The organism is Halobellus ruber (genome assembly GCF_014212355.1).
Lineage (GTDB): Archaea > Halobacteriota > Halobacteria > Halobacteriales > Haloferacaceae > Haloquadratum > Haloquadratum rubrum.
In genome coordinates this window covers 502,275-557,664 of record NZ_JACKXD010000001.1, presented here as the reverse complement: position 1 = coordinate 557,664, position 55,390 = coordinate 502,275, and the positions used below count along the sequence as shown (strand labels likewise).

Annotated in this window: 57 protein-coding genes, 2 tRNA genes and 3 pseudogenes (2 of these 62 only partly in view); 30 read left to right on the top strand and 32 right to left on the bottom strand. The window is 66.2% G+C overall.

The features are described from left to right. Positions 1–616 carry the 3' portion of an RAD55 family ATPase gene (locus H5V44_RS02895; protein WP_185191616.1) on the top strand. Its footprint begins 221 nt before the window's first position, so only the last 616 of its 837 coding nucleotides appear in the window; its start codon lies off the left edge, out of view; the stop codon is at positions 614–616. Positions 617–651: 35 nt separating this feature from the next. Here H5V44_RS02895 and H5V44_RS02890 read toward each other — a convergent pair whose 3' ends face one another. Then, positions 652–1,467, bottom strand: a complete 816-nt coding sequence (locus tag H5V44_RS02890) for an ATP-binding protein (RefSeq protein ID WP_185191615.1) — start codon at positions 1,465–1,467, stop codon at positions 652–654. Positions 1,468–1,661: 194 nt separating this feature from the next. Between H5V44_RS02890 and H5V44_RS02885 the strand changes: the two genes are divergently transcribed. Continuing rightward, positions 1,662–2,465 carry a VOC family protein gene (locus tag H5V44_RS02885; protein WP_185191614.1) on the top strand — a complete coding sequence of 268 codons (804 nt, stop codon included), beginning with the start codon at positions 1,662–1,664 and terminating at the stop codon, positions 2,463–2,465. Between the two features lie 15 nt (positions 2,466–2,480). Here the strand turns inward: H5V44_RS02885 and H5V44_RS02880 are convergent, their stop codons facing one another. Further along, positions 2,481–2,762, bottom strand: a complete 282-nt coding sequence (locus H5V44_RS02880) for a DUF5779 family protein (protein WP_185191613.1) — start codon at positions 2,760–2,762, stop codon at positions 2,481–2,483. Between the two features lie 227 nt (positions 2,763–2,989). Here H5V44_RS02880 and H5V44_RS02875 point away from each other — a divergent pair, with 227 nt between their 5' ends. From H5V44_RS02875 to ptsP, 9 genes are all read left to right on the top strand, one after another. Continuing rightward, a complete protein-coding gene (locus tag H5V44_RS02875) occupies positions 2,990–4,189 on the top strand; it encodes a LeuA family protein (protein WP_185192016.1) in 1,200 nt (399 codons plus the stop codon). 458 nt (positions 4,190–4,647) lie between these two features. Beyond that, positions 4,648–6,426 (top strand): biosynthetic-type acetolactate synthase large subunit, encoded by a 1,779-nt coding sequence (gene ilvB, locus H5V44_RS02870; protein ID WP_185191612.1) that lies wholly within the window; start codon positions 4,648–4,650, stop codon positions 6,424–6,426. Further along, the gene (gene ilvN / locus H5V44_RS02865; protein WP_185191611.1) at positions 6,423–7,115 is read left to right on the top strand and encodes an acetolactate synthase small subunit; all 693 of its coding nucleotides are present in this window, start codon (positions 6,423–6,425) and stop codon (positions 7,113–7,115) included. The genes ilvB and ilvN overlap by 4 nt, the downstream gene beginning before the upstream one ends. An 8-nt stretch (positions 7,116–7,123) precedes the next feature. Beyond that, positions 7,124–8,158 (top strand): ketol-acid reductoisomerase, encoded by a 1,035-nt coding sequence (ilvC, locus tag H5V44_RS02860; RefSeq protein WP_185191610.1) that lies wholly within the window; start codon positions 7,124–7,126, stop codon positions 8,156–8,158. Between the two features lie 49 nt (positions 8,159–8,207). Beyond that, the gene (leuC, locus tag H5V44_RS02855) at positions 8,208–9,629 is read left to right on the top strand and encodes a 3-isopropylmalate dehydratase large subunit (protein ID WP_185191609.1); all 1,422 of its coding nucleotides are present in this window, start codon (positions 8,208–8,210) and stop codon (positions 9,627–9,629) included. Between the two features lie 55 nt (positions 9,630–9,684). Next, positions 9,685–10,293, top strand: coding sequence for a 3-isopropylmalate dehydratase small subunit (gene leuD / locus H5V44_RS02850; protein WP_185191608.1), 609 nt, complete (start codon positions 9,685–9,687; stop codon positions 10,291–10,293). 57 nt (positions 10,294–10,350) lie between these two features. Beyond that, positions 10,351–11,349: a 3-isopropylmalate dehydrogenase gene (leuB, locus tag H5V44_RS02845; protein WP_185192015.1), complete on the top strand. Its 999-nt coding sequence runs from the start codon at positions 10,351–10,353 to the stop codon at positions 11,347–11,349. Positions 11,350–11,496: 147 nt separating this feature from the next. Next, complete coding sequence (locus tag H5V44_RS02840) at positions 11,497–11,766, top strand: HPr family phosphocarrier protein (RefSeq protein WP_185191607.1); 270 nt, start codon at positions 11,497–11,499, stop codon at positions 11,764–11,766. A 2-nt stretch (positions 11,767–11,768) separates the two neighbouring features. Next, a complete protein-coding gene (gene ptsP / locus H5V44_RS02835) occupies positions 11,769–13,466 on the top strand; it encodes a phosphoenolpyruvate--protein phosphotransferase (RefSeq protein ID WP_185191606.1) in 1,698 nt (565 codons plus the stop codon). Between the two features lie 8 nt (positions 13,467–13,474). Here ptsP and H5V44_RS02830 read toward each other — a convergent pair whose 3' ends face one another. From H5V44_RS02830 to H5V44_RS02800, 7 genes are all read right to left on the bottom strand, one after another. Then, positions 13,475–14,254 carry an ABC transporter permease gene (locus tag H5V44_RS02830; protein ID WP_185191605.1) on the bottom strand — a complete coding sequence of 260 codons (780 nt, stop codon included), beginning with the start codon at positions 14,252–14,254 and terminating at the stop codon, positions 13,475–13,477. After that, positions 14,220–15,593 (bottom strand): ABC transporter substrate-binding protein, encoded by a 1,374-nt coding sequence (locus H5V44_RS02825; protein ID WP_221625527.1) that lies wholly within the window; start codon positions 15,591–15,593, stop codon positions 14,220–14,222. The genes H5V44_RS02830 and H5V44_RS02825 overlap by 35 nt, the downstream gene beginning before the upstream one ends. After that, a complete protein-coding gene (locus H5V44_RS02820) occupies positions 15,590–16,441 on the bottom strand; it encodes an ABC transporter ATP-binding protein (RefSeq protein WP_185191604.1) in 852 nt (283 codons plus the stop codon). Before H5V44_RS02820 ends, H5V44_RS02825 begins: the two co-directional genes overlap by 4 nt. Positions 16,442–16,444: 3 nt before the next feature. After that, positions 16,445–17,398: an ABC transporter substrate-binding protein gene (locus H5V44_RS02815; RefSeq protein ID WP_185191603.1), complete on the bottom strand. Its 954-nt coding sequence runs from the start codon at positions 17,396–17,398 to the stop codon at positions 16,445–16,447. A 273-nt stretch (positions 17,399–17,671) separates the two neighbouring features. Then, complete coding sequence (locus H5V44_RS02810) at positions 17,672–18,496, bottom strand: class I fructose-bisphosphate aldolase (protein WP_185191602.1); 825 nt, start codon at positions 18,494–18,496, stop codon at positions 17,672–17,674. 110 nt (positions 18,497–18,606) lie between these two features. After that, entirely contained in the window at positions 18,607–19,089 is a 483-nt protein-coding gene (locus tag H5V44_RS02805; RefSeq protein WP_185191601.1) for a DUF7529 family protein, read from the bottom strand. Between the two features lie 197 nt (positions 19,090–19,286). Next, positions 19,287–20,588, bottom strand: a complete 1,302-nt coding sequence (locus tag H5V44_RS02800; RefSeq protein ID WP_343067672.1) for an L-lactate MFS transporter — start codon at positions 20,586–20,588, stop codon at positions 19,287–19,289. A gap of 306 nt (positions 20,589–20,894) precedes the next feature. Between H5V44_RS02800 and H5V44_RS02795 the strand changes: the two genes are divergently transcribed. From H5V44_RS02795 to H5V44_RS02770, 6 genes are all read left to right on the top strand, one after another. After that, positions 20,895–23,627 (top strand): dipeptide ABC transporter ATP-binding protein, encoded by a 2,733-nt coding sequence (locus tag H5V44_RS02795; RefSeq protein ID WP_185191600.1) that lies wholly within the window; start codon positions 20,895–20,897, stop codon positions 23,625–23,627. 52 nt (positions 23,628–23,679) lie between these two features. Further along, positions 23,680–25,386: an ABC transporter substrate-binding protein gene (locus H5V44_RS02790; protein ID WP_185191599.1), complete on the top strand. Its 1,707-nt coding sequence runs from the start codon at positions 23,680–23,682 to the stop codon at positions 25,384–25,386. Positions 25,387–25,432: 46 nt separating this feature from the next. After that, positions 25,433–26,446 (top strand): ABC transporter permease, encoded by a 1,014-nt coding sequence (locus H5V44_RS02785; protein WP_185191598.1) that lies wholly within the window; start codon positions 25,433–25,435, stop codon positions 26,444–26,446. After that, positions 26,443–27,360, top strand: coding sequence for an ABC transporter permease (locus H5V44_RS02780; RefSeq protein WP_185191597.1), 918 nt, complete (start codon positions 26,443–26,445; stop codon positions 27,358–27,360). The genes H5V44_RS02785 and H5V44_RS02780 overlap by 4 nt, the downstream gene beginning before the upstream one ends. After that, on the top strand, positions 27,353–27,703 hold the full coding sequence (locus H5V44_RS02775; protein WP_221625526.1) for a DUF7268 family protein: 351 nt from the start codon (positions 27,353–27,355) through the stop codon (positions 27,701–27,703). The genes H5V44_RS02780 and H5V44_RS02775 overlap by 8 nt, the downstream gene beginning before the upstream one ends. A gap of 499 nt (positions 27,704–28,202) precedes the next feature. Next, positions 28,203–28,352 carry a DUF7557 family protein gene (locus H5V44_RS02770; RefSeq protein ID WP_185191596.1) on the top strand — a complete coding sequence of 50 codons (150 nt, stop codon included), beginning with the start codon at positions 28,203–28,205 and terminating at the stop codon, positions 28,350–28,352. A gap of 74 nt (positions 28,353–28,426) precedes the next feature. Here H5V44_RS02770 and H5V44_RS02765 read toward each other — a convergent pair whose 3' ends face one another. The 14 genes and pseudogenes from H5V44_RS02765 to H5V44_RS02710 form a co-directional block, all read right to left on the bottom strand. Continuing rightward, positions 28,427–28,666: a helix-turn-helix domain-containing protein gene (locus H5V44_RS02765; protein ID WP_185191595.1), complete on the bottom strand. Its 240-nt coding sequence runs from the start codon at positions 28,664–28,666 to the stop codon at positions 28,427–28,429. Positions 28,667–28,922: 256 nt separating this feature from the next. Next, a tRNA-Pro gene (locus tag H5V44_RS02760) sits at positions 28,923–29,016 on the bottom strand. Positions 29,017–29,069: 53 nt separating this feature from the next. Beyond that, positions 29,070–30,905, bottom strand: coding sequence for an FAD-binding protein (locus H5V44_RS02755; RefSeq protein ID WP_185191594.1), 1,836 nt, complete (start codon positions 30,903–30,905; stop codon positions 29,070–29,072). 139 nt (positions 30,906–31,044) lie between these two features. Beyond that, a complete protein-coding gene (locus H5V44_RS02750; protein WP_185191593.1) occupies positions 31,045–31,317 on the bottom strand; it encodes a C2H2-type zinc finger protein in 273 nt (90 codons plus the stop codon). Beyond that, positions 31,314–31,490 carry a hypothetical protein gene (locus H5V44_RS17385; protein WP_246403643.1) on the bottom strand — a complete coding sequence of 59 codons (177 nt, stop codon included), beginning with the start codon at positions 31,488–31,490 and terminating at the stop codon, positions 31,314–31,316. Before H5V44_RS17385 ends, H5V44_RS02750 begins: the two co-directional genes overlap by 4 nt. A gap of 48 nt (positions 31,491–31,538) precedes the next feature. After that, positions 31,539–31,715 (bottom strand): annotated as a pseudogene (locus tag H5V44_RS18055) (HNH endonuclease); the annotation flags it as partial. A gap of 591 nt (positions 31,716–32,306) precedes the next feature. Then, complete coding sequence (locus tag H5V44_RS02740) at positions 32,307–32,951, bottom strand: hypothetical protein (protein ID WP_185191592.1); 645 nt, start codon at positions 32,949–32,951, stop codon at positions 32,307–32,309. Between the two features lie 135 nt (positions 32,952–33,086). Then, positions 33,087–33,611, bottom strand: coding sequence for a hypothetical protein (locus H5V44_RS17380; protein WP_246403775.1), 525 nt, complete (start codon positions 33,609–33,611; stop codon positions 33,087–33,089). Positions 33,612–33,749: 138 nt separating this feature from the next. Further along, positions 33,750–33,944: pseudogene (locus H5V44_RS17375) on the bottom strand (HNH endonuclease); the annotation flags it as partial. Continuing rightward, a complete protein-coding gene (locus H5V44_RS02730; RefSeq protein WP_185191590.1) occupies positions 33,937–34,386 on the bottom strand; it encodes a DUF5805 domain-containing protein in 450 nt (149 codons plus the stop codon). The gene H5V44_RS02730 and the pseudogene H5V44_RS17375, both read right to left, overlap by 8 nt. A 213-nt stretch (positions 34,387–34,599) precedes the next feature. Then, positions 34,600–35,490 (bottom strand): succinate dehydrogenase/fumarate reductase iron-sulfur subunit, encoded by an 891-nt coding sequence (locus H5V44_RS02725; protein WP_185191589.1) that lies wholly within the window; start codon positions 35,488–35,490, stop codon positions 34,600–34,602. Between the two features lie 16 nt (positions 35,491–35,506). Next, complete coding sequence (locus H5V44_RS02720) at positions 35,507–35,878, bottom strand: succinate dehydrogenase hydrophobic membrane anchor subunit (RefSeq protein WP_185191588.1); 372 nt, start codon at positions 35,876–35,878, stop codon at positions 35,507–35,509. After that, the gene (gene sdhC / locus H5V44_RS02715) at positions 35,878–36,273 is read right to left on the bottom strand and encodes a succinate dehydrogenase, cytochrome b556 subunit (protein WP_185191587.1); all 396 of its coding nucleotides are present in this window, start codon (positions 36,271–36,273) and stop codon (positions 35,878–35,880) included. Before sdhC ends, H5V44_RS02720 begins: the two co-directional genes overlap by 1 nt. 85 nt (positions 36,274–36,358) lie before the next feature. Continuing rightward, positions 36,359–37,378 carry a succinylglutamate desuccinylase/aspartoacylase family protein gene (locus H5V44_RS02710; protein ID WP_185191586.1) on the bottom strand — a complete coding sequence of 340 codons (1,020 nt, stop codon included), beginning with the start codon at positions 37,376–37,378 and terminating at the stop codon, positions 36,359–36,361. Between the two features lie 116 nt (positions 37,379–37,494). Between H5V44_RS02710 and H5V44_RS02705 the strand changes: the two genes are divergently transcribed. The 4 genes and pseudogenes from H5V44_RS02705 to H5V44_RS17370 all read left to right on the top strand — a co-directional run. Next, on the top strand, positions 37,495–38,847 hold the full coding sequence (locus H5V44_RS02705; RefSeq protein ID WP_185191585.1) for a putative ATP-dependent zinc protease: 1,353 nt from the start codon (positions 37,495–37,497) through the stop codon (positions 38,845–38,847). A gap of 68 nt (positions 38,848–38,915) precedes the next feature. After that, on the top strand, positions 38,916–40,022 hold the full coding sequence (locus H5V44_RS02700) for a hypothetical protein (RefSeq protein WP_185191584.1): 1,107 nt from the start codon (positions 38,916–38,918) through the stop codon (positions 40,020–40,022). After that, a complete protein-coding gene (locus H5V44_RS02695) occupies positions 40,019–40,567 on the top strand; it encodes a hypothetical protein (RefSeq protein ID WP_185191583.1) in 549 nt (182 codons plus the stop codon). The genes H5V44_RS02700 and H5V44_RS02695 overlap by 4 nt, the downstream gene beginning before the upstream one ends. Before the next feature lie 82 nt (positions 40,568–40,649). Beyond that, positions 40,650–40,893, top strand: a pseudogene (locus H5V44_RS17370) (transcription factor S); the annotation flags it as partial. Between the two features lie 36 nt (positions 40,894–40,929). Here the strand turns inward: H5V44_RS17370 and H5V44_RS02685 are convergent. After that, a complete protein-coding gene (locus H5V44_RS02685; protein WP_185192010.1) occupies positions 40,930–41,250 on the bottom strand; it encodes a transcription factor S in 321 nt (106 codons plus the stop codon). Between the two features lie 207 nt (positions 41,251–41,457). Between H5V44_RS02685 and H5V44_RS02680 the strand changes: the two genes are divergently transcribed. After that, the gene (locus H5V44_RS02680; protein WP_185191582.1) at positions 41,458–41,910 is read left to right on the top strand and encodes a TRAM domain-containing protein; all 453 of its coding nucleotides are present in this window, start codon (positions 41,458–41,460) and stop codon (positions 41,908–41,910) included. Positions 41,911–42,192: 282 nt separating this feature from the next. On the opposite strand, the gene H5V44_RS18255 is transcribed toward H5V44_RS02680, so the two are convergent. The 3 genes from H5V44_RS18255 to H5V44_RS17365 form a co-directional block, all read right to left on the bottom strand. Then, entirely contained in the window at positions 42,193–42,342 is a 150-nt protein-coding gene (locus H5V44_RS18255) for a DUF7837 family putative zinc-binding protein (protein ID WP_449271810.1), read from the bottom strand. A 238-nt stretch (positions 42,343–42,580) separates the two neighbouring features. Then, positions 42,581–43,759 carry a two-component system sensor histidine kinase NtrB gene (locus H5V44_RS02675; protein WP_246403641.1) on the bottom strand — a complete coding sequence of 393 codons (1,179 nt, stop codon included), beginning with the start codon at positions 43,757–43,759 and terminating at the stop codon, positions 42,581–42,583. Positions 43,760–43,763: 4 nt separating this feature from the next. Beyond that, complete coding sequence (locus H5V44_RS17365) at positions 43,764–44,420, bottom strand: response regulator (RefSeq protein WP_343067671.1); 657 nt, start codon at positions 44,418–44,420, stop codon at positions 43,764–43,766. A gap of 181 nt (positions 44,421–44,601) precedes the next feature. Here H5V44_RS17365 and H5V44_RS02670 point away from each other — a divergent pair, with 181 nt between their 5' ends. The 3 genes from H5V44_RS02670 to H5V44_RS02660 all read left to right on the top strand — a co-directional run bounded on the left by H5V44_RS02670 (position 44,602) and on the right by H5V44_RS02660 (position 46,737). Beyond that, a complete protein-coding gene (locus H5V44_RS02670) occupies positions 44,602–44,817 on the top strand; it encodes a hypothetical protein (RefSeq protein ID WP_185191581.1) in 216 nt (71 codons plus the stop codon). A gap of 222 nt (positions 44,818–45,039) precedes the next feature. Further along, positions 45,040–45,175, top strand: a tRNA-OTHER gene (locus H5V44_RS02665). Positions 45,176–46,302: 1,127 nt separating this feature from the next. Next, positions 46,303–46,737, top strand: coding sequence for a hypothetical protein (locus tag H5V44_RS02660; RefSeq protein WP_185191580.1), 435 nt, complete (start codon positions 46,303–46,305; stop codon positions 46,735–46,737). Here the strand turns inward: H5V44_RS02660 and H5V44_RS02655 are convergent. Beyond that, positions 46,716–47,399, bottom strand: coding sequence for an alpha/beta hydrolase (locus tag H5V44_RS02655; RefSeq protein WP_185191579.1), 684 nt, complete (start codon positions 47,397–47,399; stop codon positions 46,716–46,718). The genes H5V44_RS02660 and H5V44_RS02655 overlap by 22 nt on opposite strands. Before the next feature lie 59 nt (positions 47,400–47,458). On the opposite strand from H5V44_RS02655, the gene H5V44_RS02650 reads away from it, so the two are divergent. Continuing rightward, positions 47,459–48,298: a PspA/IM30 family protein gene (locus H5V44_RS02650; RefSeq protein WP_185191578.1), complete on the top strand. Its 840-nt coding sequence runs from the start codon at positions 47,459–47,461 to the stop codon at positions 48,296–48,298. Positions 48,299–48,357: 59 nt separating this feature from the next. Beyond that, positions 48,358–49,890 carry a hypothetical protein gene (locus H5V44_RS02645; RefSeq protein ID WP_185191577.1) on the top strand — a complete coding sequence of 511 codons (1,533 nt, stop codon included), beginning with the start codon at positions 48,358–48,360 and terminating at the stop codon, positions 49,888–49,890. A gap of 10 nt (positions 49,891–49,900) precedes the next feature. On the opposite strand, the gene H5V44_RS02640 is transcribed toward H5V44_RS02645, so the two are convergent. Together H5V44_RS02640 and mvk are read right to left on the bottom strand one after the other, a co-directional pair. Further along, positions 49,901–50,638: an isopentenyl phosphate kinase gene (locus H5V44_RS02640; protein ID WP_185191576.1), complete on the bottom strand. Its 738-nt coding sequence runs from the start codon at positions 50,636–50,638 to the stop codon at positions 49,901–49,903. Then, positions 50,635–51,657, bottom strand: coding sequence for a mevalonate kinase (gene mvk, locus H5V44_RS02635; protein ID WP_185191575.1), 1,023 nt, complete (start codon positions 51,655–51,657; stop codon positions 50,635–50,637). Before mvk ends, H5V44_RS02640 begins: the two co-directional genes overlap by 4 nt. A 155-nt stretch (positions 51,658–51,812) precedes the next feature. Here mvk and H5V44_RS02630 point away from each other — a divergent pair, with 155 nt between their 5' ends. Beyond that, entirely contained in the window at positions 51,813–52,871 is a 1,059-nt protein-coding gene (locus tag H5V44_RS02630; protein WP_185191574.1) for a M20/M25/M40 family metallo-hydrolase, read from the top strand. A gap of 304 nt (positions 52,872–53,175) precedes the next feature. Here H5V44_RS02630 and H5V44_RS02625 read toward each other — a convergent pair whose 3' ends face one another. Next, positions 53,176–53,643, bottom strand: a complete 468-nt coding sequence (locus H5V44_RS02625) for a hypothetical protein (RefSeq protein ID WP_246403634.1) — start codon at positions 53,641–53,643, stop codon at positions 53,176–53,178. Positions 53,644–53,863: 220 nt separating this feature from the next. On the opposite strand from H5V44_RS02625, the gene H5V44_RS02620 reads away from it, so the two are divergent. Next, on the top strand, positions 53,864–54,343 hold the full coding sequence (locus H5V44_RS02620; protein ID WP_185191573.1) for a 50S ribosomal protein L11: 480 nt from the start codon (positions 53,864–53,866) through the stop codon (positions 54,341–54,343). A 194-nt stretch (positions 54,344–54,537) separates the two neighbouring features. On the opposite strand, the gene H5V44_RS02615 is transcribed toward H5V44_RS02620, so the two are convergent. Then, complete coding sequence (locus tag H5V44_RS02615) at positions 54,538–54,756, bottom strand: TOBE domain-containing protein (RefSeq protein ID WP_185191572.1); 219 nt, start codon at positions 54,754–54,756, stop codon at positions 54,538–54,540. A gap of 241 nt (positions 54,757–54,997) precedes the next feature. On the opposite strand from H5V44_RS02615, the gene H5V44_RS02610 reads away from it, so the two are divergent. Next, positions 54,998–55,390, top strand: the 5' portion of a protein-coding gene (locus H5V44_RS02610; RefSeq protein ID WP_185191571.1) for a 50S ribosomal protein L1. 246 nt of this gene lie beyond the right edge of the window; only the first 393 of its 639 coding nucleotides appear in the window; the start codon lies at positions 54,998–55,000; its stop codon lies beyond the right edge, outside the window.

Sequence of the window (55,390 nt, the reverse complement as noted above, 5' to 3'; positions counted from 1 at the left end):
CTACCTCTCCTTTACCGACGACGAGGAGACGGTCCGTAACGAGATGGACTACGTCCTCGACGCGGAACTCGTCGACGCCGCCACCGACCGGATCGAGGTTCGGGACTTCTCGCCCGAGTACTTCCAGCTGAGCCCCGTTCCTCGGGAGTGGTATCTGGGCGAGACCACGACGCTCCGGGATCTGGGCGGCGGCAAGGGCCGGGCCGACGTGTTGACCGCGCTCGGGAACTACCTCAACGAACACGCCTTCGACAATCTGGTCGTCATCGACTCGATCACCGACCTCGTGGCGGCGGTCTCCGACGAGATGACCTGGAACGACATCGCGATGCTCGTCCGCGGGCTGGGGAAGGCCGCCCACCGGTGGAACGGGCTAGTTTTAGCGTACGTCAGCCGGGAGACGCTCGGCGCAAACCAGCTCGGGCACCTGATGGACGCCGCGGACGGGACCCTCCAGTTCGAGTGGGAGTCCGGCGGATCGAAGCGCGCCCGCACGATGGTCGTCCAGGAATTCAGCGGCGTGCTCTCGCAGATCGAACGCGAGAACATCGTGCGCTTCGAGACCGAGATCCACGACGGCGGGTTCGACATCAGCGACGTTCGGAAGATCCGGTAGCGGCGGGTCCGGCCGTCTGATCGCGTCGGTGCGGGCTACCCCTCGGTGATCTCGACCCCGGTGATCTCGAAGCGGGCGCCGCCGTCGGTGCCGTCGGTGACGCTGATCTCCCAGCCGTGGATCTCCGCACACTGTTGGGCGATCGCGAGCCCGAGTCCCGTCCCCGCCGAGGTGGTCGAATAGCCGTACTCGAAGATCGATTCCCGTTCCTCCGGGGGGATCCCCGGGGCGTCGTCCTCGACGTAGAACCCGTCGTCGAGCGCACCCGCCATAATCGCGACACGATCGCCATCCGAACCGTGCTCGACTGCGTCGTCGGACCCCGTCCGACTGCTCGTGGACCCGTGTTCTACGGCGTCCCCGCGACTGTCGGAACGGGGGCTCGTGGAGCCGTGCTCCACAGCGTTCCGCAGCAGGTTCTCCAACAGCCGCTTGAGCCGCCCCTCGTCCGCGCGGATCGTCCGCCCGGTGAGGATGTCGAGTCGTGCGGGATCGGTCTCGACGTTGGTCCAACAGTTCCGGACGAACGAGTCGAGTTCGACCGGAACCCGCTCGACTTGCGCGTCGTACGCCCGGGCGAGCGTGAGCAGTTCGTCGATCAGTTCGGACATCCGGTCGTGGGCACTCGACACCGCCGTCAGGTGCTCGCTGTCGCACTTCCGGGATGCGAGTTCGAGCCGCCCCTCCGCGACGTTGAGCGGGTTCCGGAGGTCGTGGCTGACCACGCTCGCGAACTCCTCGAGCCTGGCGTTCTGCCGGGTCGACCGTCGCTCGCGCTCCCGGAGCCGTTCGGTTCGGTCCACCTGGTCGAGTGCGGTCACGAGCGTCGTCGCGAGGATCTCGTCGAGCACCTCGTCGGACGACCTCGCCCTCTCGTGATCACGAAAGAAACTTCGGGTCTTTCGAGCGACAGCGAAGCCATTGAGTCGAGAGCGCGGGGACTTCCAATGTCTTCAATCCGCCATCCTCACCGATGTCACTCCTAAGTGGACAGTACCGTGGTGTCGGCGTCAGTGTATTTACCGAGGCGGTCCCACCGTGGGGTATGCTCACCGGCGTCCACCGGCTCGGATTGGAAGTCACGGATCTCGACGCGGCGCGGGCGTTCTACGAGGATCGGCTGGGGTTCGTCCCCGACGCGGAGCCGACCGGGGACTCGGGATCGCGCGTCGCCTACGGGATCGGTGCCCCGAACGACGGCACGTCGGCGGCCGACGACGCCGGGACGACCCGTCTCGTGCTCCGCCGGCCGACGGACGTTCCGCGGGGGGGCGTACACACCCACTACGCGTTCGCGACCACGCCGGAGGCCTACGAACGGTGGTGGGACCGGCTCGCGGACCTCGACCCCGTCGAGTTCTCGTTCGGCGCGACCGACTCGCTGTACGTCTTCGATCCCGCGGGCCACTGTGTCGAGATCGGCGGGTTCGACCGCGACGGGGACGGGGCAGGCGGTTCCGACGCAGCCGCCGGCGCGGCCGACGCCGACCCGACCGCCATCCCCCCGGTGTCGGACCTGTTCGAGGTCGTCCTGGAGGTCAGGGACCTGCCGGCCGCCGAGGATCGGTACCGCCGGCTCGGGTTCGAGGTGGTCGATCGGGGGGACAACCGGCGTCGCGTCCGGCTGTCCGGCCCCGTCGACCTCGAACTCTGGGAGCCGCAGCTCGGGATCGCCGACGCCCGCGGCGGCCTCCACGTCGACCTCGCGTTCACGACCGACGATCCGGAGGCGGCGGTCGAGGCCGGCGGGCCCTGGCCCGGGGGGATGGCGTCGGTTCCCGGGGGCTTGCGGGTCGTCGACGGTGACGGCCACGTGGTGACGTTTCTGCGGGAGGGTGACGCCGCCTGAGCGGCCGACCCGGGCTCAGAGACGACTCGTGTCGACCTCGACGTCCGGCGGGGTCACGACCAGGAACTGCCGGAAGTGGGTGAGGCCGCCGCCCAGATCCCTGACCGGCCGCGCAAAGCCCTTCGCGAGTTCGTTGAGGTCGCCCTCGACGGCGAGCACGAGCACGTTCCCCGAGCGGATGGCGTCGATCCACTCCTCGGCCGGCGTGGATCCGTCGAGCGTGCCGAGCACGACGTCGGTGTCCTCGTCGTCGAGGTGCTCCTCGGCCTCCGAGAGGTTCAGGTTGAAGTCGCTCATACCGGTTCGGAGGGAAAGCGGGACGAAAAGCGTTCGGTCGGTGTCTGACGCCGTCGGACCTGCCGGCGGCCCCCCCGCGACACCGGCGACGGAATCGTGGCGTATCGGCGGACGCCGTGCCGCGTGACGGCCCTCGGGCACCCGCAACACGAAAGCTTTTAATATCACTCCCCGGCTGTCTGTAGACACAATGTCTCACGACAAGGAGGCTCAGTCGGACACCCCGGCTGGTCGAGTTCTTCCAGGGCACGTTAGCCCACATCACTGAATCCGAGATCGACAACGTACGGATTTTCGACACCACGCTCCGCGACGGCGAACAGTCGCCACGTACTTCGTTCAGCTACGACGAGAAGCGTAGCATCGCGGCCACCTTAGACGAGATGGGGACCCACGTCATCGAGGCTGGGTTCCCCGTCAACTCCGAGGCCGAATTCGAGTCCGTGAGCGACATCGCTGCCGCCACCGACACCACCGTCTGCGGGCTGGCACGCGTCGTCGACAAGGACGTCGAGGCCGCTCTCGACTCCGGCGTCGAACTAGTCCACGTCTTCGTGTCCACGAGCGACGTCCAACTGGCGGACTCGATGCACGCCTCCAGACAGGAGGCCGTCGACCGCGCGGTCGAGAGCGTCGAGCGCGCGAAGGAGGCGGGCGTCGAGGTGATGTTCTCGCCCATGGACGCAACCCGGACCGACGTGGACTTCCTGGCGGAGATCCTGAGCGCCGTCGACGAGGCGGGCGTCGACTGGGTCAACATCCCCGATACCTGCGGCGTCGGGACGCCGACCCGGTTTGCCAACCTGGTCACGGAGATCCGCACGTTCACCGACGCCGCGATCGACGTCCACGCCCACGACGACTTCGGGCTCGCGGCCGCCAACGCGATGGCGGGCTTCGAGGCCGGCGCCTCGCAGGCGCAGGTGTCGGTCAACGGCATCGGCGAGCGCGCCGGCAACGCCGCCTTCGAGGAGGTCGTTATGGCGGCGGAGTCGCTGTACGGCGTCGACACCGGGATCGACACCACGCGGATCACCGAGGTCTCGCGGATCGTCGAGGAGGCCAGCGACATCCCGGTCCCCGGCAACAAGCCGGTGGTCGGCCGGAACGCCTTCTCACACGAGAGCGGGATCCACGCCGCGGGCGTCATCGAGAACTCCGACACGTTCGAGCCGGGCGTGATGACCCCCGATATGGTGGGCGCCCAGCGCGAGTTCGTGCTCGGCAAACACACCGGGACCCACTCCGTCCGCAAGCGGTTAGTCGAGTCCGGCTTCGCGCCAACCGACACGGAGGTGCGGGAGGTCACGCGCCGGGTGAAGGACTACGGCGCCGAGAAGGAGCGCGTCACCGTCGACGTGTTGACGAGCTTCGCCCGCGACGTCGGCGTCGACCGCGCCGACGACGACGGGGAGGTCCACGCCTGATAATGGGTACTCCCGTCTCTTACCGCCGAGTGGCGTCAACGAGGGTAGCACTCGGCGGTAGACAGTGAGAGTACCCAGTATGATGGCACGCGCTCCGGGAACTCGGTCCGCCGGGGCACGCCGCCGACCGATCCGCCCCGGCGACGGACCGCGAAACGTTAATTACGGCCGAGCGAGAGGAATCGGGTATGACGCGACGCAGGACGCCGACCGCGGCCGCCGCCCGTCGAGCGGGCCGAGCCGCGTCGCCGTCGCGGTCGCGGTGCGCGGACCCGATCCGCGCCGTAGTAGGGGCCCGTTAGCCCCCAATACATCCGTTTCTCGCCGCAGCGATCCGTCGACCGACGTCCGACCGAGCCCGACTTCACCACACAGTATGACCCACCACGCCAGATCCACACGACCGACACCGATGCACCGACCGCAGACCACACACCGGTATCCGGGGGCGAGCGACGATGAGTAAACAGGCACCGACACCGGACGAGGAACCAGCAGACGCCGACCCCGAAACCGGGGCCGACGCGGAACGGGCAGCCGACTTCAGGCCCGCGACCACCGGCGCGGAGTCGGTGGTTCACGCGCTGGAGAACGCCGGCGTCGAGGCCGCCTTCGGCGTCCAGGGCGGGGCGATCATGCCCGTCTACGACGCGCTGTATCACTCCGACATCCGCCACGTCACGATGGCCCACGAGCAGGGCGCGGCCCACGCCGCCGACGCCTTCGGCGTGGTCAACAACGAGCCGGGGATCTGCCTCGCGACCTCCGGCCCCGGCGCGACCAACCTGGTGACGGGCATCGCCGACGCGAACATGGACTCCGACGGGATGTTGGCGCTCACCGGCCAGGTGCCGGCGGATATGGTCGGCTCCGACGCGTTCCAGGAGACCGACACCATCGGCGTGACCGCGCCGCTCACGAAGCACAACTACTTCGCCGACAACCCCGACAGCGTGGGCGACACCGTCGGCGAGGCGCTGGCGCTGGCCGACGAGGGGCGGCCGGGGCCGACGCTCGTCGACCTCCCGAAGGACGTCACCCTCGGCGACACCGACACCGAGCCCGGCCCGGCGGAGCCCCCGGAGACGACCCGGCCGCAGTACGTCGCCGACGAGGAGAACGTCGCGGCCGCCGCCGACGCCATCGAGGCCGCCGAGCGGCCGCTGCTTTTGTTCGGCGGCGGCGTGATCAAGGCCGACGCCACCGAGGCGGCCCGGTCGTTCGCCCGCGAACACGAGATCCCGGTCGTCACCACGATGCCGGGGATCGGGTCGTTCCCCGAGGACGACGAGCTGTGTCTGTCGTGGGCGGGGATGCACGGCACCGGCTACGCGAACATGGCGATCACCCACACCGACCTGCTGATCGGGGTCGGCACGCGGTTCGACGACCGGCTGACCGGCGGCGTCGACACCTTCGCGCCGGAGGCGGAGGTCATCCACGTCGACATCGACCCCGCGGAGATCTCGAAGAACGTCCACGCGGACTACCCGCTGATCGGCGACGCGGGGACCGTCCTCGGCCAGCTGGACGACGCCGTCGACGCCGCGCCCGACGCCGACGAGTGGCGCCGGCAGTGCCAGGAGTGGAAACAGGAGTACCCGATGGACTACGCCACCCCCGACGACGAGCCGCTGAAACCGCAGTTCGTCGTGGAGGTGCTCGACGAGGCCACCGCCGACGACACCATCGTCACCACGGGCGTGGGCCAACACCAGATGTGGGCCTCGCAGTACTGGACGTTCACCGAGCCGCGCACGTGGGTGTCGAGCCACGGCCTCGGGACGATGGGCTACGGCCTCCCCGGCGCGATCGGCGCCCGGATCGCCGCCGACGACGACCGGGAGGTCGTCTGCATCGACGGCGACGGGTCGTTCCTGATGACCATCCAGTCGCTGTCGGTCGCGGTGCGCGAGGAACTCGACATCACCGTCGCGGTGCTCAACAACGAGTACATCGGGATGGTCCGGCAGTGGCAGGACGCCTTCTTCGAGGGCCGGCGGATGGCCGCCGAATACAACTGGTGTCCGGAGTTCGACAAGCTCGCGGAGGCGTTCGGCGCCCGCGGGTGGCGCGTCGACGACTACGACGAGGTCGCCGACACCGTCGAGGCAGCGCTGGCGTACGACGGCCCGTCGGTGATCGACTTCCACATCGATCCCGCGGAGAACGTCTACCCGATGGTTCCCTCGGGTGGCGCCAACGGCAAGTTCGCGCTGACGGAGGAGCAACTATGAGTTCGGGTGACGACGGGGCCGACCGCGGCGGACGCGAGACCCCACCGAAACACGGGCTGGCGGGGCCGGAACCCGACGAGCGGCCCCACCCGGAGGGGCGGCGGAACTCCCAGGGGATCCGGATCGATCCCGAAGTCGAGGCGACACACGAGCCGCGCCGGGCGGTGTTCTCCGCCCTAGTGGAGGACGAACCCGGCGTGCTCTCCCGGATCGCGGGGCTGATCTCCCGGCGGCAGTTCAACATCGAGAGCCTCACGGTCGGGCCGACCACCGTCGACGGCCACTCCCGGATCACGATGGTGGTCGAGGAGACCGAACCCGACATCGACCAGATCAGAAAGCAACTCGGAAAGCTCAAGCCCGTCATCACCGTGGGTGAACTCGACGAGGACGCGGTCCGGACCGAACTCGTCCTCCTGAAAGTCGAGGGCACCGAACCCGACAAGGTGCACGCGATCACCGAGATGTACGACGGCCAGACGCTCGACGCCGGTGCCGAGACGATCACGGTACAGCTCACCGGCGACGAACAGGAGATCGACGACGCGATCGACGCGTTCCGGCAGTTCGGCATCATCGAGATCGCGCGGACGGGCTACGCGGCGCTTGCGCGCGGCAACCAACCGACTGCCCCCGGCGAGAAGCCCGGCACCGCGGACGAGCCGACGCGACCGACCAACACACAGTGACGAACACAATGACAGATCTGAACACGACGGTATACTACGACGACGACGCGGACCGCTCGCACATCGACGACAAGACCGTAGCCGTGATCGGCTACGGCAGCCAGGGTCACGCCCACTCGCAGAACCTCTCGGACAGCGGGGTCGACGTGATCGTCGGCCTCCGGGAGGGATCCTCCTCCCGCGAGGCCGCGCGGGGCGACGGCCTCCGTGTCGAGACGCCCGCGGCGGCGGCCGCCGAGGCGGACATCGTCTCGATCCTGGTCCCGGACTCGGTCCAGCCCGGCGTCTTCGAGAACATCCGCGACGGGCTGGAACCCGGCGACACCCTCCAGTTCGCCCACGGGTTCAACATCCACTACAACCAGATCCGGCCGCCCGAGGACGTCGACGTGACGATGGTGGCGCCGAAGTCGCCCGGGCACCTCGTCCGGCGGAACTACGAGGCCAACCAGGGCACCCCCGGCCTCGTGGCGATCTACCAGAACGAGACGGGCGAGGCGTTCGACGAGGCGCTGGCGTACGCCCACGGGATCGGCTGCACCCGGGCGGGCGTCATCGAAACCACGTTCCGCGAGGAGACCGAGACCGACCTCTTCGGGGAGCAGGCGGTGCTGTGCGGCGGCGCGACCGCCTTGGTGAAGGCGGGCTACGAGACGCTGGTCGACGCCGGCTACTCCCCGGAGATGGCGTACTTCGAGTGTCTGAACGAGCTGAAGCTGATCGTGGATCTGATGTACGAGGGCGGGCTCTCGGAGATGTGGAACTCCGTCTCCGACACCGCCGAATACGGCGGGCTCTCCCGCGGGGACCGCCTCATCGACGATCACGTGCGCGCGGAGATGGAGGAACTGCTGGAGGAGGTTCAGGACGGCACGTTCGCCCGCGAGTGGATCGCCGAGAACCAGGCCGGCCGCCCCTCCTACACGCAGCTGAAACACGCCGAGGAGACCCACCACATCGAGGAGGTGGGCGAGCCCCTGCGCGACCTGTTCGCGTGGGGCGACGAGAGGGAGGAGGCCGCGGAGGCGGCGGCGGACGACTGACGGAGGCGATGAGAGTGACACACGGACCGACAACACGCGGTGATCGAAGATGAGCGAGGGAACGCTGTACGACAAGGTATGGGAGGAACACACGGTCTCGGAGCTCCCGACGGGACAGACGCAGCTGTTCGTCGGCCTGCATCTCATCCACGAGGTGACGAGCCCGCAGGCGTTCGGGATGCTACAGGAACGGGACCTGGAGGTCGCCTACCCCGAACTCACCCACGCGACGGTGGACCACATCGTGCCGACCGCCGACCAGTCGCGGCCCTACCGCGACGACGCCGCCGAGGAGATGATGGCGGAACTCGAGGAGAACGTCCGGGAGGCGGGCATCGAGTTTTCGGATCCCACGACCGGCGACCAGGGGATCGTCCACGTCATCGGCCCCGAGCAGGGGCTGACCCAGCCCGGGAAGACGATCGTCTGCGGCGACTCCCACACCTCGACGCACGGCGCCTTCGGCGCCTTGGCCTTCGGGATCGGGACGAGTCAGATCCGCGACGTGCTCGCGACGGGGACCGTCGCGATGGAGAAGAAGGCTGTTCGGAAGATCGAGGTCACGGGCGAACTCGGCCCCGGCGTCGAGGCCAAGGACGTCATCCTCGAAGTGATCCGCCGGCTGGGCACCGAGGGCGGCGTCGGCTACGTCTACGAGTACGCCGGCGAGGCCATCGAGAACCTCGATATGGAGGGGCGGATGAGCATCTGCAACATGTCCATCGAGGGCGGCGCCCGCGCGGGCTACGTCAACCCCGACGAGACCACCTACGAGTGGCTGGAGGAGACCGACTACTTCCGGGAGAACCCCGAGCGCTTCGCGGAGCTCAAGCCCTACTGGGAGTCGATCCGCTCGGACGAGGACGCCGAGTACGACGACGTCGTCACCATCGACGGTTCCGAACTGGAGCCCGTCGTCACGTGGGGCACCACCCCCGGCCAGGGCATCGGCATCACCGAGCCGATCCCCGAACCCGAATCCCTGCCGGCGGACAAACGGGACACCGCCCGACGCGCCCAGGAGCACATGCGCGTCACCCCCGGCGACACGATGGCGGGCTACGAGATCGACGTCGCGTTCCTGGGGTCGTGTACGAACGCCCGGCTCCCGGACCTCCGCCGGGCGGCCGCGGTCGTCGAGGGTCGGGAGGTCCACGACGACGTCCGCGCGATGGTCGTCCCCGGCAGCCAGCGCGTGAAGGCCGCCGCCGAGGCCGAGGGCCTCGACGGGATCTTCGAGACCGCCGGCTTCGAGTGGCGCAACGCGGGCTGTTCGATGTGTCTCGGGATGAACGAGGACCAACTGCGGGGCGACGAGGCGTGTGCCTCCTCCTCGAACCGCAACTTCATCGGGCGCCAGGGCTCGAAGGACGGCCGGACCGTCCTCATGAACCCCCGGATGGTCGCCGCCGCGGCGGTCGAAGGCGAAGTGACTGACGTCCGCGAACTGAAGGAGGTGAGTGTCGTATGAGCTGTCCCCGACAGCGAATGCGAGTACGCCGGAGCGTCGCTCCGGAGGTGGTGGCGTGACCGACGAGATCCCCGAGATCGACTCGGTAACCGGGACGGGCGTCCCGATCCGGGGCAACGACATCGACACCGACCAGATCATCCCCGCGCGGTTTATGAAGGTCGTCACCTTCGACGGCCTCGGGGAGTTCGCCTTCTTCGACCTCCGGTTCGACGACGAGGACGCCCGGAAGGACCACCCGTTCAACGAGCCGGCGTTCCAGGACGCCTCCGTGATGGCGGTCAACGCCAATTTCGGCTGCGGCTCCTCGCGGGAGCACGCCCCCCAGGCGCTGATGCGGTGGGGGATCGACGCCATCGTGGGCGAGTCCTTCGCGGAGATCTTCGCGGGCAACTGCCTCGCGCTGGGGATCCCGACGGTCACGGCCGACCACGAGGCGATCGTCGACCTCCAGACGTGGATCGACGACAACCCCGACGGGGAGATCCACGTCGACGTCGGAAACGAGACCGTCACCTACGGCGACACCACCATCGAGGCGACGGTCGACGACGCACAGCGACGGGCACTCACGGAAGGCGTCTGGGACACCACCGCGCTGATGAAGTCCAACGCCGACGCGGTCGCCGAGAAGGCCGCCGCCTTACCCTACACTGATGCGTGATACTGAGTACTCCCGTCTCTCACCGCCGAGCGCCGTCAACGGGGGTGGCACACGGTGGTGAAAACCGGGAGTAATAATCACGAGGAGATCGTCGTCATCGAGGGCGACGGCATCGGCAGGGAGGTCGTCCCCGCGGCGGTCGAGGTGCTCGACGCCGTCGGCGACTTCGAGTTCGTCGCGGCCGACGCCGGCGACGCGGTGAAGGCGGAGACGGGGGAGGCGCTGCCGCAGGCGACCTACGACGCCGTCGCCGACGCCGACGCGACGCTGTTCGGCGCCGCCGGCGAGACCGCCGCGGACGTGATCCTCCCGCTCCGGACCGCCGTCGGGTCGTTCGTCAACGTCCGCCCCGCGCGGGCCTACCCCGGCGTCGAGGCGGTTCAGCCGGAGACGGATCTGGTCTTCCTCCGGGAGAACACCGAGGGCGTGTACGCCGGCCACGAGGACCGCCTCTCCGAGGACCTCTCGACGCTCACCCGGGTTGTGACCACCTCCGCCGCCGAGCGGCTTGCGGCGTTCGCCTGCGAGTTCGTCGCCGACCGCGGGAGCGATGGGTTCCAGGTCGTCCACAAGGCGAACGTGATGCGGGAGACCGACGGCCGGTTCCGGGACGCCGTCGTCGACGTCGCCGACGCGAACGGCGTCGACACCGAGGAGGTGCTGATGGACGCCTTCGCAACCCGGGTCTGTCTGGATCCCACCCAGTTCGACGTGGTGGTCTGTCCCAACCTCGCGGGCGACGTGCTGTCGGATCTGGCTGCGGGGCTGGTCGGGGGCCTGGGACTGCTGCCCTCGGCGAACATCGGCCCGGACAACGCGCTGTTCGAGCCGGTCCACGGCACCGCCCCCGACATCGCCGGCGAGGGCGTCGCCAACCCGTCGGCGGCGATCCTCTCGGCGGCGATGCTGCTCGATCACCTCGGGTACGGGGCGGCGGCCGACGCCGTCCGCGACGCGGTCGAGTCGGTGCTTTCGTCGGGCCCCCGAACGCCCGATCTCGGCGGCGACGCCCGCACCGACGCCGTCACCGACGCGGTCATCGACCGGCTGGCGTGAGCGACCCCGTCGCCCGCGTCGGAGCCCCGAGGAACACTTAGGGGCCTTCGGGTCCCTCCTCCCGCTAGCGATGAATGGACACGTCGACGGGGTGGTCCGGTCGGCCGACGGGATCGATCCGACGGCTTCCCGGGAGGTGCCGCGCTGATGCCCGAACGAACCGCGACCGTCGTTCCCGAGGACGGGCTGCACGCCCGGCCGGGGGCGACGTTCGTCGAAACGGCCGCCGAGAGCGACGCGGACGTCCAGGTGGGTCACGTCGGCGGCGACCCGGTGAACGCGGCGAGTATGCTCGCGGTGACGGGGCTCGGCGTCGAGCGCGGCGACGAGGTCCGGGTCGTCGCGGAGGGCGAGGGCGCCGAGGCGACGCTCGATGAGTTGGAGCGGATCCTCACGACCCCGGAAGCCGACCTGTAGCGATGACGCGGCGGCTCTCCGGCGTCGGCGCCACCCGGACTGCGGGCGCCGGAACGGCGGTCTGGTACGCGTCGGCGCCGACGCTCGGCGACCCGCCGCCCGCCGACGCCGTCGACCCCGATGCCGAGATCGAGCGCTTCGAGACGGCCCGCGAGGCGGCTCGCGAGGCAGTCCGCGCCGAACGCGAGCGGGCCACCGAGCGGCTGGAAGACGCCGAAGCGGCCGTCTTCGACGCCCACGTCAGGTTTCTCGAAGATCCGCAACTGGCCGAGGGCGTCGAGGAGGAGGTAAGGGACGGACTCCCGGCCGAGCACGCGGTCGATCGGACCCTCGGGGCGTTCATCGACCGCTTCGAGGGGATGGACCGACGGACGGCCGAACGGGCCGACGACCTCCGCGACGTGCGCGATCGGCTGCTGCGGGAGCTGATCGGCGAGGATCGCGAGGGGCCGGCGGACCCCCCTGCGGGCGGCGTCCTGCTCGCCGAGCGGCTCACCCCGAGCGACACGGCCCGCCTGGACCCCGACCGCGTCGCCGGCTTCGCGACCGTCGCGGGCGGCCGGACCGCCCACGCCGCGATCTTCGCGCGGTCGCTCGGGCTGCCCGCGGTCGTCGGCGTGGGCGAGGAACTCCGCGACGTCGACGAGGGGGCCGATATCGTCGTCGACGGCCGCCGCGGCGAGGTCGTCGTCGATCCCGACGCGGCGACTCGCGAGGCCGCCGGGGGCGACGAGGCGGTCGAGATCCGGACCGAAAGCGTCACGACCGCCGACGGGACGCCCATCGAGGTGGCGGCGAACGTCGGCGCGGCAGCCGACCTCGACGCCGCGGTCGACGCCGGCGCCGACGGGATCGGGCTGTTCCGCACGGAGTTCCTGTTTCTCGACCGGGCCGAACCGCCAGACGAGGACACACAGTACGAGGCCTACCGCGAGGCGCTTGCGGCGTTCCCCGACGGCCGGGTGGTGGTGCGGACCCTCGACGTCGGCGGCGACAAGCCCGTCGACTACCTCCGTACGCCGGCGGAAGCGAACCCCTTCCTCGGCGAGCGCGGAATCCGGCGGTCGCTGGGGGTCGACGCCGACCACTTCGAGACGCAACTCCGTGCCCTTCTGCGCGCGGCCGCGGCCGATTCGGGCGGGCAGCTCTCGGTGATGCTGCCGCTTGTCGCGACCGTCGAGGAGGTGATCGAGGCCCGCGAGGCGATGGCGTCGGTTGCGGCGGATCTCGACGCCGCGGGCGAGGCGTACGCGATCCCGGCGTTCGGCGCGATGATCGAGACCCCGGCGGCGGCGTTGCTGGCCGAGGAACTCGTCGCCCACGTCGACTTCCTCAGCCTCGGCACCAACGACCTCGCGCAGTACGTGATGGCCGCCGAACGGGGGAACCACCGGGTCGCGGCGCTTGCCGACCCGCGTCAGCCCGCGGTGCTGCGGGCGATCCACGGGACCGTCGCGGCGGCCGAGGGGAGCGACGCGTGGGTCGGCGTCTGTGGTGAGATGGCGGGTGATCCCGGGTTGACGGCGTTGCTCGTCGGACTCGGGATCCGGGAACTGAGCGCGGCGCCGGCGGCGGTGCCGCGGGTGAAACGGGCCGTGACCGAGGTGCGGGACACGGAAGCCCGGGACCTCGCCGAGCGGGCGCTCTCGGCAGCGACGCGCGAAGACGTCGAGGAAGCGATCCGCGAAAGCAGGCCCTGATCCCCGAGTTACCCCCAGTTCCACCGGGCGTGAAGCCGGCGGACCGAGAGGTCGAGCCAGAAACCGATGAAGCCGATCACGAGCATAATCGCCGGGATCTCGGCGTAGGCGAACCGGTCGCGGGCGTCGAGGATCAGATAGCCCAGGCCGGTGTTCACCCCCAGCATCTCCGCGGGCACCAGGATGATCCAGAGGATCCCGATCGACAGCCGGATCCCCGTGAGCATATCCGGGATCACCGCGGGGACGACGACCCGGCGGAGCAGGGCGCGGGTGTCGCCGCCGAGCGACTCACCGACCGTGAGCCAGTCGTCGTCGATGGTCGCGATCCCGTGGGCGGTGTTCAGGACGATCGGCCAGATCCCGGCCATAAACATCACGAACACCGCGGATTGCGTCCCGACGCCGAAGACGATGATGGCGATCGGGAACCACGCAAGCGGCGAGATCATCCGCATGAACTGAAACAGGACCGTCGTCGCGCGGTCGGCCGCTCGGAAGTAGCCCACGAGGACGCCGATTGGGAGCCCGGCGGCCAGACACAGCCCGAGTGCGAGCCCGAACCGGTAGATGCTGACGAACACGTGGTCGTAGAACCCCGGCGAGACCAGCAGCTCCGCGAGGACGGCGAAGGCGTCCGCCGGCGCGAAGTTGGTGATGATGCCGCTGCCGAGCGCCGTCACTGCCCACCAGACGGCGAGGCCGCCGACGAGTCCGACTGCCGGCAGCAGGCGGCCGCGTTCCTCGATCAGCTCAGAACCGTATCGTCTCTTGTCTCTCGTAGCCATTGTCCTCCGAAACGTCGAACGCCGGCGGCCCGCCGGCGTCTTTTAGGGCTGTTCGAACGGGGTCGTACGCCACCAGGTCGTCGGCGACGGTCGAGGGATCGAGGTCCTCGAGGAAGGCGTCCTCGCCCTCGACACGCGTCTCCCGCATCCGGCGGACCAACTCCTCCGTGTACGACTGGTACGGGTACGGGTAGAAGCCGATCCGTTCGACGTCCCACTCCTCGTGTTGGATCGCACCCGACTCCAGGTACGGGTCGTGGTTGGCGTAGTGGGTGAGCGCGCGGTCGATCGGCTCCGGCCCCTGCGGCAACAACCCGCTCTCGGCGTCCGAGAGGAGCCGCGCCGCCTCAGAGCGGTTCTCGCGGATGTACTGTTGGGCGTCGACCAGGCCCCGCATCACGTCGGTCGTCCACTCCGGTTGTGACTCGACCAACTCCTCTTTCATCACGACGACACAGCAGGCGTGTCGCCGCCAGATGTCGCCGGTGAACCGGAGGATCTTCCCGCCGGCTTCGAGTTCGCCGATCGCGTTGAACGGCTCCGCAACGATGTAGCCCGTGATGGAGCCGTTCGCCAGTGCCGCGGGCATATCCGGCGGCGGCATCACGACGAGGTTGACCTCGTCGTCGGCGACCGCACCCGCCGAGGAGTCCGTCCGGGGGGTGAGCCCCTTCTCGCGGAGCCCCAGTTGGAGGATGACGTTGTGGATCGAATACCAGAACGGGACTGCAACGGTGGTGCCGCCGAGGTCCGCCCACTCGTCGATCTCCTGGCGGACCGTCAGCGCCGACCCGTCGGTGTGGTCCCAGGCGACGACGTTGACGTCGCCGCTCAGTTGGTCGCCGTAGCGCATCCACACCGTCATCGGCATCAGGAAGTGGGCGACGTTGACCTCGCCGGCGAGGAACGCCTCCGCGAGGTCCGCCCACCCGCGGAACAGCGTCGGCTCGGCGACGTCGACGTCGTGGTCGGCGAAGTGGTCGTTGGCGTAGCCCGCAAGCAGCGGCGACGCGTCAGTGATCGGGATGTAGCCGATCTCGGCGGTCGGCGGACCGCTCCCGCCGCCCCCGCCGAGACAGCCCGCCGTCGCGCCGATACCGGCCGCCGCCAGCGACGCCAGCCCGGACTCCTTCATGAACTCCCGTCGGGAGAGCCCGCGCGTGCGGGCGGCCTCGGAGGGATCCCGCCAGCCGGCGCCGCCGACAAGTTCGCGTGCCGTCTCGGCCACGTCGGGAGCGACGCTGTTGCCGCTCGCGCCGTGATCGTGCCCTCCCGACCGCCCGTCAGTGCCGTCAGCCGGGTCGCGGCCGGTGTCGTGTGCGTCGCGACCGGGCGTCATTGTAACCCCACCTGTTCGAGCCGCTCGAAGGTCGCCGCCCGGTCTTCGAGGAACGACTCGTCGTCCCGCGACCGGGTGTCGCTGTCGATCGACTCGACGTGTTCGATGCCGTCCGGGATCGTCCCCATGATCGCCACCCGGTCGCCGAGGTACACCGCCTCGTCGATGTCGTGGGTGACGAACACGGTGGTGACGCCGAGGTCGTCGACGATCCGGCGGAGTTCGTCCTGTAGCTCCATCTTCGTGAGTTGGTCGAGCGCCGAGAACGGCTCGTCGAGCAACAGCACCTCGGGGTCGTTCGCGAGCGTCCGCGCGAGCGACGCCCGCTGTGCCATCCCGCCGGAGAGGTCCGACGTGGCCGCGTCCTCGAAGCCGTCGAGCCCGACCAGATCGAGCAGGTCGTCGATCCGGTCGGGGTCGGGGTCCTCGCCGCGGAGCCGCGGGCCGACCGCGACGTTCTCACGGACCGAGAGCCACGGGTACAGGAGCGGGTCCTGGAAGACCACGCCCCACCGGTAGTCGGGACCGGTCACCGGCTGGCCGTCGATCTCGACGTCGCCGCCGGTGGGCTCCTCAAGTCCCGCAAGCAGGTGCAGAAGCGTCGTCTTGCCGCACCCCGAGGGGCCGAGCAGACAGAGGACCTCCCCCGGCTCGACGTGCAGGTCGAGCCCCTCGAAGACGAGCGTCTCGTCGTACCGCTTCGTGAGATCGCTGGCATCGATCGGCGCGGCGCCGGTCGCACGACGGCCGATCCCGTCACCGTCGGAGCGGGACCCGGAGGGAGTCGCCTCGTCGGTGTCGGCCCGGTCAGTTCCGTCGTCGGGCGCCGTTCGGGACTCGAGGGACATCGATCAGTCCGCCGTCGCCTCGGCTTCCTCGTCGTCGGCCTCGGACTCCTCCTCGGGGAGAACCTCGTCGTTGTCGAGTTCCTCAGCGGTCCCGATGTCGGCGTCGTCGGGGACGAACCCCTTCTCGCGCATCCAGTCGGTGGTCGCGTCGATCCGCTTCTCGTCGGGGGCGCGGACGGGCAGGAACTCCCGGAGCTCGAACTCCTCGCGGAGCCGCTCGAAGTTCACGTCGTCGAACGCGGGCTTGTCGGCCGCCTCCGCTTCGAGTAGCTCGACGTAGCGGTCGGTGTACCCCTCGAGGTCGTCGTTGATGTCGGCGACCGCGCGGTTCAGCGCCGCGAGGAACCCTTCGAGCTTCTCCGGCTCGGGCTGTTCGCGGGTCGTGATGGCCGCGCGGCACGGGCCGTCGAACACTTCCTTCAGCTCCTCGTCGTAGCGGCCCAGCGTGACGAACGGTTCGAGGACGGCGATGGAGTCGACCTCGCCGTTCTTGACCGCCTCGAAGCGCTCCTCGGCCTCGCCGACGTGTTCGAGGACGATATCGTCCGCCTCGAACCCCTCGTTCTCCAGCATCTCCCGCATCGAGTAGAAGGAGGTGGCGTACTTGTTGATCCCCATCGGCCGACCTCGCAGGTCGTCGATGGTGTCGGCGTCGTCGGCGGCGCGGACAAAGACCACGCGGTCCCACTCGCTGTAGGAACCGACGATGTCGCGGTCGGTCTCGGAGACCTCCTGGACCGCGTTCCACTCACAGACGCCGTGGGTGCCGCCGTCCTCGTCCATATCCTCCCACCAGTCGGCGTCGAAGGCGTTCTCGCCCTCGAAGTCCTGTGTGCCCGGTGCGAAATACGAGAGGTCGGCCTCGACGCCTTCCTCCTCGAAGTAGCCTTTCTCCTCGGCGACGTCCTGTACGAGCTTCCACGTGAAGTACTCGTGGGAAATGTCCAGATCTGACATCGGACAGTCGTACGGCCGATTCCCCAATATAGGCCCTGAACCCGACAAGCTTGATCGGTGAAACCCCCTTCGCGCAAGTATTGCGGGAGCCTCTCAGCGGCGCACGCCCGCGGTTGTGCGTACGGATGAAATTCCGGCGCACCAACCGTTCATCCGGGCGGTTCACGGATCCGGGTTCCGTCCCGAGCGGATTTCTCCCACAAAACTTGCACGTTTCTCCGTCGCCGGATCGGAGCGCGGGAGCGGGGGGAGACGCGCGGGCGCCGGCGGCGGTTAGCTTCGGATCTCCCGGGGCGTCCGACCCTCGAAGATCACGGTTTCGAGTTCGTTCAAGAGCGGCTCGGGGTCCTCGCGCTGGAAGATGTTCCGCCCGACCGCGAGCCCGTTGCCGCCGGCCGCGATCGTCGAGTGAACGTCCTCGAGGAAGGCCTCGTCGCTGCGCTTCGACCCGCCGCTCATCACCGTCTTCAGCCCGCCGACCGCGTCCTCGAGCTGCTGCCAACCCGCCCGGGAGCCGGGGTACTTGCATTTGACCACGTCGGCGCCGAGCTCGAGCCCCAGCCGACCGCCGTACGCGACGACCGCCGGGTCCGCCTGGCCGCTGTAGTCGTCGTTCTCCTCGATCCCCTTGCCGCGCGGGTAGCTCCACATCACCACGGGAACGTCGTAGCTCCGGGCCGCCTCCTGGACCTCGCGGAACTCCGTCCACATCCGGTCCTCGTGGAGGGAGCCCGCATACATCGTGTACCCGATCGCGTCGGCGTCGAGCTCCTCGACGGCGTACGCCACGGAACACTGTTTCGGCGAGTAGTAGTCGTCGCGCTTCGGGAGGTTGGAGTTGCCGTTCACCTTCACCAGAAGCGGCGCCCCGTCGTCGACGTCGTTGTCGGCCTCCCAGGTCCGGTAGTACTCGGCGTTGCCCTTCTGCAGCGCGATTGCCGTGACCGCGTCGTGGCGGCCGACCTCGAAGACGTGCGTCGGGTCGGCGCTCTTCGGCATCGGCTCGAAGTCGACGGGGCCGTGTTCCGTTCCGTGGTCGTACGCCAGGATGAGGGAGTTTCCGTTCCGGACGATGGGTGAGTCGTCGATGTCTCGCATAGTGCACGGTGCTCCCCGAGAGGGTATCAATTTTCCGTCCCTCAGGGGCCCGAGACCAAATATTGTTTGAAAATCGTGTTGTAATTATCTCGGTCCCGACCGTCGAGGGGTTACGGCGCTTCGGGGAGGAACGGCTCGGGGTCGTCGTGGACGAGTTCGACGGTGTCGTCGTTCAATCGACGGCAGAACAGCCGGAGTTCTTCGGCCTCGCGGACGGCTTCGATCGCATCGGTCGAGGACGCCCGGTGGTAGTAGGCGGGGACGAACGCGACCGCCTCGGCGTCGGTGTCCCGCTCGGCGGCCAGCAGGTAGACGACGCCGCCGCGCTCGGCGCGGAACACCTCCACGTCTCCGAACGTGTGGTCGGCGACGATCGATTCGAGTTCCGAAAACTCCGGGCCGGGGAGGAGCACGTCGATGCCCGTCCGCCGCTCGGAGTCGACGAACACCGAATCCCCCGGGTGGAGCTCCAGCGTCCGCCACCCACGCTCCCGGTACGTGGCTGCGGTCGACTCCATGTCCTCGATGACGTCGGTCCATCCCGCCTGCGCCCGGACGTTCGTCGGGGTCTCCGAAGGGGGGCGATCGTTCATACCCGTGTCGGGAGCGCGGCGATGGAAAAACGTTCCTCTCGACGGGTGGGACGCCCGGTCCGCGGCGTCGCTCGCTTAGTCCCGGACGAGGACCACGCGTTGGAAAACCGCTCTGGCGGCGTCATTGGCTATAACTACGTGAAGATGTTCCACACCCCGGGGTGTCGGAATCCGTCACGGGACGATAGCCGACAGTATCAGTCGGTCGTCGCGGCGCCGGCCTGGTCGGCGGTGCCGCCCTCCTGGAGGGTTCCCAACCGCCACCGGAGCGCCACGACCGTCGCGAGCCCAACGACGAGCGCCGCGTTCATTATGTACAGGGCGCTCGTGTACCCCCCGGTCGTTTCGAGGATGAACGAGGCGAGCTGTGGCCCCGCCACACCGGCGACGCCCCACGCGGTGAGGGCGTACCCGTGGATCGCGCTGACCTCCTTCGTGCCGAAGAGGTCGCTGAGGTACGCCGGCAGGCAGGCGAACCCACCGCCGTAGCAGGTGATCACGAGGAACATCGTGCCCGCGAGGACCCACACGCCGGCGAGTTGCGGCATCAGCAGAAACGCCACGATCTGGATGAGCATAAACGCCCCGTAGGTGGTTGTGCGGCCGACGTAGTCCGACAGCGACGACCAGAGGATCCGACCGCCGCCGTTGAAAATGCCGATGTACCCGGTGATGAACGCGGCCGTGGTGGCGGTCGCGCCGCCGATCTGCTGGAGCATCGGCGACGCGAACGCGAGCAGCATAATGCCCGCGGAGACGTTGATGAAGATGATCAGCCACACCATCCAGAACCGAAGCGACGTCCGGGCTTCCGCGGCGGTGAGGTCCTCGATGCCCGGTAACGCGCTCTTGGCCTTCTCGTGGGCGCCGTCCTCGTCGTCCATACCCTCCGGGAGCCAGCCGTCGGCCGGCTTTGTGAGGTAGCTCGCCCCCAGCGTCATCAGGACGAAGTAGAGCCCGCCGAGCCCGTAGAACGCGGTCGCGACGCCGAACTCCCGGATGAGGTAGCTCCCCAGCGGGCCGGTCAGCAACGCGCCGGCGCCGAATCCCATTACGGCCAACCCTGTGGCCATCCCGCGTCGGTCCGGGAACCACTCGAGAAGCGTTCCGATCGGCGAGATGTAGCCCAGCCCGATCCCCATCCCGCCGACGACGCCGAACGTCAGGACGAAAAGCGGGAGGCTTCCGAACTGGACGCTCAGGCCCGCGCCGAGCATCCCGGCACCGTAGAGGACGGCCGCTGCCAACCCTGCCAGCCGCGGCCCGTAGGACTCGACGTATCTGCCGAGGAACGCGGCGGTGATCCCGAGGACGAACACCGCAATCGAGAACGCGAGCGTGACCTGCGATGTCGCCCACCCCTGCGTCTCCCGGAGCGGGATCTGGTAGATGCTGTAGGCGTATATCGATCCGATCGAGAGGTGGATCGCCACCGCGGCGAGTGCGATCAACCTCCGATCCTTGTTCGCTTCGACGGTACTCGTTCCCGTGTGAGACACGACTATCCGTTGGATTACACGTAATTAACGGTGTCTCCGGGGGGCCGGAAAACGAGTGTACTTGAGAGACCATCCGGAATATTTTGGTGTTTTATTTTTCGTATCGCCGTGTCCAACCGGGACGTTCGAATAAATATAAAATATCTTATTTTTGAGGCGGCTACCGGTCCGTTCGTGTCGACGCAACCGACAGTGTCGGGGTTACGCGCCCGGCGGCGGGACGACCGGCTGCGCCGGCGTCCGAGGCCGGTGTCGTGGTCCAGTCATCCACAAGTTACTTTTGCCGGAAGACACCAGCGCTCAGTAGTGACCGACCTTCTCTCACTCTCGAACCTCCGGACGCAGTTCAGGACCGAGCGTGGGGCCGTCAAGGCCGTCGACGGGATTGATATCGACATCCGGGAGGGCGAGACAGTCGGCCTCGTCGGCGAGTCCGGCTCCGGCAAGAGCGTCACCGCCCTCTCCGCGATGGACCTGATCGACGATCCCGGCAAGATCGTCGACGGCCGCGTCACGTTTCGCGGCGCCGCCCTGGCCGGCCGGCTCCTCGGGGAGTTCGAAGACGCCCTGATCCGGTACCCCTTCGAGTTGATCGACGCGGTACACACCATCGCCGACGACCTCCGCGCCGGGGTGGGTGTCCGGGACGCCGCCCGCGACCTCCGCGGCATCGCGGACGACCTCGACGGCCGCGCGGATCCCGCGGGGCTGGCGGCGACGCTCAACGCCGCCGCCGACGACCTCGACGCCCGCACGGACCCCGAGTCGGTCGGCGCGTCGCTCGCGACGGCCGTCGACGACGCCACAGACGGGTTCGTCTACGTCGACGACGACGCCCGAGCCCGGCTCGCTGACGGTGGCGATCCCGAGTCGGTGACGATCGAGACGGGCGTGATCGACGTGACTGCCGCGCCGGAGGAGGCCGTCCGGCGGATCCGCGGCGGCGAGATGGGGATGATCTTCCAGGACCCGATGACCTCGCTGAACCCCGCGGTGACGATCGGCGAGCAGATCGCGGAGTCGCTACGGCTCCACCGCTACGGCGGACAAAAGACGGATTCGTGGCTCAACGGGATCCGCGAGATCCTCCCGAAGATCGGGGGGCGGAGCGGCGACGAGGAGGTGATGGCGGAAGTCGTCGAGATGCTCCGGGAGGTCGGCATCCCGGAGGCACAGGCCCGCCTGGACGACTACCCCCACGAGTTCTCCGGGGGGATGCGCCAGCGGGTGTTGATCGCGATCGCCCTTGCGTGTCAGCCCAGCCTGCTCATCGCCGACGAGCCCACCACCGCCCTCGACGTCACCATCCAGGCGCAGATCCTGGACCTGATCGACGACCTCCAGTCGGACCTGGGGATGTCGGTGCTGATGATCACCCACGACCTCGGCGTCGTCGCCGAGACCTGCGACCGGGTGGCGGTGATGTATGCCGGCGAGATCGTCGAGGAGGGGCCCGTCGAGGAGATCTTCCACAACCCCTCCCATCCGTACACGTACACCCTGCTGGAATCGATCCCAACCGAGGAAAAAGAACGGTTGACCCCGATCGAAGGCAACGTCCCCGACCTGATCGATATGCCCGAGGGGTGTCATTTCGCGCCACGGTGCCCGTGGGCCGAACCCGCCTGCCGGGAGGGAGAGATCCCCGACCTCCAGCACGGCCCCGAGGACGTCGACCACCGCTCGAAGTGCATCCACGAGTCGTTCGACAAGGCCGCCTACGGTACTGAGGGTGTCGCCGCTGCGACCGAGACTGCGGTCGGCGACCCGCTCGTCGAAGTCGAGGGGATGCGGAAGTACTACGAACAGGACGACGGCGTCTTAGACAGGGTGGTCGGCGGCGGAAAGCCGAGCGTGAGGGCGGTCGACGGGATCGACCTCGACGTCCACGAGGGCGAGACCCTCGGGCTGGTCGGCGAGTCCGGCTGTGGGAAGTCGACCGCGGGCCGGGCCATTCTCCATCTGGACCCGCCGACCGACGGTCGGGTCCTCTTTGCGGGCGAGGACCTCGGCGGTCTCTCGAAGTCGGATCTCAGAGAGCGCCGGAAGGATATGCAGATGGTGTTCCAGGACCCGATGTCGAGCCTCGATCCGCGGATGACCGCCGGCCAGACGATTATGGAGCCGCTGAAGATCCACGGTCTCGCCGAGGGTAACCGCCGGCAACGGGTGTTCGAGCTGATGGAGGCCGTCGGACTCGAACGCGCACAGTACGACCGCTACCCCCACGAACTCTCGGGTGGCCAGCGCCAGCGGGTCGGGATCGCCCGCGCGCTGGCGGTCGACCCCGACTTCATCGTCGCCGACGAACCGGTGTCGGCGCTCGACGTCTCGGTCCAGGCGCAGATCATCAACCTTCTGGAGGACCTCCAAGAGGAGTTCGGGCTGACGTACCTGTTCATCGCCCACGATCTGAGCGTGGTGCGGCACATCTCCGACCGGGTGGCGGTGATGTACTTAGGGGAGATCGCGGAGGTCGCCGAGACGGAGACGCTGTTCGATGACCCCAAACACCCCTACACGAAGGCGTTGCTCTCGGCGATCCCCGAACCCGATCCGCTCGCCGAGACCGGCGATCGGACGATCCTGGAGGGCGACGTGCCCTCGCCGATCAACCCCCCATCGGGGTGCCGGTTCCGAACCCGGTGTCCGTCGGTGATCCCGCCGGATGATCTCGACATCGACCAGGAGCGGTACCGCGAGGTGATGTTCTACCGGCAGCGCGTCGAGGCCGGCGACGTGGATCCGGCCGCCATCGAGGCGAAGGCCGACGCCACGGTCGACGCCGCGCCGAGCGCCGTCGCCGACGGCGGAGGCGAGCACGCCGCGCTGTTCGAGCATTTCTTCGACGGGCCGCTGACCGGGGAGGCACGGGACGCCGTCGCCCGTTCGTTCGATCGTATTAAACAGGATCGATGGGCGGACGCCCGCGAGGTGTTGCGCGAGACGTTCGAGAGCGTCTGCGAGCGCGAACATCCCTCACTACCCGACCACGACGACCACCCGGTGTCGTGTCACCTACACGCCCACGACTCCTAAATTTCGGGACTAATCCAACAATATTAAATGCATAGCTTTACATCCGCCGGATATGTCCAGCGATGCGGAACAAACCTCCAGGCGTAGCTTCCTCAAAACTGCCGGCGGCGCGACCGTTGCGACCGCATCGATAACCTCCCTCGCAGGCTGCGGTGGCGGCGGCGACACCGAAACCGAGACCGACGACGACGGCGGCGGCAGCGACACCGAAACCGAGACCGGCGGCGGCGGTGGCGACACTGCGAGCCTCCGGTACGGCCGCGGTGCCCACTCCAGCACCCTCGACCCCCAGAACACCACGAGCGGCGAGGTCGCGAAGGTCACAAACCAGGCCTACGAGGGGCTGATCGCGTTCGAACCCGGCGAAGCCGCGCTCACGGAATCGCTTGCGACCGATTGGTCGGTCGACGGTCAGTCCGTCTCCATCACGCTCCGGGAGGGCGTGACCTTCCACGACGGGACGGAGTTCACCGCCGAGGACTTCATCGCCACCTACCGCCGATTCGTCGACGACGACTACGAGTACCACTTCGAGGACTCCTCGGTGTACGGTCCGTTCACGCTGGGCAACTGGATCGACACCGTCGAGGCGGACGGCGACTACGGGCTGTCGATCACGCTGACCCAGCAGTACGCGCCGTTCCTCCGGAACCTCGCGATGTTCGCGGCGGTCGTCATCTCCCAGGACGCAATCGAGAGCGACACCGACCTCGACCAGGAGATGGTCGGGACCGGCCCCTTCCAGTTGGAGACGCTCGACGACGCGAACAACCGCATCCAACTCTCCGCCTTCGACGACTACTGGGGCGAGGGCGCAAACGTCGACGAGGTGCTGTTCCTCACCCGCGGGCAGAACTCCACTCGGGCGCAGGCGCTCGTCGAGGAGGAACTCGACATCATCGACGGACTCGACCCCGACAGTATGCAGATCATCGAGGGGTCCGACACGGCGGAGACCCGGACGGCCACTGGGATCAACATCGGGTATATGGCGTTCAACCTCTCGCGGGTCGAGGCGTTCCGGGACCGCCGCGTCCGGCGAGCGATCAGCCTCGCGGTCGACACCCAGACCATCGTCGAGAACATCTACTCGGGGATCGCCACCCAGGCCGACCAGCCCATCCCGCCGGCGCTGTTCGGGCACAACGAGGACATCAGCCCCTACGAGCACGACCCCGAGCAGGCACAGACGTTGCTTGAGGAGGCGGGCTACGGCGACGGGTTCTCCTTCACGCTGACGACGTTCCAGAACCCCCGGGGCTACAACCCCGCACCGCTGCCGACCGCCCAGACCATCCGTTCGAACCTCCGGGAGGTCGGGATCGAGGTCAGCATCGACGACCGGCAGTTCTCGGACTATCTCACCTACACCAGCCAGGGGAACCACGACGCGACGCTCGCGGGGTGGTACACAGACAACGCTGACCCCGACAACTTCTGTTACGTCCTGCTGCACCCGCAGGTCGACGCCCCCGAAGACCAAGACTGGGTCGACTGGGACACCGAGGGATTCAACACGTCCAACAACGCCGCGTGGGCCAACAGCGAGTATATGGAGATCGTCGAGGAGGCCCAGCGGACGAGCGAGCAGAGCGAGCGTGCCGACCTGTACAACCAGGCCTCCCGGATCGCACACGACGAGGCCCCGTGGGTGTTCATCGACTACGCCGACGAGGTCCGCGGTGTCAGAAACGCCGTGAGCAACTACGTAGTTGCCGCGATCGGCGGCCCGTACCTCGAACGGGTCGAACTCGAGTGAGGTCCGACGAGTAGCGTTTAATCACCCACGCATCCACACTCCCCTGATGGTCTCAAAGCAGTTCCTGCTCAAGCGCCTGCTGCTCCTGTTTCCCGTGCTGTTCGGGGTCGCAACGGTGGTGTTCGCGATCCTCCATCTCTCCCCGGGGGATCCGGCAGTCACCATCGCCGGCGAGCGGGCCAGCCAGGAGTTTATCAACGAAGTCAGAAGCGATCTCGGGCTCGACGACCCGCTGTGGCAGCAGTACGTCCGGTTCCTCGGCGACGTCGCTGCGTTCGACTTCGGGCAGTCCTACCAGATCCAGCGCGGGACGCCGGTGAGCCAGATCCTCGCGAACCGGCTGCCGATCACGATCGAGCTCGCGCTGTTGGGACAGGCCGCCGGGCTCCTGTTCGGGCTTCCGCTGGGGATCCTCAGCGCCGTCAAGCAGGACACCTGGACGGACCACCTCACTCGGGTCGGCGCGCTCAGCGGGATCAGCGTCCCGATCTACTGGAGCGGCCCGCTTTTGATCCTGCTTTTCGCGCAGTTCCTCGGACTCCTGCCTACGAGCGGCCGGATCGGGTCGGCGTACTTCGTCGAGTCGCGGACCGGGTTCATCCTGATCGACACGCTGCTTGCGGGCAACGTCGCGGCGTTCCGGTCGGCGGCCGTCCACCTGGCGCTGCCGGTGGTGGTACTGGGGATCTACCAGATGGCGCTGATCTCCCGGATGATGCGCTCCTCGATGGTCGAGGTGATCCGCCAGGACTATATGCGGACTGCGCGGGCGAAGGGCCAAGGCGCGAAGATCACGATCATGAAGCACGGCCTGCGGAACGCGTTCATCCCCGTTATCACCGTGGTCGGGATCCAGTTCGGCTCGCTGCTCGGCGGCGCGGTCCTCACCGAGACGGTCTTCGAGATCAACGGGATCGGCACCCTGCTCGTGGACGCGATCAGCCGGAGCGACTACCCGGTCGTCCAGGCGACGGTGCTGGTCTTTGCAGTGTTGTACACGCTCGTGAACCTCGGCGTCGACGTGACCTACTCCGTCCTCGATCCACGGATCGAACAATGAGTACCGAAACACAAACCCCGGCGGTCGACCGTAGCGTCGTCGAGCGGCTCCGAGCCAGCCCTTTTCTCTCGCAACTGCTCTCGAACCGGCTCGCGGTAACCGGACTCGGCATCATCGCGCTCGTGGTCGTCCTCGCGATCTACGCGCGGTTGACCTACGACCTCGAAACGCTGCTCGCGACGCGGTTCGGTGTCAACCCCGCGGAGGCGCCGCCGAGCGCACAGTATCCGTTCGGCACCGACGGCCAGGCGCGCGACATCCTCCCGCGGGTACTGTACGGCGCGTGGTACGCGATCCTCTACGGCACCGTGACGGTCGCAGCCTCGACCGCACTCGGCGTCGGACTCGGGATCGTCGCGGCCTACTACGGCGACCTCACGGACAACGTCATTATGCGGACGATGGACGTGCTGCTGTCGTTCCCGTCGCTCCTCCTGGCGCTGGCGCTCGTCACCATCTTCCCCGAGGAGTTCGGGTTGTGGCGGGCGGTCGGCGCGCTGACGCTGGTGTACACCCCGCGCTTCGCCCGCGTCGTCCGCGGGGCCGCGTTGAAAGTGCTCGAAGACGAGTACACCGACGCGACGCGGGCGCTCGGGGCGACCGACCCGCGGCTGTTGCTCCGGCACGTCCTACCGAACTGCCTCGCGCCGATCACCGTCCAGTCGACGCTGAACTACGGGCTCGCGATCATCGACATCGCGGCGCTGTCGTTCCTCGGGTTCGGAGCCAGCCCCGGGGAGCCGACGTGGGGGATGATGCTGTCGAACGGCGTCGAGTTCGGTCTGTTCTCGGGGGCGTGGTGGTGGTCCTTCTTCCCCGGCCTGGCGCTTGCGCTGACCGTTCTGGGGTTCAACCTGCTCGGCGACGGGATGCGCGACGCGCTCGACCCGCGGATGCGGGAGACCGTTGACTGACGACGTCGACTACCCGGCGATCGCGCGCAGCGCCGCCCGCTGGGTGGGGATCGGCACCGGCGTCGCCCTCGCGGCGTCGACCGGACTGCTCGCGGTCGGGTCGCCACGGGAGGCGACCGACACCGCATTCGCGCTCGGCGCCTTGGTGCTCGGGTTCGGCGTGACCGCGTGGTCGGGCGCGATCGGACTCGGGAACTCGATCGAGCGGTACCAGGCGTACCGCGACGGCGACTCGCAGTGGACGCAGGCCGGCGCGCGGCGGGCCTTTGCGGTTCTGACCTGGGTCGGGTTGGGGTGGGCGCTCGGCGCGGTCGCTGCATCGGTGGCTATCGTCGGCGTCTGACCGGCAGGGAGTACGCTGTGGGTTGGTATCGTCCGGTCAGGCGACGGGGTGGACCCGGGCGTACTCTACTGGGCAACCGAAGCTGGGACTACCTCGAAAGCCCAGGCTCCGGCGAGTCGCCCTTTCAGTCTCGCCCGACGGCGGCTGCGTCACCAGCCACCGCGGGTGGGACTGAAGCGGGCCGGCGTCTCGACGAACCCGGACGTTCACGCCGGCGAAACCGCCGTGAGCTCGGGAGAGGTTTGCTCTCCCGGCGGCGCAAGCACCGCAGCAGTGAGGAGCGTCCTTCGAGAGAGCGAAGCTCTCTCGTTGCCACGAAAGACGGCAAGCATCCTTCGAACGACAGCGAGTCCCGGGAAGCGAGGAACTGCAGGTCCCTCGAAAAGCCGGCGGTTCCCGCCGAGGGCTTTCGGGGTATCTTCGCTCGAATTGATGTTGTCTGAACAGCATCGTGAACCCGGACCGAATGTTTACACCCGACCGCGGCGTAGACCCGTATATGCCCCAGGTACACCTCGACGACGAGACACTCGAACGGCTGGACGCGCTCCGGCAGGACGACGAGGAGTACGACGAGATCGTGAACGAACTGATCAACATTTACGAGGCCGAGGAGCTGACGCTGTTCCGAACCGGCGACGACGTGTAGGATCGAGAGACCGCGTGTTTCGGCTGTAGGGCCGAACGCGTCGCTGTAGGCGGAAAGACAGCGCGGGTGGTGCCTCAGCAGAGCGAGTAGGATTCGGCGTCCTGGTCGATCAGGCCGCGTTCACACAACGTCGAAAGAATACTGTACAACGAGATTTTCTTCATATTGAGAGAGGATTGGAGTTCGGAGACGGTGGCTTCCCCGTGTGTCGAGAGGAACAGATAGACCAGTTTCGCCCGCGGGGATTCGAGTTCCGACGGGATCGACGACGCGTTTAGCGCGGATGTCGTTCGGGAGTGCATCGTACGCTGCATTGTTGTTGTTCACCCCGTCGGATTCGACGATAATAAAACCCTCCCACGACGATTGTCGAAATCGGCGGAAACGCCGAATCCGACGCACACGCCCGTTGACCCCCGTATTTCCGGGTGCGTGTCATCATCTACCGGGGTTTCGGCTCGGATTCCCGCCGCGTTTTCGACTCGTGACGTGATCCGCCGGCGGGCTTGGGCGTCAGAATCGCCGGACGGGATCGTGACGAGCGGGGAATCGAAGCCACACCGCGGGGAGTGGAAGGGGCGGGAATCGAACCACGCGAAGCCGTAGATCGGCCCAACCGTCCGACGGTTGCTGCCGAATCGCTCTACCACTGAGCCACCCTTCCGAGCGGGGGTAGACAGCGCGGGGGTATATGGGTGACGGCGGGAGAGAACCGAGTCAGTAGCTCCGGATTTTCGGCTCGTAACGCTTGTTTTCGCCTTCGAGCAACACCGGCCGGTACCAGATCTCGGGCTGGCCGCCGTTCCACGACAGCATCGTGTGCTTCAGCCAGTTCTCGTCGTCGCGCTCCTGGTAGCCCTGTCGCCAGTGGGCGCCGCGGAACTCCTCGCGGGCCAGCGCGCCGAGGGTGATCGCCTCCGCGAGGTCGATCACGTTTCGGGTCTCGATGGTGTGGATGAGATCGGTGTTGAACGTCCGGGACTGGTCGGCGACGCCGACGTCCTCGTAGGCCTCGCGCGCCTCGCGGATGTCCTCTAAGGCCTGCTTGAGGCGGCCTTCCTCCCGGAAGACGTTGACGTTGTCCGTCATCGTCCGCTGGATCGACGCCCGGATCTCCGAGTGGTTCCGGCCGTCGTCGTTGTGCAACAGCGACTCCACGCGGGCTCTGGCGCGTTCGGTCGTCCGGTCGACGACGGTTGCGGGGGCGACCTCCGCGGCCCCGCCGTCGGCGACCGCTTCCCCGCTCCCGACGCTCGGATCGCCCGGTTCGACCGGGGTGTCGACGTCGCCGGGTTCCCACTCGCCGGTCCGGCCGGTGGGGATCTCCGCCTCCGCAAGGTCGCCACCCGCAGCGTGGGAGCCCGCACGGGCGCCGAAAACGATGAGCTCCGGCAGGGCGTTGCCGCCGAGGCGGTTCGAGCCGTGGACCGACGCACACGCACACTCGCCGGCGGCGTAGAGCCCATCGATCGCGGTCTCGCCGTTCTCGTCGGTCTCGATCCCGCCCATCGCGTAGTGTTGGCCGGGCTTGACCGGCATCGGCTCCTCTAAGGGGTTGACGCCCTCGAAGTCCTCCGAGAGGTGGATGATGTTCTCGAGGCGGTCGACGATCCGCTCCTCGCCGAGGTGGCGCATATCCAGGTGGACGTACTCGTCCTCGATGCCGCGACCCTCGTTGACCTCGGTGAGTTCGGCGCGCGAGACCACGTCGCGGGAGGCGAGTTCGCCGTCGTTGTTGGCGTACCCGTGTTCGAACATGAACCGCTCGCCCTCCGAGTTGTAGAGGATTCCGCCCTCCCCGCGGACGCCCTCGGTGATCAGGACGCCCGTGGAGGGGAGCGTGGTGGGGTGGAACTGGATGAACTCCATATCCTCCATTGGGACCCCGGCGCGGTACGCCATCGCGACGCCGTCGCCGGTGTTCGCCACGGCGTTAGTGGTGTGGTCGTACACCTGCCCCGGGCCGCCGGTCGCAAGGACGACGCCGTCGCGGGCGCGGAACCCCTCGACGGTGCCCGACTGGATGTCGTAGGCGGCGACGCCGTGGCAGCGCCGGTCCTCGGGGGCGGGTTCGTCGCTCACCGCCAGATCGAGGACGTACCACTCGTCGTAGACCTCGATCCCGCGTTTGACCAGCTGCTCGTACATCGTATGGAGCAGTTGGTGGCCGGTCTCCGCGCCGGCGTAGGTCGTTCGCGGGAACGACAGCCCGCCGAACGGCCGCTGGCTGACCCGGCCGTCGTCGTCGCGGGAAAAAGCCATCCCCCAGTGTTCGAGTTGGATGACCTCCTCGGGGCTGTCCTGCGCCAGCGTCTCGATGGCGGGGGCGTCGCCGAGGTAGTCCGACCCCTTCATCGTGTCGTAGGCGTGATCCTCCCAGGAGTCGCCCTCGCGGAGCGCGGCGTTGATACCCCCCTCGGCGGCGCCGGTGTGGCTTCGGACCGGGTGGAGCTTCGAGACGATGGCCACGTCGGCGCCCTCTTCCTGTGCTGCGATGGCCGCACGGAGGCCCGCGCCCCCGGCGCCCACCACGATGACGTCGTGTTCGTGCATAATGTGTGTAGTTCGGTGTTTGCTGTGCGGTTCTCGCGTGCTGCGGTCTATCTACGAACGCGTTACGACCGTACCCAAATGTGTGTTCCGGTCGTTCACGCATACTCCGATAGATAGTGGCGGTCTGACCCGCTCGCTGCTACTCTCCGTTAGCTAACTCCAGCACGACTCCGTCGTCTTGGAGATCGTCCCAAGTGTCGGGATGGATCTTTGCGAGATGGTTCATAAGACCGCGCTCAGTGTTCACTTCACGGCCACACACGGAGCAGCGATAGCGATCGTCGCGCTGCGTGAGCGATTTACCGTGGACCTGCGCGTGGTGAACCCGCATCGCCTTCTTGGTCTCGAACTCGCGGCTGCAACTCGGGCAACCAATGGTCGAGTTGAATTCGCCGAGCGTCTGCTGTGTCATCGTTCACCTCCATCGGTGACGGCTGCTGACTCCGCGGGCTCGCTAATCTCGCGGACGACCCCCTCCTCGAAGTCGGCCTTCGGCACCTTCCAAACCTCCTCGTCGCTGTCGAAGCGGGCGGTGGGGAGCTCTTGGAAGAACTCAAGATAAGCATCGAAAGATGCGGTACTCATATTACCTGTGCTTCTGAAGTCGACTGTGGGAGCCGTCGCTTGCTCGTGTGCAGCATTGTGGCACCGGCGACAGAGGAGGATTAGGTTGGACATCCTATCGGATCCTCCTCGGCCGCGGGGCACGATGTGATGCACATCGAGCGTCACGTCGGAACCCGAGGCACGACAGTTGGCACACTGCCCTCGTTCCCGTTCGCGGACGGCCTCCCGTATTTCCTCATTCACTCTGATCACCTCTGGTCGAGAGCGAGAGGCGGGGCTACCGATATTGGTAGCTTTGGCCCCCTCAGCGGGCCAGAAACCTACTCACGCGCTCCGACCGCACTCAATTCCTGCGCGGGCACACGTAAAGCCGTTGTGTCTCGCCAGATGTTACATATTTCTTATATTCAAATACGTGACCCAGAGGGTTTCTATCGGTCGTATAAACTATACTCCGATACAAAAGTAAGAGAAATGGCTGTTACACGGGTGGTATCCTGTGTACTGTATGGATGAGTTTATCTCCCCTTCAGAGGCCCTCGTTACTTGTGTTAACTGCTGATATGCTCGAACAATTCTGTGTGGGTCTTGGCGCACCCATACACCGCTTGGCGGGCCGCTGCGTTCCAGGGCTACATCTCCGAGCGATACCTGCCCGCCGTGACACCCCGTGAAATGGCTAACTCTCGGCGGAGACGGTGATCCCCTCACCGTGGTCTCAAAAGTGCCCTTTTTGACTAATCGTGACCGCGGGGGCCTGCCGTGTTGGAGAGATGGGTTTCGCCTTCCGCCCGCCGAGGACGGCGAATAGTACCCTCCCCGCTTTCTTCAGACTTAGTCAGTGTAGAGGCCGAACGTCTGGAGACGGTGATATAGCTTCCTCGTGGATTCGGGACTGTTGTAGAATAGTCGCCGTAGGATGGAGTCGATGATTCCGCCCTCGCTGTCTGACTTGATAGCTTCGTATCCGTGGATGAATCGCTCCTCGCCGACAGCGTGTAGCGTATCCAAGTCAGCGACGGTCTCCTCCCCTCGATTCAGCACCCACGCGACGAAGGTTAACGTAGCTCCGAAGTACGCAGCCTCGGCCACAGCCGACGTTTGAGCACCGAGGGCAGCTCCAAGTCCTGCGTAGAACAGCGACACAGGACCAACTGCGAAACCTGAAGGCACAAGCCCCAACCACGGGCCACGGATGAGGGGGTCTCGTTGCTGGTGACTTCGTTCGTGTTCGATAACTACCTCTTTCGATTCAGGGGGAAGCCGTTCGAACATCTGACGATTCAGAATGATGGTGTCGGCGAACGGAACATTCTGACCAAGTTTCGCTGACTCATCAGAGAACCAGTATACCCCCATCTCCTCGCCGCTGGTAAGTTCGACTGATCCACGTTCTTCGATGGGCGTCCTGACCAACCAAGCGAACGCCCTTGTATAGCCGTTTTTCAAGCGTTCTATTGCTTCTCCTGACGAACGCATATAATCTTGCACGACGTGACAACTGATAAGATTTTCACCGTGAAATGGAGGCGCTGCGTCATCAAGATCAGTCAATAAATACTAACTATCACCCTCTCAGATTGACTAATTGTCTAGTCTAATGAGTCTGCATTCCTATTTGCTGCTGACCAAGTCGTATATACCCTCTCTGTAATCAGTCACCAAGACTGGCCACGGGTAGGGCAACTTCTCCTTCCTCCCAGTGAGATACTGCTTTGTCGCAGGCTGGCCGCCGAAGCGATATTTGAAGCACTGCATTAAACGTTCAGGCAATAGGTTCCTACCCACCTCTCTCCCCTCCTCGTGCAACCCAATCTTACGCGCGTTTCTCTCTACGATATGGTGAATCGAATCAGCGGTTATTCTCTGACCCCAGTAGCTTATCGACAGTAGCAATTGATCGTGGGGTGAGTCTGGCCTGATCGCTAAATATCGTTTTAGATCTGCCTCCACCTCACGGTCCATCGGGATCCTAGTATCACACAGCCTTTTCGAGTGTCCGCTCCCTGGGCCGCTCTCATTTTGTTCTACATACAGATACGGCTGAGATTTGGGTGGAATGGTAGATGTAGTGCCAGGGCTACTCGGCCCCAAGTAAACATCATTTATATTCAAGTTCACGACCTCCTGAACCCCCATACCTGTCTTCGATAGCAGGAGGATCGTTAATCTCTCAAGAGGGTTTTTTGTTTGTTTGAGCAGTAATCTTAGCGTATTGAGACTCGGAATCCAACTTCCCTCGGAAGGTGTTTTGTGTTCTGAAGTCAGATTGACACTATCGTGTGCATTAGCGTGGCATTCATAACAGAAAGTTCGCAAATTTGACAATTTATCTTCACCACCCTCCGATCTCGGTACAATGTGATGGACCTCCAATAGGCTATTAGAACCGCAGTTGATGCACTTATTATCATCTTTCTCTATGCGCTTACGACGCAGTACTCTCCAAGGGGTATCTGTACTGTCACTCATTTGCTTGGGGTATATCAGTAAACCCTCCCCTCTGTCCATCATATCTGATCTGGTTAGAATCTCGAAGGTCGTCTAATTCTTTGTCAATGTACCTCTCGATATCGTCAACCACGGTATCAACGATCTCGTTCCACGTCAGGTAGTCTCCCCTTGAAATGGCTTCCAGAATTTGGCTCTCCAAGCAAATATCCTCAGAGAATTTATTAGACGGGTGGTCGCTATCTGGTATCGGAGTCTCTGCCCCACCAATTGAAGTAAGTTTTTTTTGACCGTTATCAGGGTCGAAGTGCTTTCTCCCTGCCTGAATCATCATCTTGAGATATTCGCTACGACTCAGTCCCAGTTCTTCGGCTTCTTCATCCCATTTATCACGCTGGTATACAGGAGCGTAGACCGTTATTGTCGCACGCGACGTATCAAGACCTGACTCATCATCAGACATTACTCATCATATTGTTCTGACACGATTTAAATTCCCCACCGTGACGGTTAGCCCCATCAACTGCTCTACTTGTTAACCAACACACTGCCAGTCGAGGATGCGTCTGTTGGTTAACGACACCGTCGGTCCCGTCTTCTCGTGTGCCGATGGCACCGTGGGGACTCTAACAGACGAATTCCTATATAAAAGTACTCAGGTTATACCCAATTCTTCTTACCAGAACTTCAGGTTGTTCTTCACGGCCTCGCGTTTGATCTCCTGGATGTGCTCGGTCAGCGGGATGTCCTTCGGGCAGACCTCCGTACACGAGAACTGGGTCTGACACCGCCAGACGCCGTGTTCCTGTTCGAGGATCTTCAGTCGCTGTTGTTTCATCTCCTCGCCCTCGCGTTCGTCCATCGTAAAGCGGTAGGCCTTGTTGATCGCGGCAGGACCGAGGTACTCGTTGTCGCCGGCGGCGATGTTGCACGACGACATACACGCGCCACACCAGATGCACCGCGTCGACATCTTCACCTTCTCGCGGTTCTCCCGCGTCTGGCGCTGCTCTTCGAGTTCGCCGTCGGGGAGGTCGTCGGTCTGGAAGTACGGCTCGATCGCCTCCATCTGGTCGTAGAAGTGCTCCATATCCACCACGAGGTCCTTGACGACCTCGGCGTGGGGGAGCGGTTCGATCCGGACCGGTTCCTCGAGATCCGAGAGTTGGGTCTTACAGCAGAGCCGCTGTTGCCCGTTGACGAACATCGCGTCCGACCCACAGACCGCCTGCCGGCAGGAGTGCCGGAAGGTGAGACTGGAGTCGTAGGTGTCGCGGGCGAACATCAGGGCGTCGAGGACGGTCATCCCCTTCTCGAAGGGGACGTGGAAGTCGTCGAACCGGGGCTCCTTCTTGCCCTCGATCTCGGGGTCGTATCGGAACACCTTCAGGTGGTAGGTGTCGTCGGCGTCGAACGCCTTCTCGGCCTCCTCGGCCTGCCGTTGCCGGTCGGCCTCCGCGGCGCGGTCGCGTTTCTCCGCCAGCCGGCGCTCCTGGGGTGCGGCCGTCGCCCCCGCGTCGGTTTCGGTCGATTCCTCCTCGGTCTGCTCTGGGAGTTGGGTGCTCATAGTGGTTGGTGTCCGATCAGATCGGGACGCCCCCGGCCCACTTGAGCGCGGTTCGGACGCCCTGAACGATCAGGACGGCGCTGGCGACGCCGAGGACCGCCTTCACGGCGGTTTTCTGCGTGCCGGAGATGCCTTGGTTCACGAGGGCGTTGTAGACGCCGTTGACGCCGTGGAACGTCGCGGTCAGGAGGAAAAGGATCATGAGCGAAAAGTAGGTGAGCTCCTGCATCCGCCCCTGCGACATCGCGAACGTCACCTCGTCGGCGTGGTTCACGAAGTGCAGCAGGAAGAAGTGGAAGGCGAGCACGGCCACGAGGAACGCGGCGGTGATGCGCTGCCACAGCCACCGGCGGCCGCCGCGCTCGAAGGACGAGTAGCGTTCGGCCATCAGCCGAACACCCCCGCGAGGAACGTCGGCACGCTCGCGACGACGATCGCCCCGGTCAGGACGAGCGACGCGTAGAAGCTCTTGTCCTGCGACTCCAGCCCGAGGCCGAGGTCGACGAACAGGAGCCGGAGGCCGTTGAGGATGTGAAACACCGCCACGGCCAGCAGGCCGACTTCCAGCAGACGCACGACGAGGAGGCTCTCGAGCGACTGGATCGTCGTCGTGTAGGCCTCGGGGCTCTGCAGCGCCGTCGAGAGGACGGCGATGTGGGTGAACAGATACCCCACCAGCACCCAGCCGGTGAACTTGTGGAAGATCCAGGCCCACATTCCCGCCTTGAACTCCCGCCAGCGGCCGAAGTCCTCGACGAGGCCCCGGTCGTAAGACTGACTCATACTCCGATGATGGTCAGGACGCAACCAGTATAGACCTTACGTGTAGGAGTTGCGACCGGGGGCGTCGGCGTCGTGACCTCGCGACTCACGCCGCGGTGTCGGCGGCCTGTTCGCGCTCGACGACCCGCCGGACCTCGTCGTCGAGTTCGACGAGGTGACACAGCGGGTTCCCGGGGTAGACGACCGGGTTCTCGAGGACGCCGACGAGCAGGCCGGTGAACGGGGCCTCGACCGCGGCGCTGTCGCTTTTGAACGGGTCAGTGAGCGTACAGATCCGATCGCCGGCGTGGACGAGCGATCCCGACTCGTGGTGCATATCCACGATCCCGCCGACGTCCGCACGGATCCAGGTCCGCTCGTCGGTGTCCCGGATGACCGTCCGCCACCCCGGCCACCGGACCACGGGCGTCTCCCGGAGTCCGTACTCCGCGAAGACGCTCTCGACGCCCGCCAGGGCGTCATCGATGAGATCCCGCTGGAACCGGTGGGCCTCGCCCATCTCGACGGTCACGGTCGGGACGCCCGCGCGGGTCGCCTCGGTCCGGAGCAGGCCGTCCCCGCCCTCCCCGTCGATGATGACGTTTGAGCCGAACGCCTGGGCCAGCCGCGCGACCGCGTCGTCGGACATGTCCGCGCGGACGTGGAGCATATTCGTCCGCCCTCGGGTCGAGGTGTGGAAGTCGACGCCGAAGTCACAGGGCTGGATGAAGTTGTCGAAGATCCGGGCGGCCATCCGCTTTGCGCTGGTCGACCCCTCCCGACCGGGGAACGACCGGTTGAGGTCGCGGTCGTAGATCGGGAGGTACCGCTGTTGGGCCAGGAAGCCGGGAACGTTCAGTACCGGCAGACACACGAGCGTGCCCGCCAGATCCGAGAGGTCCCACTCGTGGGCCACCTCCCGGACCACCTCGATCCCGTTGAGCTCGTCGCCGTGGGACGCCGCCGAGAGGAACACCGTCGGCCCCTCGCGGTCGCCGTTGACGACCGTGACCGGAATCCGGATCGGGTCGCCGAGGTAGGTCTCGCTGATCGCATAGCGGAGGTTCCGACGGGTGCCGGGGTCGACCCGGCCGCCGTCGTACTCGAACGCCGCGTCGCTTTGCATACCCGCCACAAACTCCCCTGACGGGATAAACGGTGACGATCCGGAGTTGGTCGGCCGACAGCCGTCCTGGTGGCCGTATCGGCACCTCTTTGACGGCGCGGCGAGACCCGTCGGATATGTCTGCCGACGGCGATTCGGTCCGTGTGGGAGTTCTCTCGCTGCACAACAGTAAGGAGACCAAAGCCATCCTCAACGCGGTCGACGCCCTCGGTCACGAAGGGATCTGGCTGCGCCGGGAGAACACCGCCGTCTCGATCGAGGACGGCGACGTCACCATCGAGCCGGAGGTCGACGTGGTCGCGAACCGGCTGCTGCTGTCGAACTCCGAGGAGCCCGCGGAGCTGCTGGGACTGGCGGCGACGTTCGAGCGCATCCGGCCGATGCTGAACGAGCCCGGGGCGGTACTCGCCGCGACGCACAAGTTCGCGACGGCGGCGACGCTCGCGAACTGGAACATCGCGGTGCCGGACGCCCTGCTGGCGCTGTCCAACGACCGGCTGAACAGCGGCCGCGACCGGTTCGGCGAGGTCGGGGTGTACAAATCCGCGATCGGGACCCACGGCGGCGGGACCTGGAAGGTGGATCTCACCGAGCCGGTGAACCCGCAGGTCGGCAACCGGCAGGCGTTCCTCCAGTCGCTCGTCGAGCGCGACGACGAGAAACACCGCGACCTCCGCGTGTACGTCGTCGGCGGGGAAGTCGTCGGCGCGATGTACCGCTACGCCCCCGAAGGCGATTGGCGGACCAACGTCTCCCTTGGCGGGGAGGTCAGAGACGCCACCGACGGGATGCCGACGGCCGCCAAGGAAACCGCCCTCTACGCCGCCGACGTGGTCGGGTTGGACTACGTCGGCGTCGACCTGATCGAGGGAACCGACGGGTGGTTCGTCCTGGAGACGAACCCGACCGCGGGGTTCCGCGGCCTCCACCGCGCGACCGGCCGGAGCCCGGCGCCGTACATCGCAAAGCTCGCAGTCGAGAGAGCCGGCGGCGAGGTCGACGACGACCGCGTGGCCGAACTGTCCAGCACCCTCGACGACTCCCGGCCGGCTGGAATGCCCCGGATCGAGACGGGCACCACCGGCGAGCGGCCGACGATCGGCTACATCGAGGAGGTGGTCGTCTCGGGGACGAGCGGGTCGACGCAGGCCGCAGCCAAGTCCGACACCGGCGCGACGCGGACCAGTATCGACACGTCGCTCGCGGCCGAGGTCGGCGCGGGGCCGATCAAGAGTATGACCCGGGTGAAGTCCGGCTCCAGGAAGTCCGGGGACGCCCGCCCGGTGGTGGATCTGGTCATCGGGATCGGCGGGACCCAACACACCGTCACCGCGAGCGTCGGGGACCGATCGCACATGGACTATCCGCTGTTGCTCGGTCGCGACATCCTCAAACACTACCAGGTCGACGTGAACCGACGGGCCGACGAGGGAAGCGACGCCGGCGGGGACCCGGAGTACCTGGAGTAAGGTCCGGCTACGGGTCGGGCTCGGACTCCCGGCAATATTTTAACGCCCCGCCGACCTACATCCAACGAATGGGGACAGAACCGGTTGAGGGGCTACCGGAGGACCTGGAAGCCTGGGTGGCGGAGCGAGCGGCCGCAACCGACAGGTCCCGGGCCGAGGTCGTCCGGCGGCTGCTTGCGGCTCACCGGCTGCTCGACGAGAACGCCGAGGGGGTGGAGAACGCCGACCTTTCGGGCCTCGTCGACGGCCAACCGGCTGCGCCGCGCGCCGCAGACGGGATGGAGGACCTCGAAGCCCGCGTCGAGGAACTCGCCGGGCGGGTCGGGGAGTTGGAGGGCGACCTCGACGAAAAGATCACTGACGTGCGCGAGCGCGTGATCCAAGTGAAGCGGGAGGCCGACGCGAAGGCGCCCGCCGAGCACGACCACCCGGCGATCGACCGCCGGATCGACGAGGGGTTCGGGAACTACGAGGAGATCCTGGAGTACCTCACCGAACGGGCGGAGACGCTCGAAGCCGACGCGGCGGATCGGGACGAGAAACTCCGCAGGGTCGCAAACGCGGTCGTCGGTCTCAGGCGGCGGGTGGCGGCGCTCGAAGGCGTGATCGAGGAACGCGAGGGTGTCGCGGAGTTGCGGGAGGCGGCGAACCGACGCGGGATCGCGGAGGCGGCGTGTGAGTCCTGCGGGAACGGGGTCCGGATCGGCCTCCTCGGGGAGCCGGCGTGTCCGCACTGCGGGTCGCCGTTCGAGGACGTCGAGGCCGGCGGGTGGTTCAAATCGAACCTGCTGACGGTCGGGAACCGCCCCGCGCTGGAGTCGGGGCCGACGCCGTCCGACGGCAACTCGGAACGCACCGAACCGTCGGGGTCGCGGGCGAACGGCTCCGGACCGGAGCCGTCGACCGGACCCGTCGGCAGCGAGGCGGCGGCAACGGACACCGGCGAGCGGGACGCGGCGGGCGGACCGGCCGCCGGCGGTAACGACGAGCACCGCGATACTGCCGACGGGTCCGACGCGTGGCCGCGCGATAGCGACCCCGACGCCGGCGGGTCCGCGGGCGACCCCGCTGACGGTGACGGGCCCGGCGATTCCGAGTGGTCGGAGACCATGGAGGACCTGCTCGGGACCGACGAAACCGACGCCGGGACCGACGGGGGCGACGACGACCGATGAGCGACGACGGGTCGGCGACCGACGATCCCGCGCGCCCGACGGCGCACGACGACGAGACGCGGGACGACGACGCGCCGCTCTCGGAGCTTGCAGAGCGGATCAACCGCCAGCGCACGGATCGGTCCGACGACGCGGCGGAGCCGCCCGACTTCGACCCGGACCTGTCCGAGGAGCCGCCGGATCCCGACGACGACCCGTTCGACCGGATGTCGGTCGGGGAGATCGACGAGGAGACCCTGTGGTCGTCGCTCGGCTCCGAGGAGTCAGTGGGCGTCGGCGTCGACGTCGATGCCGACGCCGGAGGTGGCTCCCTCGGCGACGTCGGACCCGCCCCCGAGGTGGAGTCCGTCGGCGACGACGGGTCGGCGGCCCGGGAGCACGTCGTCCCCAAGGACAAGTACTGTCAATCGTGTCCGTATCTGGCGGCGCCGCCCGAACTGCGGTGTACCCACGAGGGGACCGAGATCGTAGAGGTCGTCGGCAGCGAACGGTTCCGGGTGCGGAACTGCCCGATGGTCGAGGGCGGCGTCGAACCGCAGGAGTAGCGGGTACGGCGACTGCGGACGCCGCCGACTGGGGGGTGACAGTCCCGAGAAACACTTGTATCTCCGACGGGGAGTTGGAAGTGTGCAGTTCTGCGACGATTGCGGGACGGTGATGGTCTCCCGCGAGGGAATGATGGGACGACTGCGGCGCGCGCGCCGAACTGGCCGCGGAGTTCGTCTCCACGGAGTCACAGACCGACGACGACGTGATCGAAACCGAGGAGGGCGCGAACTTCGAGGGCAAGCCCACCGCGACCGACGTGACCGGCGAGGAGTGCGGCAACGGCGAGGCGTGGTACACGGTCAAACGGACCGGCTCCGTCGACGCGGTTTTCCAAACGCGAGGACGGATAAACGATACTTTAATTGTAGTCTCGCCACCGATTCCCGCACTCGGTACATTTGAAAAACCGAGTAGGAGGTTCGTCAGCCGAGCCCGTCTGCTTGATCGTGTACCACGCTTCACCGTGCCCGCAATCATCACACGTCACGTCGTCCGCAGTCGGCTTCCCCTCGAAGTTCGCATCCTCAGAAGTTTCAATCAGCTCGTCACCAGCCTGTTCAGTCGTACTGACAAACTCCTCGGCGTCGCCCGCCTGTTCCGCCTCATAACCGCAACTCGAACACACCATCACACCGTCTTCCTTCTTCATCAGAGACCCGCACTCGTCACAGAATTGCATTGTAACCCCTATTTACTCACTTGTAGCACTTAATTCAGTTGTGTTCATACTGTCGGCTATGACTGCGTGACGGATTTCGGCACCCCGGGGTACCGAGAATCTTCACGTAGTTATACCCAACAGTATCACACAGCCCACCCCGTGTGGGCAACGCGAGGAGTATCCAGAACGCCTATGCATCGCTCGTTTCTCTATTGGATTAGGCAGATGAATATCTCTGATGACCTGCTGTGCCTGTACTCGGCTCGCGTGACTGAGCAGGGCGATACGTACACCGTCGAAGTTCCGAAGCAGGAAATCCAGCAAGGGAGCGTTCAAGCTGGAGAGACCTGCCGAGTCGCACTCATCTCGTCTACAGGTGATGAGTCCGCTTCGGAGAGTACTACCCGAAACGAGGAGCTAACAGAGGGCGACTCACGGTCTCGCGGTCGTGATGCTCAATCCGACCCGCCCGTGTCGGAGGGTGAGATGCGCGAGGTCAAAATCGAGAGTTTGGGCGACAAGGGCGACGGGATTACGAAAATCGACGGAGGCTACGTCGTGATTGTCCCCGATACTGAGGTTGGAGAGCGTGTCACTATTCGTCTTGACGACGTGCGGGAAAACGTCGGATTTGCCGAAGTGGTCAAACGCCAGCACGACCCGATTCAAGAACAGTAGCGACCGTAACTACTCCACGGAGAAACCTCGACGGATCGAACGGAGGGTGGGGAAAGCGGGACAGGTGGGGAGGTGGATAGTCCAGTTCGACTACCCACCATTACAGTACTGCCAACATATTGTAACGGTTCGGACCGCTCGAAGATGGATTCGAACGACTCTTGATTTACGTGAGAGAGCCCGTTCAAAACGCTCTTTGCCCCGATATACGCCTCTCCCTGTTGAGTGCGCACCGCTCGGGAACGCCGACGGTAGATGCCTGAACTGACTCAAAATCCACAGTTACTGTGGCTGAACGGGCTCGCCGCACTCGTAGCATTCAGCAAACATCCGCGTTTCGCCGTCGACCTCGTACTCCAGTAGCACAGCTTCTGTCGGAATAACCGCCTCACAGAACGGGCACGCGCCGAGTTCGGACGCCGTGTCTGACATAGGGGGGAGGAACTTGGAACGTGTGACAGGCTTCCAAGTTCCACCTAATGGTTAGCATTCTGCACTTATATCTCTCGGGAAAGCACGGTGAAAGTGATAGACCGGGTGAGGCCACTGATACGGATTATTGTAACGAATTACCGGTCATCGCCGGAGACGGTGTCGCGATGACCGGTAATTGACTACAATAATCCGTATGAGTCGGTAGAATCGCACATCTCACATCGCAGGAGAGACGCTACGACGTTTCAAAATCCACGTTGGTTATCCCGAAACGTGCCCCGCCTTCAGAACCTTCTGTGATGCTGACCTCCCACCCGTGGGCTTCGGCAACGTCCTTCACGATCGAGAGTCCGAATCCAGTACCCTCGTCGGTAGTCGTGTACCCTGCCTCAAACACGTCATCTCGGCTATCCTCAGGTATTCCAGAGCCGTCGTCTTCGACGTAGAATCCATCCTCAAGTTCACCAACTGTGACTGTAACATCCTGACTCGTATGCTCGACTGCATTCCGCATCAGGTTCTCGAAGAGTTGTACAAGCCGACTCGGGTCGGCTCGGACAGTGCGATCGGCTTTCGTCTGGAGCGTTGCGTCGCCGGTCTCAACACGTTGCCAGCAGCTCTTAGATTCCTCAGCGAGACTGACTGACTCCATACCATCGGTGTCGTTACCGACACGGGACAACTGGAGAAGGTCATCGATCAACTCAGACATCCGTACCAGTGACTGCTCGATACGGTCGATTCGGTCGCTATCACACTCCTCACGAAGGAGTTCCACGTTCCCTTCCGCAACGTTGAGTGGATTTCGGAGGTCGTGGCTAACAACGCTCGCAAACGCATCAAGCCGTCTATTTTGTCGCCTCAGTTCCCGTTCCCGCTCTTTTTGTCTGGAAACGTCCCGAAGTATTCCGACAGAACCGTCAAATGCGTCTCCTTCATACGGGAGTGCTGTCATATGGTCTTCACACGGGATTGACTCACCGCTCTGAGACTTGATTTCCGTCTCAAAATACGTACTATCGGGTCCGTCCGATGACAAAATCTGCCTGAGATTGTTCAGTCCCTGTTCCACCGCCTGCTCGTTTTTAATGGTGGACACGCTGTTTCCTAACAACTCCTCCCTCTGGAATCCGAACTTCTCAACAAATGCGTTATTAACGAAATCGAACTGACCCCCCTCGTCGAGGACGTATACGGGGTCTTTCAGCACCTCGATAAGTGCCTGATAACGGTTCAGTTGTTCGTCCTCCTCGGCCTCGGCAGAAACGTCTTGAACGGCACAGATCGTTGTCCTCTGTTCGGTTGCGGACACGACACAGTCCTGAACGAACGTCTCTCCACCAGCACGGAGACCAGTCGTCCGCCCACGCCAGTACCCGACCTCGTCAACAGTCGGCAGAACCTCGCTACGCATATACTCAGCCTCGTTCTCCGGGTATAATTCCGACCAGTTCCGAAGGGCGGCTGCCGTAGGCATCAGCGTATGCTCGGTTGACAGCCGTATGGTGGCCATCCGAGCCAATAATGCCGATTCCTTCACGGGCCGTTTCAATCGCTTCGGCTAGTTGCTGGCGTTGTCGCTCTGCACGTGTCCGTTCAACAGCCGTCTTGACACGCTTGGCAAGGACGCTAAAGTGGTCTGTGCCACTCTCCTTCTGAATATAATCAGTCGCACCAGCCGAAATAGCGTCGCTGGCGGCTTCCTCATACTGTCGGCTATAGTCGCGTGAAGGATTTCGGCACCCCGGGGTGCCGAAAATCTTCACGTAGTTATAGCCAACAGTATCAGACCCCTTGCCCGTATGTAAAATGAACGGAAGCTCAGGATACTCCTCTCGAACCGTTCGGAGGAACTCAAGCCCGTTTTGACGGGGCATATCGTAATCCGAGATGACGCAGTCGAGCGCTGAGTCAGCAAGGCGAGTCAGACCGTCGCTTGCACTGCTTGCGGTCTCGGTCTCAAATCGGTCGTCCTCACGTTCGATAAACGCTGTAGCCATCTCGGCAAAGTCAATATTATCGTCGACGTGGAGGATACGAATAGCGTCGCTCGTCTGCCTCTCTGTGAGGCTCACATCGTACTTGTATGGTTACCGCTGTGATGAAAATGTGGGTAACCAGTATCTCGTTACTACAAGGATGAGAGAAGTACTCTCACAACAGGCAGAAATCGCTCAGCTCAGAGAATACAGCAATTAGGTACGAATCGGCTCGATTAGGGGAAGTATCGATACTTTGAACCTCGTAACCCAGTATATGACACCAATCGTGGACAAACTGACCGAGTTTAGAGGAACACGCCTCGCACAGGGCATCTCCGCCACGATATTCCTCGGATTGGGGTTGTACAATTTATCCTTCGAGTCCGGGGACTTCGCATTCGTGATCGGCGTCCTCTTCTCCGTCTACGGATTGCTCGGAGTGTATAAGTTGCTCGTCGGAGAGAGCATCGCACAGTCCGTTTCGTCTTGAGTTCCTCCCTACTGGACTCGATTACGCGGAATCTGCGGGATCGTTTGACACGGTATATACACACGTCCGCTCTGACAGGCGATCCAAACTCGGCTCTATAAAAGGCTCCGAGGGTGGTTCTGCGATGCCTCTTCGGTCGCATATTCGCCGACCCACCACGTTCCCATAACACGAAGATGATACGGGGGAACTATACTATTAGTATCCATACTATCCCACTATGGGTACGTAGTTCAGTCTGGAAGAACAGCCAGCATCAACGGTGACGACGGTCGGGGAATCCTTCGGGATTCTTCTGTTGATTTGCGTCATCGCCGGAGACGCTGGAAAGCCCTTGGTTCGAGTCCAAGCGTGCCCATACTGCTTCCTTCCAGCAGAACTGTCTCAACCGGCATATCATTCACAAGTGTTGGTACTGTTGGTTAACAGCGTAGTTGATGACGGGAGTGGATTGTTCCTCGATGAGGTTCTCAACGAGGACGCCTCGGAACTACTGGAAGACGCCTCTCGACGTGCTGACGCCGGTGACCGCAGGACCGAGATGCCACGGTGAGGTTCAGCTACAGCGACTGTAGCTCTCAGTTCGGAGCTGACGACTGGCGGTACTCAGGTTTAATCTCAGCATACGTCACACTGGCTCTGCTTTCCGACACGTGCGACTGTTTCTATCGTGGTCACCGAACGACTCCACGTCTTGACCTCCTCCGTGTAAACGCGGAGGAATCCGACCATCGGATTCGGGCGGTCGTCGCCCTTCGGTTCCAACCCGCACTCGGAGGGAACCGGCGACACACCGGGGGAACTCTCGTTTGTCTCCCTCGTAGGGCTGTGGCCCGGCCGATGAGGCCCCGTCGGAATCCGTGTCATGGCCGTGCAAACCACCGCCGGTTCTCCACCCCTTGTGGTTCGGGGACGGCCTCCCACCGATTCCGTAGCATCCGTGAGAACCCGATCCACAGTCATAATAGTGCCGCTCGACCTCCGCCTGAAGACGGAGGTATGCGCTTGCATCTCTATCACCGCAGGAGGGGCATACCCCAGCTATCTTCTGCTGTAGCGTCGATAGTCCAGTCTCCAGTTCACGAGGCTCTGCTCCCATCACGTTGTCGTCCATATACACAGTCGTTCCTTCGTTATAGTAGCGTTTGCAAGTCTTCGCTCACTCGATCGCACGACGGCGTGTCGGATGTGTAACCAGTTGCAAACGCTACTATACTGTCGGCTATAACTACGTGAAGATCTTCCACACCCCCCGGGGTGTCGAAATCCGTCACGCGACTATAGCCGACAGTATATAACCGTGGCGAGTTCGAGGATTGAAAGCGTGATTTCGGGGACAGGAACGTGAACTTGGGCCGTATTGCTACGATTCGTTTAGGGTCGTAATATACGTCAACTGCACCGAGTGCGGCCGCCGCTGGCGCGGGGACAGTTGAGCCACGCCCAGGACACAAACCACTTGTCGCCGTCCGCCGAACCGCCGATGTGTCCCTCCCACAGCGCGCCCACCGCCGGTTCCGTCCGTGGTACCTGCTCGACGCCCTCGCGTTCCTGCTCGGCGCCGTCTCACACCCCACGGTCCGCCCCGGCGCGATCCTCGGGGACGGCCCCGGCTCGCCGGACCCGGTCGCGCTCGTTACCGCAGTAGCGGCCGGACTGTTGGGGGTTGTCGTGGTGCGGTTCACCCTCGGGAACGCGTGGGGCTACGCGGTCGAGTACGTCGACGCGGGCGGCTCGTGGACCGACGGCCCGCTGTGGGCGCCGGCAGCCGCGGGGACGGTGGCCGGGGTGGCGTCCTACGCGGCGACCACGAACCTCGGCGCGGCCGTCTGGACCGGGTTCTGGACCTTCGCGTTCGCCGCGGGCGCCGCCGCCGTCGCGGTCTCGTTCGCGGCCGGCTACCGCGACGCCGCCGAGTGAAGCACCGGCTGCAGAAACTCGCCCACCGCAGCCGCGGACTCGGCCTCGCGCCCGACGAAGAAGTGGTCGGTCGAGAACTCCCGGACGGTCGCGCCGCGCTCCCGGGCGCGGTCGGCGACGGGCCCGACCGTCGTCACGTCGTCGTGTGCGCCGTGGAAGATCCCGACCGGAAGCGACGCCGGGAGTGCCGAAAGATCGGCGACCGTGTCGATGCCGCCGCGGTCGTCGGGGCCGTCCTCCCGGGCTGCGCCGACGCGGGCGGGCGGCGAGAGCGCGGCGACGGCGACGACGTCCGCGCCGTTTGCGGCCGCCGAGATCGCGACCGCCCCGCCGAAGCTGTAGCCGAACAGGGCGACCCGCTCGTACCGCTCTCGGGCCCACTCGACCCCGTGCAGCGCGTCCCGCCGCTCGCTGCGGCCGCCGTCCCAGGGGCCGTAGTCGAACCGGAGGCAGTCGACGCCTCGCTCCCCGAGTTCGTCGCTCAGCGCGCCGAGTCGTCGGTCCCCGCGGCCGCCGCCGTGCTGTGGGTGCGGCGGACACGCGACGACGCAGGCGTCGGCTGCCCCGGAGTCGGGGGGCGCAGCCCCGTCCGCGTCGGCCGCGGCGACGTCCAACGTGCCCCGGGCGTCGCGGCCGCCGGGGAGGAAGATCGGCTCGTCCATCGGAGACGTTCGTGGTTCGGCACGCTGGGTTTTAATTCCGGCGCGCCCCAACCGGAGGTATGGGAATCCTCTCACGCGCCTCCTACGTCGTCCGGTCGAAGCTCAACTCCCTCCTCAACCGTGCGGAGGACCCGACGGAGTCGCTGGACTACTCCTACGAGCAGATGCGCGACGAGCTCCAGGACGTCAAACAGGGGATCGCGGACCTCACGACACAGAAGAAGCGCCTGGAGATCCAAAAGCGGCGGTTAGAGGAGAACGTCGAGAAGCACAACGAACAGGCCCGCGAGGCGGTGCGGCAGGACCGCGACGACCTCGCCAGGCAGGCGCTGGAGAAGAAACAGGCGAAGATGTCCCAGATCGAGGAGCTCGAAGGACAGATCGCCGACCTCCAGTCGACGCAGGACGACCTCGTCGGGAAGAAAAACGAGCTCCAGAGCCGGATCGAGGAGTTCCGGACCAAAAAAGAGACGATGAAGGCGCGGTACGAGGCCGCCGAAGCCTCGACGCGGGTCTCGGAGGCGGTGACCGGCGTCGGCGACGAGATGAGCGACGTCACCCGTTCGATCGAGCGCGCCGAGGAGCGGACCGACGAGATGGAGGCGCGCTCGGAGGCGATGGACGAACTCGTCGACACCGGCGCGTTCGACGACGCCATGTCGGACAAAGACAGCATCGACCGAGAGCTGGAGAGCGGCCGTAGCAGCAAGGAGGTCGACACCGAACTCGAGACGCTCAAATCCGAAATGGGCGGGTCCGGAAGCACGAGCGGCGGGACGGAGTCGGCGGCCAGCGAGGACACCGAGTCCGAGGCCGAGGAAGCCGAGGCACCCGATGTCGACGTCTCGGACGCCGAAGTGGAGGCGGAGTTAGAGGAGCTGAAGGACGACGAGAACTGAGCCCGGACGACCGCATCGCAGCCGACAGTATCACTACCCGTCGGCTGGAACGGTGGGCAATGAGTGATACGACCGACGCGGTCCGCGAGGCGCTCGACCCGGACCGCCGTGCGTCCTTCCAGCGCCGCGTCGAACGGGAGGCGACGGCGCTGCGCGAGGACATCGACGCCGGCGTCTTCGACGCGACCGACTTCGCGGTCGGGATCGAACTCGAGGGGTACGTCGTCGACGGCCAGGGGCGGCTTGCGTCCGCCCCCGATGACCTGTTCGGGATCGACGGGTGTAGCCGCGAACTCGGCGTCCACAACGCCGAACTCCACACCGACCCCGACGTCGTCTCCGACGCCGGCCTCCGGCGGCAACTCGACGGGCTTCGATCGACGTACCGGGCCGTCCGGAGCCGTCTCGCGGAGGACGACCGCCGGCTCGTGCTCGATGCGATCTGGACGGTGCCGCCCGCCGAGGGGACCCGGGCGTACATCGAGGCCCGAACCCGGACCGACGGGCTCGCGCGTCCGGCGAATATGCGCCCCGTCCCGCGGTACGTCGCCCTCGATGAGGAGATCAGGGCCCGGAACGGCGGGTCGCTCGATCTCGACGTCTACGGCTTCGAGACGGCCGAGTCGATGCTCGCCGAGTCGCTCGCGACGTCGATACAGCCACACCTCCAGGTGCCCGACCCGACCGACATCCCGACGTACCTGAACGTCGCCACGCGGACGATGGGGCCGATCCTGTCGCTGACCGCCAACTCGCCGTTCCTGCCGGCTGATCTCTACGATGACTCCGACCCCGACGCGGCTCTCGACCGGACGCCCCACGAACTCCGGATCCCGCTGTTCGAGCGGTCGGTCGACGAAGGCTCCCGCAAGTGTCGGGTGCCCGGGGACGTGCCGGATCTGCCTACCCTGATCGACCGGATCGTGACCGACCCGACGCTGGTCGCACCGCCCGACGTTGACGAGGGCGACGGTGACGGAGATCCGAGCGAGCGATACCCCGCGCTCGGGGCCAAGCGCGGCACCTACTGGCGGTGGGTCCGGCCGGTGTTCGGCGGCGACGTGCCCCGCGGCGCCGACGGCGGCCGGGTGGCAGACGACGGGGGGTCGGTCCGGATCGAGTACCGCCCGCTGCCGACCCAGCCCACGCTCAGGGACACCGTCGGCGTCCAGGCGCTGGTCACCGGGGCGTTACGCGGCGTCGTCGCGGCCGACCACCCGCTCGCGACGTTGCCGTGGGACGACGCCCGGGCGTCGTTCTACGCCGCGGTCGACGACGGCCCCGGCGCCGACCTCCGGTGGGTCGCGCGGTCGGGCGACCGGACGACCGCGACGGCCCGGATCTACGACGAACTGTTCGCCCTGGCCCGTCGTGGCCTCGACGAACTCGGGGTCGGCTCGGAGACGATCGAGTGGGCGCTGGCGCCGATCGAGGCCCGGCGGGAGGCCGACCACACCGCGCCGAGCGCGTGGAAACGGACGCAGGTGCGGGACGCGCTCGACGCGGGGGCGTCGCTCCGGGAGGCGATCGAGGGGATGCAGGCGGCGTACGTCGAGCGATCGGGGCACGGGACGCCGTTCGCGCAGTGGTAACTGCAACGGGCTACCCGTCGATCACGGTCCCCGCGGACTCCCCCGCCAGAAACGCCGACAGCGACGCGGGGCCGAAAACGTACGCTGTAGCATCGAGTGCCAGGAGCGCCCGCACCTTCGCCGCCATCCCGCCGGTGACGTCGGTCGCGTCGGCGTCCCCCAGCGCGTCTTCGACCGACGCGACGTCTGTGATCCGGTGGATCACTCCCCCGTCGGCGTCGTAGACGCCCGGAACAGTCGAACAGAGCCCGACGCGGTCGGCGTCGAGTCCGGCCGCGAGTCGGGTGACCAGTTCGTCGCCGCTGACGATGGTCGCCCCCGACCCCGCGTGGCCGACGACGTCGCCGTGGAGGACGGGAACGAACCCCTCGCCGAGCAGCCGCGCGGTCGAATCGAGCGGGAGCGAGAGTTCGTTCCCCTCGGTCCGCGCCGCGACCGACAGCGGGTGGACCGGGAGGGCGGGCACGCCGGCGTCGTGGAGGCGGTCGAGCACCGCGTCGTTCAGCCGGCGCATCGCGTCGTGGACCGCCCACACGTCCGCGGCGTCGCGGCTGCCCGTCGTGCGGCCCATCCCGCGCTCGGAGGCGGCGACGTGGCCGAAGCTCCCGCCGCCGTGGACCACGACGAGGCGGTCGGGGTCCGCATCGGCGATCGCGTCGACCGCGGCCGTCAGGGCGTCGTCGTCGACGGTCTCCGGCGTCTCCTTGTCGGTGATCACGCTGCCGCCGAGTTTGAGGACGACGGTCACCGGTGGCCGTCCTCCGTGCGGACGCCCTCGCGGTCGAGTTCGGCCCGGAACGCATCGCGGCACTCCGCGGTGTAGCGGAGCGCGGTCCTGGTCTCGGGCGTCCTGTCGAGGGCGACGATGCAGCCGCCGCCGCCGGCGCCGGTGAGCTTTGCGCCGTGGGCGCCCGCCTCGCGGGCGGCCCACACCATACTGTCGAGGGTCCGCGAGGAGACGCCGAGCGCCTCCAGCAGCCCGTGGTCGAAGTCCATCAGCCGGCCGAGTTCGGCCAGCAGGTCAGGGGTGGGCTCCGCCCCGGGGTCGGCGTCGGCGAGCAGCGACTCCCCGTGGCGGACGATGTCGCCGATGTTGCCGACGGTGTCGGCGGCGAAGCCGTACTCCTCGCGGAGGCTGCGGACGCCCGCGACGAGTTCCCCCGTGTCGCCGGCACTGCCGTCGAACCCGACCACGAACGGGAGGTTCGGGGTGGCGATCCGCCCGCAGTCGTCGCCCTCGACCCTGACTGCGCCGCCCATCGCCGAACAGAACGTATCCGCGCGGGACGCCTGCCCGTCCTGGACGGCGTACTCCGCGCGGTAGGCGCGGTCCGCCACCGCCTCGGGAGCCAGGGCCGCGCCGAGTTCCCGGGTCGCGGCGTCGATCCCGGCGACGACCACCGCCGCCGACGATCCCAGCCCCGCGCCGAGCGGGATCTCGCTTTCCACCCGGATGTCGAAGCCGGCCGCCGGGGCGTCGGCGGCGTCGCGGGCCTGTTCGACCGCGGCGTCGACGTACCCCATCGCGGCGTCGACGAGTTCGGTCGGCGCGTCGACGTCGGGGCGGCCGTCGGTGTCGCCGGCGTACTCCACGGTGAACCCGTCGAGGCTCAGATCCCGGGCCTCGACCCGGATGTGGTCGTCGTCGCGCTCGTCGACGGCGACCGTGGCCCGGCGTTCGATCGCACACGGGATCGCGGGCTCGCCGTAGACCACGGCGTGTTCCCCGAAGAGATACACCTTCCCGGGGGCGCTCGAGACGGTCATACGGGACGGATGTCGTGGGGGGCGCTTAAGCCATCCGACCGGACTACGGCGGCGCGGCCGCGGGGTGGAACCCGGCGAGCGCGACCGTGGGATGCAACCCGGCTGACGCGACTGCCGGTCGGAGGATTCACGTATCGGGCAGGCGACTCCGAGGTATGGACGACGATAGACGCGCGTTTCTCACGGATCTGCTGACCACGCCGAGCCCCTCGGGGTTCGAGGCCGTGGGACAGCGGGTGTGGCTCGACTACGTCCGGGAGTTCGCCGACGACGTTTGGACCGACGACTACGGCAACGCCGTTGCGGTCCACGAAGGCGACGCCGACGCGTCGATCGCGTTCGGCGGCCACGCCGACGAGATCGGCTACATCGTGCGCGACATCACCGACGACGGGTTCCTCAGGATCGGGTCGATCGGCGGCGCGGACCGCACCGTCTCGAAGGGCCAACACGTCACGGTCCACGCCGAGGCGCCAGTCGCGGGCGTGATCGGTCAGACCGCGATCCACCTCCGCGACCGGGAGGACGAGTCCCACCAGGACATCGCCGAGCAGTTCGTCGACATCGGCGCCGAAGACGGCGAGGCGGCAGGCGACTTGGTGGAGGTCGGCGATCCGGTAACGGTCGAGACCCGGGTGCGGCCGCTGCACGGCGACCGGATCGCCGCCCGCGCGATGGACAACCGCGTCGGGATCTGGTCGGCCGCCGAGGGGCTCCGCGCTGCGGTCGAAGCCGGCGTCGACGCCACGGTGTACGCCGTCAGCACCGTCCAGGAGGAGGTCGGGCTACAGGGCGCGAAGATGGTGGGGTTCGACCTCGACCCCGACGCGGCGGTCGCCGTCGACGTGACCCACGCCACCGACAACCCGGACATCCCGGGCAAGCGGGTCGGCCCGGTCGAACTCGGCGCCGGACCGGTGGTCTCCCGCGGAAGCGCGAACCATCCCTCGCTGGTCGAACTCGCCCGCGACGCGGCCGAGGAGTCCGGGACCGATGTCCAACTCCAGGCGACGGGCAGCCGCACCGGCACCGACGCCGACGGGTTCTACACCTCGCGCAGTGGGATCCCATCTTTGAACCTCGGGGTCCCGAACCGGTATATGCACACGCCCGTCGAGGTGATCGACACCGGTGACCTCGACGCTGTCGCGGAGTTGCTGGGAGCGATGGCGGTCGGAGCCGCCGACGCCGCCCCGTTCGGGTTGGATATTTGAGGTACCGGCGTCGCGGCTTCGCCCGGAGCCGCCGACGCCGCCCCGTTCGGGTTGGACATCTGAGCGGGATCGGCGTCGCGGCTCCGCGGCACCGCCGACGCCGCCCCGTTCGGAGTAGAGAGCTACTCAAACCCGACTGCGTCGCACGTCAGCGGCGGTACCGACTCGTCTCCGTTGACTCCCCCGCGTTGCTTGCAGGTGTCACAGGTCCGCGTCACGGTGTCGTCGGGTTCGACAAATCGCTTCGTACACCGGATACACCGTCGGATCCGCTCGTCTGTGGCGGGGTTCGTCGGCGGGCGGCTCAGTTCCCGTTATCAGGGGTCGGCGGCTCCGCGGTCGGTGGCTGCGACGCCCGCTCCCGTTCGGGGGGTGCCCGCCGGCCGGTCGGGCTCCCGTCGCCCCGGTACAATCGGAGGATCTCCTCCAGCAGGATCGCGTGGCGGTCGCTCGGCGTGTACTGGTGGTCGATGAAGTCCTCGGCGTCGCTGAAGTTGCCCCGAAGCGCGAGCTTCCGGACGAACGACACCGACTCGAAGAAGGGCGGGTGGTCGGCGTCGGTGCCGATCTCCCGGTCCGGCGCCGGCATCACCTCGTCGCGGATGTCCTCGTAGTCGATTGTCGTCGGCTCGTAGTCGTCGAGCATCTGGTTGAGAACGTAATCGGAGGAAAAGCGGTAGAACTCCGATTTGCTCTCGAACTGTTCGGCCTCGACGAGCGACTCGATTTCGTCGACGACGGACTCGGGAAACCGAACCGTGCTCTTCACCATACGCCCGTACGTTGGCCTGCAGTGTATTATATTTTTGTCAGACGTCCGGATTGTGTGTGCGGCCCGGTCGGGCGGCCGGGCGACGGCACGATGGATGACAGCCGCGGTCGCGACGCTCCGGCCGCGTCCCGCGTCACCGCCCGTTTCGGCGTGTCAGACCGCAACACGCGGGTTCGACGGAAAGAAAACCGTTAAAAGTCGGCGCAGGGTGGAATAACGTATGGCTGGAACCATCGAAGCGCTCGTTCCCGGCGGGGAGGCAAGCCCCGGCCCGCCGCTCGGGCCGGAGCTCGGACCGACCCCGGTGAACGTCCAGGACGTCGTCCAGCGGATCAACGACGAGACCGCGGCGTTCGACGGGATGGAAGTGCCCGTGACCGTCGAGTACGAGGACGACGGCTCCTTCACCATCTCTGTCGGCGTCCCGCCGACGGCCGAACTGATCAAAGACGAGGCCGGCTTCGAGACCGGCTCCGGCGAGCCCCAGGAGAACTTCGTCGCGGATCTGACCGTCGATCAGGTGAAGAAGATCGCCGAGCAGAAGTCCTCCGATCTGCTGTCGTACGACTCGTTCAACGCCGCAAAGGAGGTCGTCGGCACGTGCACCTCCCTCGGCGTCACGATCGCGGGTAACGACCCCCGGGAGTTCAAACGACGGATGGAAGACGGCGAGTACGACGACGTCTTCGACGGCGAGTAACCTGTTCGGTTCGCCGCTCTGCCGGCGACGCGCGATCCGCACTCGACGCCGATCGGCGTCGACGCGGTCTCCTTGCGGTTCCCTATCGAGCGCCGCCTCGATTCGAGGCTTCGTTCCGTTCCGTCACTCAGCCTCGCCCGTCTCTACGGCTCCCTCCCGCTCGCCGCCTCGATTCGAGGCTTCGTTCCGTTCCGTCACTCAGCCTCGCCCGTCTCCATCATCACTTCGCTGGCCTTGATAACGGCGGCAGCCGAGTCGCCCGCCGCGAGGTCGAGCCGATCGGCCGACGCCCGCGTGGCGGTGGACGTGATCGTCTGTCCGTCGCCGAGTTCGAGGGTTATCCCCGCCATCACGCCGTCTTTCTCCGCCGAAACCACCGTTCCCGGGAGGCCGTTGCGTGCGCTGAGTGCCATACCGGAACGTCGTCGCAAGCGGGCAGATACGTGTCGGCGGTCCGAGGAGTGTCACGCCGCGTGACAGAACTCCCCGTGCCGACGGCTCCCACGAATCAGGGGTTTCGAGGCCGAAATCGGGCGGTACGTGGCGTCCGCTTCGACGGACTTAAGTCCGGGATCCACCTCGCTTACGACGAGACAGGCAGACGCCTGTTTCACTGACCCGTAGGAGCAATCCTGCGTACTACGGAGGTGAATAATGGCAGATACGATAGTTGACGCAGTCTCTCGCGCACTCGACGAGGCGCCGCCGCGGAACTTCCGCGAGACGGTCGATCTCGCCGTGAACCTGCGCGATCTCGATCTGAACGACCCGTCGCAGCGCGTCGACGAGTCCGTGGTCCTGCCCGCCGGTACGGGCCAGGAGACACGGATCGTCGTCTTCGCCAGCGGTGAGACCGCACTCCGAGCGGAGGAAGTCGCCGACGAGGTTCTCGACGGCGACGACCTCGAGGAGCTCGGGGACGACACCGACGCGGCAAAGGACCTCGCAGACGAGACCGACTTCTTCGTGGCCGACGCCAGTCTGATGCAGGACATCGGCCGCTACCTGGGGACGGTTCTCGGTCCGCGCGGGAAGATGCCGACGCCG

Bases quoted from the DNA above. Each gene is read 5' to 3' on its own strand.
- H5V44_RS02885 (WP_185191614.1), top strand. From the start codon at position 1,662: ATGCTCACCGGCGTCCACCGGCTCGGATTGGAAGTCACGGATCTCGAC.
- H5V44_RS02840 (WP_185191607.1), top strand. From the start codon at position 11,497: ATGCCCGAACGAACCGCGACCGTCGTTCCCGAGGACGGGCTGCACGCC.
- H5V44_RS02645 (WP_185191577.1), top strand. From the start codon at position 48,358: ATGAGTGATACGACCGACGCGGTCCGCGAGGCGCTCGACCCGGACCGC.
- H5V44_RS02740 (WP_185191592.1), bottom strand. From the start codon at position 32,951: ATGCGTTCGTCAGGAGAAGCAATAGAACGCTTGAAAAACGGCTATACA.
- H5V44_RS02815 (WP_185191603.1), bottom strand. From the start codon at position 17,398: ATGTCAGATCTGGACATTTCCCACGAGTACTTCACGTGGAAGCTCGTA.
- H5V44_RS02705 (WP_185191585.1), top strand. From the start codon at position 37,495: ATGTCTGCCGACGGCGATTCGGTCCGTGTGGGAGTTCTCTCGCTGCAC.
- H5V44_RS02770 (WP_185191596.1), top strand. From the start codon at position 28,203: ATGCCCCAGGTACACCTCGACGACGAGACACTCGAACGGCTGGACGCG.
- H5V44_RS02750 (WP_185191593.1), bottom strand. From the start codon at position 31,317: ATGACACAGCAGACGCTCGGCGAATTCAACTCGACCATTGGTTGCCCG.
- H5V44_RS02695 (WP_185191583.1), top strand. From the start codon at position 40,019: ATGAGCGACGACGGGTCGGCGACCGACGATCCCGCGCGCCCGACGGCG.
- H5V44_RS17380 (WP_246403775.1), bottom strand. From the start codon at position 33,611: ATGGGGGTTCAGGAGGTCGTGAACTTGAATATAAATGATGTTTACTTG.
- H5V44_RS02710 (WP_185191586.1), bottom strand. From the start codon at position 37,378: ATGCAAAGCGACGCGGCGTTCGAGTACGACGGCGGCCGGGTCGACCCC.
- H5V44_RS02680 (WP_185191582.1), top strand. From the start codon at position 41,458: ATGAATATCTCTGATGACCTGCTGTGCCTGTACTCGGCTCGCGTGACT.
- ilvB (WP_185191612.1), top strand. From the start codon at position 4,648: ATGAGTAAACAGGCACCGACACCGGACGAGGAACCAGCAGACGCCGAC.
- H5V44_RS02685 (WP_185192010.1), bottom strand. From the start codon at position 41,250: ATGCAATTCTGTGACGAGTGCGGGTCTCTGATGAAGAAGGAAGACGGT.
- H5V44_RS02880 (WP_185191613.1), bottom strand. From the start codon at position 2,762: ATGAGCGACTTCAACCTGAACCTCTCGGAGGCCGAGGAGCACCTCGAC.
- H5V44_RS02755 (WP_185191594.1), bottom strand. From the start codon at position 30,905: ATGCACGAACACGACGTCATCGTGGTGGGCGCCGGGGGCGCGGGCCTC.
- ptsP (WP_185191606.1), top strand. From the start codon at position 11,769: ATGACGCGGCGGCTCTCCGGCGTCGGCGCCACCCGGACTGCGGGCGCC.
- ilvC (WP_185191610.1), top strand. From the start codon at position 7,124: ATGACAGATCTGAACACGACGGTATACTACGACGACGACGCGGACCGC.
- H5V44_RS02620 (WP_185191573.1), top strand. From the start codon at position 53,864: ATGGCTGGAACCATCGAAGCGCTCGTTCCCGGCGGGGAGGCAAGCCCC.
- H5V44_RS02670 (WP_185191581.1), top strand. From the start codon at position 44,602: ATGACACCAATCGTGGACAAACTGACCGAGTTTAGAGGAACACGCCTC.
- H5V44_RS02820 (WP_185191604.1), bottom strand. From the start codon at position 16,441: ATGTCCCTCGAGTCCCGAACGGCGCCCGACGACGGAACTGACCGGGCC.
- H5V44_RS02615 (WP_185191572.1), bottom strand. From the start codon at position 54,756: ATGGCACTCAGCGCACGCAACGGCCTCCCGGGAACGGTGGTTTCGGCG.
- H5V44_RS17385 (WP_246403643.1), bottom strand. From the start codon at position 31,490: ATGAGTACCGCATCTTTCGATGCTTATCTTGAGTTCTTCCAAGAGCTC.
- H5V44_RS02730 (WP_185191590.1), bottom strand. From the start codon at position 34,386: ATGTCTGATGATGAGTCAGGTCTTGATACGTCGCGTGCGACAATAACG.
- leuC (WP_185191609.1), top strand. From the start codon at position 8,208: ATGAGCGAGGGAACGCTGTACGACAAGGTATGGGAGGAACACACGGTC.
- H5V44_RS02655 (WP_185191579.1), bottom strand. From the start codon at position 47,399: ATGGACGAGCCGATCTTCCTCCCCGGCGGCCGCGACGCCCGGGGCACG.
- H5V44_RS02790 (WP_185191599.1), top strand. From the start codon at position 23,680: ATGTCCAGCGATGCGGAACAAACCTCCAGGCGTAGCTTCCTCAAAACT.
- H5V44_RS02700 (WP_185191584.1), top strand. From the start codon at position 38,916: ATGGGGACAGAACCGGTTGAGGGGCTACCGGAGGACCTGGAAGCCTGG.
- H5V44_RS02725 (WP_185191589.1), bottom strand. From the start codon at position 35,490: ATGAGCACCCAACTCCCAGAGCAGACCGAGGAGGAATCGACCGAAACC.
- H5V44_RS02825 (WP_221625527.1), bottom strand. From the start codon at position 15,593: ATGACGCCCGGTCGCGACGCACACGACACCGGCCGCGACCCGGCTGAC.
- H5V44_RS02780 (WP_185191597.1), top strand. From the start codon at position 26,443: ATGAGTACCGAAACACAAACCCCGGCGGTCGACCGTAGCGTCGTCGAG.
- H5V44_RS02785 (WP_185191598.1), top strand. From the start codon at position 25,433: ATGGTCTCAAAGCAGTTCCTGCTCAAGCGCCTGCTGCTCCTGTTTCCC.
- H5V44_RS02625 (WP_246403634.1), bottom strand. From the start codon at position 53,643: ATGGTGAAGAGCACGGTTCGGTTTCCCGAGTCCGTCGTCGACGAAATC.
- H5V44_RS02630 (WP_185191574.1), top strand. From the start codon at position 51,813: ATGGACGACGATAGACGCGCGTTTCTCACGGATCTGCTGACCACGCCG.
- H5V44_RS02765 (WP_185191595.1), bottom strand. From the start codon at position 28,666: ATGCAGCGTACGATGCACTCCCGAACGACATCCGCGCTAAACGCGTCG.
- H5V44_RS02720 (WP_185191588.1), bottom strand. From the start codon at position 35,878: ATGGCCGAACGCTACTCGTCCTTCGAGCGCGGCGGCCGCCGGTGGCTG.
- H5V44_RS18255 (WP_449271810.1), bottom strand. From the start codon at position 42,342: ATGTCAGACACGGCGTCCGAACTCGGCGCGTGCCCGTTCTGTGAGGCG.
- H5V44_RS02830 (WP_185191605.1), bottom strand. From the start codon at position 14,254: ATGGCTACGAGAGACAAGAGACGATACGGTTCTGAGCTGATCGAGGAA.
- sdhC (WP_185191587.1), bottom strand. From the start codon at position 36,273: ATGAGTCAGTCTTACGACCGGGGCCTCGTCGAGGACTTCGGCCGCTGG.
- mvk (WP_185191575.1), bottom strand. From the start codon at position 51,657: ATGACCGTCTCGAGCGCCCCCGGGAAGGTGTATCTCTTCGGGGAACAC.
- H5V44_RS02675 (WP_246403641.1), bottom strand. From the start codon at position 43,759: ATGCGTAGCGAGGTTCTGCCGACTGTTGACGAGGTCGGGTACTGGCGT.
- H5V44_RS02810 (WP_185191602.1), bottom strand. From the start codon at position 18,496: ATGCGAGACATCGACGACTCACCCATCGTCCGGAACGGAAACTCCCTC.
- H5V44_RS02805 (WP_185191601.1), bottom strand. From the start codon at position 19,089: ATGAACGATCGCCCCCCTTCGGAGACCCCGACGAACGTCCGGGCGCAG.
- ilvN (WP_185191611.1), top strand. From the start codon at position 6,423: ATGAGTTCGGGTGACGACGGGGCCGACCGCGGCGGACGCGAGACCCCA.
- H5V44_RS02650 (WP_185191578.1), top strand. From the start codon at position 47,459: ATGGGAATCCTCTCACGCGCCTCCTACGTCGTCCGGTCGAAGCTCAAC.